Raw genomic sequence first — 56,594 nt, 5'->3', positions numbered from 1 at the left:
TCATCCAGGCGGTGTCGCCGCTATTGAGCACGGGAGCCGGCGCGGATTGCGCCCAGGCGGGCAGGGCAGTACCCAAGCCCAGGCCGGCGACAAGCCATGTTGTGATACGTCGATGCATGATGTTTCCCCCGTCGTTCATTACCCGCTTGTCAAAGCGCATCGACATCCATCTCCTGCGTGCGAATGCGGATGACCTGCTCGAGTTCGCTCACGAAAATCTTGCCATCGCCGACCTTGCCGGTGCGTGCGGCGCGGGTAATGGCTTCGATCGCCAGTTCCACCTGCTCGTCCGCGACAGCAATTTCGATTTTCAGCTTGGGCAGAAAGTCGACCACGTATTCCGCGCCTCGATAGAGCTCGGTATGTCCGCGTTGGCGGCCGAAGCCTTTGACCTCGGTGACGGTCATGCCTTGCACGCCGGCTTCGCCTAGCGCCTCGCGGACATCGTCCAAAGTGAAGGGTTTGATGATGGCGGTCACCCATTTCATGCGTGGCGGTTCCCCAGAAGACGGTTTTGCTGCAACACAGCAGAATGCGTGCCAAGGCTGGCATAGGCGCGATAATCGGCGCCACAGCGCCACTTCAGGCGCGTTAGCGGCGGCCATCAGATATGGCATCAGGCCAATATGGTGCGATAAACGCCTACTTTTGGTGCAAAAAGGCAAGGATCGGGGCGTAAGATATTTGACGTTACCGTGCCTAATCAGTACCATTTTGGTCTGAATTAGCGCGGTGACTCCCCCATGTTCCGTGTGAGCCGATTGACCGATTACGCCACCGTGGTGATGACATGCATCGCCGCGCACCCTGATGACGTGCTCAGCACCGCCCAGATCGCCGATGAAGCCCATCTGGAGCTGCCTACCGTAAGCAAGCTGCTGAAGTCGCTAGGGCATGCTGGGTTGGTCGATTCGTTTCGCGGCGTCAACGGCGGCTATCGGCTGGCGCGCCCGGCAGGTGAAATCAGCCTCGCCGATATCGTGGAAGCGATGGAAGGGCCGCTCGGTATGACCGAATGCAGCCTGAGCGATGGGCAGTGCGAGCGCGAAGCCCAATGCGGGGTACGCGGCAGCTGGCAGCGCATCAACCACGTCTTGGATAACGCACTACGCACGATGAGTTTGGCCGACATGCTGCACCCCAGGGTGCGTCCGGCCGTGACCACCGTGGCGCTCACCGATTTGAAAGGCAGGACAGCATCATGACCATCGAAAACGACAGCCCCGTCGTGTTGCGCGACAACGCCGAAGTGGCGGCTGCACTCGGCCGTCGCTACGAAGCCGGCTTCGTCACCGATATCGAAACCACTAGCCTGCCGCCGGGGCTTTCCGAAGAGATCGTGCGGCAGTTGTCGGCGTTGAAAGGCGAACCGGAATGGATGACCGAGTGGCGCCTGAAAGCCTATCGCCATTGGTTGACGATGCCGATGCCGAACTGGGCCAAGCTCAATATCGCGCCGATCGATTTTCAGGCGATCAGCTACTACGCATCGCCGAAGAACCAGCCGAAGTCCTTGGACGAGGTCGACCCGAAGCTGCTGGAAGCGTACGACAAGCTCGGCGTGCCGCTGCATGAGCGCGCCAAGCTGGCAGGCGTGGCGGTGGATGCAGTGTTCGACTCGGTTTCCGTCGGCACTACCTTCCGCAAAGAACTGGCGGAAGCGGGCGTGATTTTCTGCTCGATGAGCGAAGCCATTCGCGAACATGCCGATCTTGTGCAGAAGTATTTGGGCAGCGTGGTGCCGGTTGGCGACAATTACTTTGCTGCGCTGAATTCAGCGGTGTTCTCCGATGGCTCGTTCGTGTTCATCCCCAAGGGTGTGCGCTGCCCGATGGAGCTGTCCACCTATTTCCGTATCAATGCCGGTCATACCGGTCAGTTCGAGCGCACGCTGATCATCGCGGAAGAGGGCGCCTACGTCTCTTACCTGGAAGGTTGCACCGCGCCGATGCGCGACGAAAACCAGTTGCATGCCGCGGTGGTCGAGCTGGTTACGCTCGAAAAGGCGCAAATCAAATATTCGACAGTGCAGAACTGGTACCCAGGTGATGAGGAAGGTCGCGGCGGTATCTACAACTTCGTCACCAAGCGCGGCGATTGCCGCGGTGACGATTCGAAGATTTCCTGGACGCAAGTTGAGACCGGTTCGGCCATCACCTGGAAATATCCAAGCTGCGTGTTGCGCGGCGACCGTTCGGTGGGTGAGTTCTATTCCGTGGCGCTCACGCATCATCGCCAGCAGGCCGATACCGGCACCAAGATGATCCACATCGGCAAAGGCACCAAATCCAAGATTGTCTCCAAGGGCATCAGCGCAGGACGCAGTTCCAATAGCTATCGCGGCCTGGTGAAAGTGGAGAAAGGGGCCGAAGGCGCACGCAACTACACGCAATGCGATTCGCTGCTGATCGGCAAGAAGTGCGGCGCGCATACGTTCCCGTACATGGAAGTGAAAAATTCTTCCGCAATCGTCGAGCATGAGGCGACCACCTCGAAGATTTCCGATGACCAGCTGTTCTACTGCCGCTCGCGTGGCATCGGCGAAGAAGATGCCGTATCGATGATTGTCGATGGCTTCTGCAAACAGGTGTTCCGCGAGTTGCCGATGGAGTTCGCGGTGGAGGCGAAGAAGCTGCTGGAGATTTCGCTGGAAGGAGCGGTTGGATGAGAGGCGCTCTGGCGATAATCATCTTTCTGCTGTCAGGCGCTGCTGCATCGGTTAGCGCGGACCAGCCGCCCTCCAACGAACAGGTCGAGGCACGGTTCTGTGCGAAAGCGACCACGCAGGCCGACATCAACCAGTGCGCTGCGGACGCGGCTGCCGCAGCGGATCGTGATCTCAATGCGACGTATCAGGCGGTATTGAAGAAGTGGGCGGCCTATCCGAACATGATCAGCAAGGTGCGGCTGTCGCAACGCGCATGGCTGACCTATCGCGATGCCGACCTCAAAGCGCGTTTTGCTAATGAAGATGCCGAAGGATCGGCTCGCGGTACCGCTTACCCAGCCGCCTATGCGTTCTACCACGCCAGCCTTGAGCGCGAGCGTACGGCTCGCTTGTGCGAGTACTTGCGGGGCGCGGCTTATGGAGCGCGCGATGCGTCGCCATGTGCCGACCTCGTCAAACATCCCATCATCGTACCCTCCAACCCTGACGCCCAAACTGCGAATTGACTGTCATGCTGAAGATTGAAAACCTGCACGCCCGCGTCGAGGGCAAAGACATCCTCAAGGGCCTGACGCTCACCATAAACCCGGGCGAAGTGCACGCCATCATGGGTCCGAACGGCGCCGGCAAGTCGACGCTGGGCAATATAGTGTCCGGCCGGGAGGGTTATGAAGTTACCTCCGGGTCCGTCACGTTTGAAGGGCGCGACCTGCTGGCGTTGGAGCCGGAGGAACGCGCTGCGGCCGGTATCTTTCTCGCATTCCAGTATCCGGTGGAAATTCCCGGTGTGAATAACACCTACTTCCTGCGGGCGGCGCTCAATGCACAGCGCAAGCAGCGTGGCGAGTCCGAGCTGGATTCCATGCAGTTCCTCAAGCTGGTACGCGAGAAACTGAAGATCATGCAGATTTCCGACGAGTTGCTGCATCGCGCCGTTAACGAAGGTTTTTCGGGCGGCGAGAAAAAACGCAACGAAATTTTCCAGATGGCCGTGCTGGAGCCGAAGCTGGCGATCCTCGATGAAACCGATTCGGGTCTCGATATCGATGCGTTGAAGCAGGTGGCGCAAGGCGTGAATGCATTGCGTTCACCGGATCGCGCGTTCCTCGTGATTACCCACTACCAACGCTTGCTCGACTACATCGAGCCGGATTTCGTGCATGTGCTGGCCGATGGGCGCATTGTGGAAAGCGGCGACAAGAGCCTGGCGCTGAAGCTGGAAGAACATGGTTATGCCTGGATTGCCGAGCGTGATCCGGTCGAGGCGCGTGCATGACTTCGTCACCGGTATCCGTCCCCTTTATCGAATCGCTGCAGAATGCGGGCAATGTGCGTTTGCCCGGCAGCGGCCTGGCCTGGTTGGACGCAGCGCGACGCGAGAACCTGGAAGCATTTATTGCGGCCGGCTTGCCGGATACGCGTGCGGAGGCCTGGAAGTACACAGCGCTGCGTGCATTGGGGCAGCGCCGGTTTGCGCTGGGTGATACTGCTGCCGATACGCATGCGATCGATCCGTACGCGCTTGCTGTGCCTGGCATCGATGGGCCGCGTCTGGTATTCGTCAATGGTGTTTTTCGCGCCGATCTGTCTCGGTTGGAAAAATTGCCTGTAGGCCTGACGTTGCAACCGCTATCCAAGGTGCTGGAGCAGGATCCGGAACCGTTGCGGTTCGCACTAAGCCGTCATTACCGTGAAGCCAGCGATGCGTTCGCACAATTGAATGCGGCGCTGGCAGGGGATGGCGTGGTGCTGCGTGTTGCACCGGGTGTTCGCGTGGCCAGGCCCGTGCAGCTGTGTTTCGTGGGCGTGCCCGGGCAGGGAGACCTCGCCTGGCATGTCCGCAACGTGATCGAGCTCGGCGAGGGCGCCGAGCTTGAGTTGGTGGAGCACCATCTTGCCACGGCGCCGCACAAGCATCTCGCTACGCTGGTGGGCGACATCGTGGTACGTGATGGCGCCCGGCTTGGATACACCTTGCTGCAGAACGCGGCCGAGGAGAGCACGCTCATCCGTCGAGGCAGCGTACATCTGGGCACGGCGTCGCAAGCCATGCTGCATGCGTTAGAACTCGGTGGAGCCTTGGTGCGTCACGATCTGCATGCTGAGCTGCGTGGCGACCGGTCGCGATTCGATACGCGCGGCGTTTTCGTATTGCGTGGACGCCAGCATGTAGACACGCAGTTGTCGATTCGTCACCAGGCGCTCGACACCGCCTCCGAGGCGGTATGGCGTGGCGTGGCGGATGAGCGCTCGCGTGGCGTGTTCCGTGGTGCCATCGTAGTAGCCGAGGGCGCTGACGGTACTGATGCGAGCCTGAGCAGCAAGAATCTGTTGCTCTCCGCGCAAGCTGAAATCGATGCAAAGCCTGAGCTGGAAATTTACGCGGATGAAGTAAAAGCCGCTCACGGCGCCACCGTAGGTCAGCTCGACGAACGGGCTTTGTTTTACTTGCGTTCGCGTGGCTTGCCACATAACGAGGCGCGCGCATTGCTTACGGCGGCTTTCTGTCGTGCCGTCTTTGCCGCGCTGCCGAACGAAACCCTGCGCGATTATTTCTCTGATGCGCTGCTTGCGCACTTGCCCTGAACAATCACATGAATGCCAAGCCTAGCCAGCCGTCCGTCGATTTCGATGTGCAACGCGTAAGGGCGGATTTTCCGTTGTTGTCCCGCACCGTACACGGTAAGCCGCTGGTGTATTTCGATAACGCCAATACCAGCCAGAAGCCACGGCAAGTGATCGAGTCCGTCGATCGTCATTACCGCGAACACAACGCGAACGTGGCACGTGCCGTTCACCAGCTCGGCGAGGAAGCCACGGCTGCCTATGAGGGGGCGCGGGATAAACTGGCGACATTTATCCACGCAAGTTCGCGTGATGAGGTGGTGCTGACGTCGGGTACCACGCAATCCATGAACCTGGTGGCGTACAGCTATGCGCTACCGCGCCTGCAGCCGGGTGACGCCATTCTCACGACCGTGATGGAACATCACGCCAATATCGTGCCGTGGCAGCTCGTCGCTGCACGGGCAGGCGCAACGGTGAAGGCGGCGCCCATCGATGAACGCGGCGAGTTGATCGTCGAAAAGTTTTTCGAGCTGTTGACACCGGAAGTGAAGCTGGCCTGCGTTGCGCATGTTTCGAATGTATTGGGAACCGTCAACCCGGTGCGTGAGATCGCACGTGAGTGTCGCCGGCGCGGTATCCCGCTCATGGTAGATGGCTCGCAGGCACTGCCGCATCGTCCGGTGGACATACAAGCGATAGGTTGCGATTTCTACGCATTGACGGGCCACAAGATGTTGGCACCGACCGGAACCGGCGCACTTTGGGCCAGGCGTGAGCACTTGCAGGCCATGCCCCCCTTTTTTGGCGGCGGCGAAATGATTCGTGAAGTGCGCTTCAGCGGCACCAAGTTTGCCGATCCACCGCACAAGTTCGAAGCGGGCACCCCCAATATCGCCGGCTTTGCCGGAGTCGGGGCGGCTATTGATTATTACCAGTCGATCGGTTTCGAAGCATTGCGAGCGTGGGAGCATGAGTTGCTCGTTTATGCGACGGAGCGTCTGCGCGATATTCCTGGGGTGCGCATCTTTGGCCAAGCCGCCGAAAAAGAGCCGGTCATTTCCTTTCTGCTGGAGGGTGCGCAAGCCACCGACCTGGCAACCCTGCTTGATCTGGAGGGCGTGGCGGTGCGTTCCGGTCATCACTGCGCACACCCCTTGATGCAGTTTTACGGCGTGCCGGCTACCTTGCGAGCATCGCTGGCTTTCTACAACACCCGCGAGGAAGTCGATGCATTCATCACTGCGCTGCTGAAGGTACGCAAGCTGCTGATGTGATGCTGGGAAACGCATAAGCTGGGTTAGGTTGTGTCAGCCCAATCTGTGGCCCTGATGTGATATTCCTCGCCTGGATGCAACCGCGGCCTAGGAGAGGCAGCAAGGCCGTTATTTCATCCCGCGCTACGTGCACGGTTCAGTGCGGCCAGCTTGCCAAGGAGGGCGGGAAGCAGTAGGCAGATGGCCAATGCCACCAGCCACGGGTTCGACAGCCAGCCCTGCAGCAGGCTGCTGTAACGCACCGCAAGTCCAAGCAGCACGGTGGCCAACATGCCGAGCAGTGCCCAGCTCAGGTAGAGCTCCAGTCGCATCGAGTCGGTCGTGCGGCGGCCCGCTTCCCTGGCAACGCGGCTGGCGAAATCGGGCGGCAAGTTTTCATCCAACGGTTGCCGTAACGCGCGTGCAACAGTTCGATAGCGTTGCAGCCTTGCATCGCGGGCGTCCAGCCCAAGACGCTCGGCCTGAACAGCTTGCTCCTGCAGCGCCCATTCGCGTTCCATGGCGTTATCGCTAGGTGGTTCGTGGTTCATGGCGATACCCCGTATGCATTCTCCAATTGTTCGCGCAAGCGAAGCCGTGTGCGGAACAGATGGCTTTTGATCGTGCCAATCGCAAGCCCGGTGATGTTGGCGATCTCATCAATGGACAGCTCGTCCAGATGGTAAAGCGTGAGAAGGGTACGTTGCAGCGGTGGCAGGGCTTCGATCACTTGATGCAGGTGCGCGGTCATTTCATGATCGGCATAGGCAGTTTCCAGGTCGAAGCTGTCGGCCAGATTTTCGATGGGATCGGTGGCGTCCTCATCGACGCCGGGATCGCATACCGCAATACGCTTCCGCTGCAGATAACGCAACGCCACGTTATAGGCGATACGTCCGATCCAGGACTTCAGGCTACTTTCGTAGCGATATTGCCGAAGATGTTGATGCACGCGCAGGAACGCCTCCTGGCATAACTCACGCGCGTCCTCCGGATGGCGCACCATGCGATAGACGATGTGCCAGCACAACGCCTGGTGCTCGCGGACCAAACGTTCGAATGCGCCTGGCGTATTCGCCAGTACGGCTTCCACCTGCCGGTAATCCTGGTGCGTCATGCGTTGTGGCGCCAATCAGCCCAAACGCCGCGCGAGCATAAAGAACAGTAGGGACCCGAGGCCAAAAGCACCTAGCAACATCGCCACCACGCCAGGATTGATTTCGGTCCAGCCCATCGCCTGGATCACGCCAAAGCCGATGGCTTCCGTAAGAGTAAGAATGCCCCAGCGCAAGGCGGTCATCTGATCGCGATGCGAATCCCCTTGCACCACGGCCTCCACCAGCTCCTTCGAGCTGCAGGCTTGCAGCATCTTGACGCGCAGGCGCGCATTGACCAGTAGCCTGGCGATGTAGGTGATGCCTAGGGTAAGGCAAAGGAAAAGCACAATCGGAACGAATTCGCCTACGTTCATCATCTACTCCAGATAAGCAGCGCCGAAAGGGGCGCCAACAAACATAGAGATACGGCCTGTCATCGATCGGTTGCAGGCGAATGCCTTGCAACTGTTTGCCGGCTACGCGCATCCACTTCTCTGTAGTCGTCATTCTTCGCAGCCATCCATTCCGCTGCATGCCATGCATGCCAGCTATGGGCGTGCTGTGCCTTCTACGAGGAGATCGTCATGCATTCCCGCCTGGCCGCGCTGTGCCTTAGCTTTTTCCCCGTCGTCACGCTAGCCGATTCATGGCATACCATTGAAGTGGTCAACGACACCCGCAGCCGTATCGATTCGTTTGCCATGGCGCCGGCCGGAAGCGGGCGCTGGACCGAAGTGAACTTCAAGGCACCCATGCAGGAGTCCTGGTTTGATTACGAACGTGCCGTGACAATGCAATTTCACGACGACGAGGGCTGCTTTCGCGACCTGCGAACCTTGTTGTCGGATGGCCGGCGAATTTTTGCCCGTAACTTCAACCTTTGCCAATACCACAGCTATTGGCCAGGTACATACTTTCGTAACGGACATCCCGGTTCGCGTGTGATCCCGTAGCTTGGTCGCCGCGGCGCCACCATCGAGGTTGGCGGCTTCGGAAAACACTGGTCGGACCACCTCGCATTGCCCCGACCTGCAGGGCTTTGGCCGGACTACGGTGCGCGGATTATCATGCGCGGATGAGTACCGTCATGACCCCCGTTTTCCGCAAGGCCGTCGAGACCGACATTGACGCTATCGTGGCGCTGGTCCAATCCGCCTATCGCGGTGACCTCAGTCGCCAGGGCTGGACCACCGAAGCCGATCTGCTAGATGGGCAGCGCACGGACGCCGCCGTCGTGGCGCAGGTACTGGCGGCGCCGGATAATGTCGTGCTGCTTGCCTCCATGGATGACCAGTTGCTTGCCTGTTGTCATGTGGAATGGCACGGTGAAACCGCGTATTTCGGCATGTTCGCCGTTCATCCACCCCGTCAGGGCAGCGGCTTGGGTCGGTTGGTGCTGGCGGAAGCGGAACGGTATGCGCAGCAAGCCTGGCAGTGTCGCGCCATGCATATGAAGGTGATCGATGTGCGCAGTGAATTGATCGCCTGGTACGAACGACGCGGCTATCGCCGCACCCGCGAATACTCGCCTTTCCCCTACGGTGAGGAACGTTTCGGCATTCCGCGCCGCGACGATCTCAGGTTCGAATTGATGGTGAAGGAACTCACGGCATGAGCGAAGCCTGGGTGGAAGTTTGTACACGCGCGGAGCTATTGCCCGGCGAATATAAAGTCGCCTGGGATGGCGATACAGCTATCGCCGTCTTCAACATCGACGGCGACCTGTACGCGGTTGAAGATATCTGTACGCACGACGGCGGGGAACTTGCCGGAGGCGAGATCATCGGTCACGAGGTGGAATGCCCGCGCCATGGCGCACGCTTCGATTTACGTACAGGGGCGCCGACCTGTCCGCCTGCCTACGAGCCCATCCACCGTTTTCCAGTACGCGAAGCCGATGGACTGATCTGGACGCGGGACGATCGATAAGTCTGCCGCGTCGCTATCGACGGGGAGGCAAGAAACTCGTTATCGCACAAGCATGCCGAGGCATGCGCGGAAGCTTCCTCATCAATCGCCGGGCTTTGCGGCCGTGTTGTTTATTTCGGCGCGAACTTCACCAGCACGCGCTGGCCGATGCGTAGCGGCTGTGAAGGCGGCTGGTCGAAGGTGAGTATGCATTCCACGGTACGTGTATTGGCGCGTACTTGGGGATCATCTTCCAGCGTACTGGCGCCGAATACTTGGCCTATGCGCAAAACGTGGGCTTTCAGCGGAGCCATGCCGCTGCCGCTGTCGTCATCGACTTCCGCCGGCATGCCGTCGTGCACGACACCGACAAACGACTCGTTCAACTCGGCGCGTACGATGCGGGGCGCGTCAGGCAGGATGACGAAGACCGGACCGGTTGCCGGTGATGCCGTGGCTCCGGGTTGCACCATGCGCTGCACGATTTGGCCATCGATTGGTGCGCGCAGGCTGCGCAGGCTCAACTGATAGCGCGCGGAGGCGACTTTCTGTGCAGCCAGGGCCACGTTTGCGCGTGCACTGATCAGTTCAGCCTGGACCTGGCGTGCCGTCTCCCGGGCGTCGTCTGCACTCTGAACATCGCCAGCCCCGGCTTTGGCCGCCTGTTCCAGTCGGGAGGCGCGCAGATCCGCGGACTGTGCGCGTTGTTGGAGAGCGTTGACTTGCGCCGAGGCTTGCTGTTGCTCGGCAAGCGCTGCGTCCAGCGTCAGCTTGGCAGGCTCCAGATCGAGTTGTGCCAGCAGCTGACCTTTGTGCACATGATTCCCTTCGTGTGCATCGACGCTGGCAACGATACCCTCGCTTGGCATCGCCAGGCGAAGCAGACCGCCCTCGATATCAATGCGCCCGCGTGCAATGGCCGCATAGTTCGGGGTGGTGGCCGCGCTGGTCGCCGGTGCATCGTTCTGCGAGCAGCTGGCCAGCAGTGCCGTGGCAAGCAGTGCGAACGAGAGGCGAGAGAGGCACAATTTCATGCAGAAGGTCTCAGGATTGTTCTGACGCGGTGGGTTGCGGCACGGGCGGCACATGGTCGCTCAGAATGCGCCCGTCTTCCATGGCCAGCACGCGGTCGGCATGGCCGACCAGGCGGGGATCATGGCTGACGCATAGCACCGTGGTGCCGTGTGCACGCGCGATGCGATGCAGAATGTCGATCACGATTTGTCCGTTGGCTGCATCCAACGCGCTGGTCGGCTCATCAGCGAATAGCAGTTCCGGTTGTTTGGCGAGCGCGCGGGCAATGGCGACGCGCTGCTTTTCGCCACCGGAAAGCTCGGCGGGGCGCAGCTGCATGCGAGGGCCAAGCCCTACTTCTTCCAACGACTCCATCGCACGCTTGCGCACCAGATCCTTCGCCAGTCCCATATAGCTCAATGGGAGCTCGACCTGCTCAAGCGCGGTAAGCGCTGGAAACAGGTTGAACCCCTGGAATACGAAGCCCGTGTGCTGCAGGCGAAAGGATTCGAGCTCGCGCATGCTCAACCCGTTCAAGGCATGTCCGAGTGCGCGCACATCGCCACCGTCGGCCGGCTGAAGGCCGCTCAAAATCGCAAGCAGCGTACTCTTGCCACAGCCGGAAGGCCCGGAGATCAGCGTCAGTTCGCCAGCGCGGACATCCAACGTCAGGTCATGCAAGACGGCGCTATGGACCTTGCCGGACACAAATGACTTGCGGACGCCTCGCGCCTGCAGTGCAGGGCTGGTGGTAGCCGTGGAGGGATAGGTCGGCGGCATGATTATCTCAGCAGGCTCGCAGGATCGGCACGCCGCAATGTGCGCATGGCCGCAAGACCCGACACAATGGCCAGCGCCATGCTTAGTGCCAGGCATATCGACGCTGTCAGCGGATGCATTTCCATGGGCACGCTGCGATTGCGTGCAATCGCCAATAGCATCGCGCCGATCACGATGCTGCACACCAGTCCCAATGCACCCACCCAGAACGCCTGTTCCATGACTACCTTGCGCAGCGAACCGCGACCGACACCGAGTGCATTCAAGGTGGCGTACTCGCGAATGGAGCCGATGACCGCAGCGATCAGAGTCTGGCTGGTAATGACGGCGCCGACCAGGAACACAATGCCGGCAAGAAACAGAACACCCGCGCCCGCACCGGTGTCGAGCATCCAGTACAGCTGCGATTCGCGCGCGAAAGCTTTGGCCGTCCAAACGGTATAGGGTCCGAAGGCATTCGAGCCATTCAAACGCTTTGCCACGGCCTTCGCCTTGGATGGATGGCGCAGCTTGGCGACGAAATACGTCATCATGCCGGCATCTTCGGGAGCCGTATCGAGGACGCGCGCCGTTTCCAGGGATGCCACGATGTTGACGCCGCCGAGCGCACGCAAACCGCTACCCACGCCGACGACACGCACGCGCTGGCCGTTGATGGCGGCGGTGTCACCGACGTTCACGCCCAGGCTGTCGAGGTCGGCTTTATCGACGATCACTGCACCGGGCTCGTTCAGTCGGGCACGGAGTGCCGGTGACAGTGCATGCGAAAACATCATGCCATCGGGTCGAGGGTCAATGCCCGACACAAACACCGATACGCCGCCCGTATCGTGCGGACCGCGCCAGTCGGCGTCCACCCAGCGGAACGGTTCGACCTTGGTGACATCCGGATCCATGCGCAGTCGCATCGCGACGTCTTTGCTGATGGGGCGGCCGAGATTGACGCTCTGCGTACCGGGATACCCGGCCCATAAATCGGCGGACGAACCGGTGATATAGACGCTCGCACTACCGAAGATGCCCAGCACGAGTGCCGCTTGCAGCAATTGCAGCAAGCTGGCAAAGCCCACGGCGAGGATGGCTGGAAGGAAGCGGCGCCATTCATGCACCAGGGTCTTGCGTGCCAGGGCGACCATCAGTGGTTCTCTTTGTTTTGCCCAAGGGCACGGTAATCGGCGGCGACGTCGACCGGTGGCAGCGGAGCGCCGCCGAGTGCTTTATATAAAGTCACATAGGCCAGATCGCGTTCGGCGCGCGCAGAGATAACATCGAGCTCTGCATCGCGTTGAGCGATCAGCGCATCCTGCAGTTCAAGCGTGCTGGCCAAGCCAAGATCGCGGCGTTTCTCAAGAGCGGAAGCATTGCTATCCAGCGCGTGAGCTGCCTGCTCGGCGGCGGTTTCACGAAAGTGCGCTTCCTGCAGATCGCCCATCGCCGTTTCCGTTTCGGCCACGCCTTGCAACACGGCCTGCCGGTAAGCGAAAACCGCAGCGCGCAATTCATGATCCTTGGCATGTGCTTGAGCCACTCGCATGCCCCAGTCGAACAAAGGCATGTCGACAACGGGACCGGCCGAAAAAATGCCTTCACCCGAGCGAATGAGCCGATGGTGATGAAGGAGATTCACGGACCAGTCCAGCGAACTGCCGAGCCCGATATGCGGATAGACGTCTGCACGGCTGATACCGGCATCGCCAGCAGCACGCAGCACATCCGCTTCCGCTTCGGCGATCTCCGGGCGGGTACGCAGTAAATCGGCCGGTGCACGGGTCATCTGCCAACTGCCCAGCTGCGGCTGTGTGCCTGCTTGTTCCAACCATGCGGGATCGGGTTCGCTTTGGCCCAACAATATGGCCAGCTGCTGAGCATTGGCATTGATGGCTTGCTGCGGGTGGGTGAGAGCCATTTCTGCACGGGCGAGTTCAGCTTGTGCGGCGGCTACGTCGGCAGGTGATGCCAGTTTGAGATCGTGGCGCACGTGCAAGAGGCGCAATTTTTCGCGGTCCGCATCGCGTACTGCGGTCAGCAGTTGTGCTTGCTGTTGTGCCGTGCGCAGGGCAATCCAGCAGCGGGCTACATCGGCGACCAGCGTGACGTAGGTGCCTCGCAACTGCGCGCGTGCGGCGTCCATATTTCCAGCAGCGAGACGATGCGTGCTCTTGAGCACGCCGAACAGGGGCGCTTCCCACAAAGCATCAAAGCCGACGATGAGATACGAAGCGCTCGCGTCGGGCTGGATTACCTGGTTGGTGTCTGCTCGCAGACTGGGCAGGTATTTGTCGTTGGCGTGTTTGTAGAGGGCGCGTGCCGCGAGTAGATGCTCGCCGGCTGCAGCCACGTCCAGGTTATTGGCAAGTGCGCGTGCGATCAGCCCGTTCAACTCCGGATCATTGAAGGCCGTCCACCAATCGCGCAGATCGGGACGTGCCGGGCTCACCGGATGGATTGATGCATTGCGCCAATTCGGTGGCACTGGGGGCTTGAGGGCAGGGAGTGGCGGTGCGCTGCAGGCTGTCAGGATAGTCAGCGCCAGCGCAGGCCAAAGCCGACGCCCTGCGACAAGTAGGCGTCGAAGCGGAAATGCGTTGCGCAGTGCGGAATGATGCACGGGCTGATGACCGGTATGAAAGGACATGCGAACGGTAAGCATAGCCGGTCGAACCCGGGATTTGGCTTAGGGGCTGTTTACCCTATGGGCAACGCGAGCCACGCCCATAGGGTAAACAGGCCCTAGTCAGAGAGAATGGTCTGCCTGAGAGCACCGTGAGCCGGATTCGAACTCAGGCTTGCGCGACGTCTTTCCGGAAAGGAGACCGAAAGGGGGGGCTTGCCAAGATGGGCAATACCTTAGGCTGGAGCGGAATGCGTGATTTCCTGGAACATCCTCTGCGACTTCGATGGAACCATTTCTGTCGAAGACGTGATCGACTCGCTGCTGGATCGTTTCGGGCGTCCTGGGTGGGAACAGCTGGAACAGGATTGGCGCGCAGGCCGGATCGGTTCCCGTGAATGCATGAGCGGACAGGTGGCATTGCTCGACGTGCGCCGTGAACAACTTGATGCGCATCTGGACGGCCTGTGGATCGATCACGCTTTTCCCGACTTCGTGGCACGCGCCGCCGAGTTGCGCACGCCAATCCGCATTGTTAGCGACGGCCTGGATTATGCGATTCATCGCATTCTCGACCGTTATGGACTGGATCATCTTCCGCTGGCCGCCAATCACCTGGCTCCGGCGATTCCCCCGCGCCAATGGCAGCTCACCTCACCGTTCCAGAACGAAGGTTGCCGCAGCGGCACATGCAAATGCGCGTGCGTCAAGCAGGCGCGGGCAGGGGGTGGTAAAACCTTGCTGATCGGCGATGGCGCTTCGGATTTTTGTGCCGCGGAGCAAGTCGATTTTGTTTTTGCCAAGCATCGCCTGATTGAGCATTGCCGTGCATTGGGCATTCCTTTTGTGCCGATAACGGGTTTCGAGGATGCATTGGATCTGCTGCCTCGCCTGCTCGATGGCAGCTTGCTGGCAGAGCACTACGTATTGCCGGCGGTTTCCAACTTTTAATTCCTGCGGCCGGCGTTGAGCGCAATGATCCAGGGCCGCCGTTGGCCGCACATGCCTTGATTCCGTTTTTCAGCGAAAGCCGGCGTGAAAGAACAGCACCGCTGGCACTCACTTACTTATCCAGGTTTTCTTTCCATGAATGTTTTTGACAAAAATGCGACGGTCAGCGTGATTCCCGACGCCCAACTGCTGGCTGACGAGGCCGAATACAGCTCGTTCGGCGATACCGTGCATTACGTAGACCCGCCCAAGATTTTTCGTCACGGCGAAGGCAGCTGGATGTACGACACGGCCGGCGTGCCGTTCCTCGATCTGCAGATGTGGTATTCCGCGGTCAACTTTGGTTACAGCAACCCGCGTTTGAATGACACGCTGAAGCGCCAGATCGACGTGTTGCCGCAGGTGGCAAGCCAGTACTTGCACCAGACGCGCATTGAGCTGGCCAAGACCATCGCAGTGGATGCGCAGCAGAAATTCGGCTTGAAAGGGCGCGTGCATTTCAACGTGGGCGGCGCGCAGGCGGTCGAGGATTCGCTCAAGCTGGTGCGCAATTACAAGAATGGCAAAAGCCTGATGTTCGCTTTCGAGGGCGGGTATCACGGCCGCACGCTGGGGGCGTCATCCATCACGTCCAGCTATCGCTATCGCCGTCGCTTCGGTCATTTCGGCGAGCGCGCGATGTTCATTCCTTTTCCGTATCCGTTCCGTCGTCCGAAGGGTATGACGCCGGAGGAATATTCGGATGCCTGCGTGCGTCAGTTCGAGCGCTTGTTCGAAACGGAATACAACGGCGTGTGGGATCCCAAGGTCAATCAAGCGGAATACGCTGCGTTTTACGTGGAGCCGATCCAGGGCACGGGCGGTTATGTCATTCCGCCTCGCCATTTCTTCAAGGACCTCAAGCGGGTGCTGGATCAGTACGGCATCCTGATGGTGGTGGATGAAATCCAGATGGGTTTCTGGCGCACCGGCAAACTGTGGTCGATCGAGCACTTTGGGGTAACGCCGGACGTGATCGTGTTCGGCAAGGCGCTTACCAATGGACTCAATCCGCTTTCGGGATTGTGGGCACGTGAGGAGATGATCAATCCGACCATCTTCCCGCCGGGTTCCACCCATTCCACGTTCAATTCGAACCCGCTCGGCACCTCACTCGGCCTGGAAGTGATCCGTATGGGTTACGAGCTTGGTTATGAAAAGACCGTGCCCGAAAAGGGCGCATATTTCCTGGAGGGCTTGAAGGATCTGCAGAAGCGGCACAAGGAAATCGGCGACGTCGACGGCCTGGGCCTGGCCCTGCGCGCCGAAATCTGCACTGACGATAGCTTCACGCCCAACAAAGCACTGTTAGACAAGATGGTCGACATTGGCCTCGCTGGGGACTTGGAACACAAGGGCAAAAAAATCGGCCTCGTGCTGGATGTGGGCGGCTGGTACAAGAACGTCATTACGTTCGCGCCTTCGCTGGACATTACCTATGAAGAGATCGACCTCGCGATGGTCTTGCTTGATCAGTTGCTGACCAAGGCAAAGAAGGCCATGTGATGTCGTGGCGGCGAGTAATCGCCGCGCCTGTTTTTTTGTCGATGTTCCCATGCAGGGGAAGCTGACAGCACGGCGATGCAATGGTGTCGCCGTTTTTTTTATGGGTGCGGTGGCCGGCCGGCAGCCGAAAATCAGATGCCAGGCGCGGGGGGGAAGAGAATCTCTACGCGCAAGCCGCGTCCGTTCTGGCCGGCCATATACCGCACTTGAGCGTCGTGCCATTCGGCGATACGTTGAACGATGGCGAGTCCCAGTCCACTGCCTTGCTCCTCGCTGCCAGGCACGCGGAAAAAACGTTCTCCTAAACGTTCGATCCATGTCGGCGGTACGCCAGGGCCATTGTCCTCAACCGACAGGCAGATTCCATCGCATTCACGGCTGAGCGAAACGGTCATGACGCTGTTGCGACCTGCGTAGCGCAAGCCGTTATCAATCAGGTTGTCCAACATTTCCTGGAGGCGATGGCGATCGCCGTTGATCCACAACGGGCCGGCGGGGCCGTCGTAGCCGAGGTCGATATCGGCGGCCAATGCTTCGTGGACGCGCTGGCCGATCAGCTCAGGAACGACGATGGCCAGATCGAGCAAGGCGGTGTCGCCGACTTCATGTCCGGCAGTCTGTGCGCGGGTAAGGGCGAGCAACTGACTGGATGTGCGATTGGCGCGCAGGATCAAGCGTTGAATGTGGTTGAGCGCGTCTCTGACCGTTGCCGGATCGGTGCTGGTTTGTGCCCGCTCCGCATGCACGCTCAAGCCGGCCAGGGGCGTTCGCAATTGGTGGGCGGCATCAGCGATAAAGCGCTCGTGTAGCGCCAGCATGCTGCGAAGACGGGCGAACAGTGCGTCGATGGTCCGCGTCAGCGGCAGGATTTCCACGGGCACTTCTGCATCGCCGATCGGCGCCAGGTCATGTTCGCGGTTGGCCAATTCGGTAGTCAGTGGATCCAGTTGGCGCAAGCCGGTCCGCACGCCAAGCCAAACCAGCAGGAACGCTGCAATGATCAGCAGCGCCTGGGCGGGAATGCTCAGCAGGAGAATCTGTCGCGCTTCCAAGTGACGATCGCGCAGGGTTTCGGCGATCGTCACCTCCAGCTGATCGCCGCGATCTTCCGGATTGATCATCTGGATGCTTGCTGCGCGCAAGGCATGCTTTTCAATTTGAATGTTATAGAGCTGCGGACTGCCGCCATCGCTAAACAGTCCATTGGGCGGTCGCAATGAGGCGTTTCCGGCGATCAGACCGTGGTGCGCGCTGAATACACTGAAATAGTTGCGTCCTTGGGGCTCATACTCGAGCAGGAACTGCGCTTGCGGCGTGACCTGGCTATCCGGGCTTTCGGTAGCCATCATCTGCACGAGCGTCAGGGTGTCGTCGATCAGGTTTACATCGTGCACGTGATTGGCGTAGATCAGCGCGCCAATGTAAGTGATCAGACTGTTGAGCAGCAGCAACAGTGTCAATGGCACCAAGAGGGTGGTGAGGAGGCGCCTGCGCAGGCTTTGGCGTCTGATACGCCATCGCATGCGCTGGCTCATGCCTGCCTGACCTCTTCCAGCAGGTAGCCGAGCCCGCGGATAGTGCGCACCTGGGTGCCCGAGCCCGTGAGTTTTCGACGCAGGCGATAAATGGCGATATCCAGCCCGTTATCGGTCAATTCTTCGTCCCAGCTGCAGAGTGCCTCGATGAGCTGTGCCCGGCTGGTGACGCGATCGGGACGCGCCGCCAGGGCTTCGAGCAGGCCGAATTCGCGGGCAGTGAGTTCCAGGGGCATATCGTCGACCCAGGCCCGATGTCCCGGAAGATCGAGCCGCAAGCGACCCAGCGTAAGCTCCGGCGCGCCTTGTGTGGTGTAGCGCCGCAGCAGTGCGCGCACACGAGCTTCGAATTCGGCCAGGGCAAAGGGTTTGACCAGATAATCGTCGGCCCCAAGATCGAGTACGCGCACGCGCTCGCGCAGACCTTCGCGTGCCGTAATCACCAGGATCGGCAGCCCACTGCCGCGTTTGCGCACACGCTGCAGCACTTCGCTGCCGTCCAACGCCGGCAGGCCCAGATCCAGCACGAGCAGATCGTAGGGCGTGTCTTTGAGTGCAGCATCCGCGCGCATGCCATCCGCCACATGATCGACGGCATGGCCGCCCTGGCGGAGTGCCGCGCTCACCCCGGCGGCGATGGAAGGGTCATCTTCGGCAATCAGGATACGCATGATCGGTTGGCTCACTTGGGCTCGGATAAAGCAGCCCGTCCACGGAAGTCGGAGATTGGCTTTGGGTGTGGCCCTGTGCGGGCAGCTTAATGCCTGCGGCGCGACGCGCCCAGACTGTTTGACAGTCTCGGTGTAGACAGGCATGGGAACGGCTTGTTCGTGATACCCGCAAAACGACTTGCCTGTGTATGACCTCTGGCGGATGTTCCACGGCTATGCTTGTCTCACGCTCGGCAATCATCCGAAGGGGAGACGACGATGAGGTTTGCGATGGGTAGGGGTGGGCCGTGGCTCGCCGCGTGGCTGGTTTTGTGGTCGTGTCAGGCCGTCGCTCAAACGACGAGCACGCCTGCCTCCGCCGCCATTGCCGCGGAAACAGCGCAAGAGATTCCATTTGCACCCGCACATGACACCATCATCACCACCCAGAGCGCACCCGATGCCTGGGGTGGGGAACGAACCGGCCAGGAGCCCACGCTTTCCGATCGTGTGGTGAGTTACACCATCGATGCGAACCTGGATGCCGTCAAGCACGCCGTTACCGGCAAAGAACACATGACCTGGCGCAATCGCAGCGATCGCGATGTGCATAGCGTGTACTTTCATCTTTATCTCAATGCGTTCCAGAACCAGGGCAGCACCTTCTTCACGGAACGGAAGATATTGACCGCACACGGCCAGTCACGCGGTAACGCTGTGCTTGAAAAGGGGCAGTGGGGCTGGATCCGCCTGCAAAGCGTGCAACAGGGAGGCGTTCCGTTGACATGGCATTTCGTCCATCCGGATGGCGGTCCGGCAACGGACCAGACAGTGGTGCGTATCGATCTGGCGCAAGCAGTCCCTGCAGGTGGCACCTTGGCCTTGGATATCGACTTCCTCAGTCAATTGCCGCGCGTGGTCGAGCGCACCGGCTGGTGGGGCGATTTCAACTTGGTGGGCCAGTGGTTTCCCAAGATCGGCGTACTGGAGTTGCCGGGCGAGCGTGGGGCGACGCAGGTGCGCTGGAATGTGCACGAGTTTCACTTCAATAGTGAGTTTTACGCGGACTTCGGTCTGTATGACGTTCACCTGACCGTACCTAGCGACTACACCGTCGGCGCAGTCGGCAAGCTGCAGGGAACGCCGGAAACGAAAGATGGCAAGACCACGTATCACTTCGTTCAGGGCGATGTGCACGATTTCGCCTGGGTGGCCGCCAAGGGCTACAAGACTCTGGATGGGACTTATGAAGGACCCGGCAGTCCCAAAGTGGCCGTGCGCGTGATCTATCCGCCGGAGTACGTGGCGAGTGCCGCGCCGACCCTGAAGTCGAGCATCGATGCGCTTGGATACTTTTCCAGAACCTTGGGGGCTTATCCGTATGAGACCTTGACGGCGGTGATTCCGCCGTACAACGCATCGGAAGCCGGCGGCATGGAGTATCCGACCTTTTTCACCTCCGAAGGATACAAGGAGGTGGAGCCCGGCACGATGAATCAAATGATGAGCGACTTCGTGAACATTCACGAATTCGGTCATGGTTATTTCTACGGCATTCTCGCTTCCAACGAATTCGAAGAGCCCATGCTGGACGAGGGCCTCAACGAATATTGGGATAACCGGATGCTGCGCGAACGCAAGCAGGATCTGGTGCTGGCGACGCCCTTTACCAAATGGCTCGGCATCACGCCGCATATCCGGGGATTCGACTTCGAACGGATGACGGCAAGCTTGTATCATCCGGTCGATCCGCTTGCGCAAAACAGTTGGGACAGGTTGTCGAGTTCGACGTATGGCACTGTGTATTCGCGTACTGCGACAGCCATGCACGATCTGGAAGAACGATTGGGCAAGCCGGCGTTGGAGCGCGCTTTCCGGCTGTATTACCAGCGGTGGCGTTTCCGTCATCCGTCCGTGGCAGATTTCCGCGCGGCCTTGGTCGATAGCTCGGGTGACGCCAGGGATGTCGACGCCATCTTCAATCAATACGTCTACGGCACGGCTTTCATTGACGACAAGGTCGCGGATATCGACGCGTTCGAAGTGCTGCCGCCGGCCGGCATGTTCTGGAAGGACGGCAAACAGGTCGAAGTCGTGGCGTCCGAACGGGACAAGCAAGTGGATAAGCAGCGTAGCGACTGGGCAAAGGCGCACCCCCATGCGAAGCCGGATGCAGCGGGTCCATTCCCATGGCACAGCATCGTGACGGTAAGGCGCGATGGTGCGCCCGCACCGGAGCTGCTACGCGTGACATTTGAAGACGGCACGCATCAGGACGTTACGTGGAACGATGACCGTCGCTGGGCGCGCTTCGACTTCATTAAGCCTAGCAAGGTGATATCCGCCGAACTCGATCCCGAGCAGCACAATCTGCTGGATCGCGATCGACTCAACAATAGCCTGACGACGAAACCCAACGATGCGGCGTCGCGGCGCTGGACTGCCGATGTGGCGGCGGTGCTGCAGACTTTCTATTCCATGCTGGCGACACTGTGATGGTGAACACTATGTCTCGTTCCGCAGGCTTCGGTACGTTGTTGTCGACCATGGTCGCCGCGATACAGTGGCGTCTTCTCCTGCTGTGGCTGGTGATCATGTTGATCCCGGCAACACTGGCTGCTTTTCCGCTCTGGCGCATGCTGAGCAGTTTGCTTGATACCTCAGTGCACGCGGCGGCCTGGGCGCAACATTTCAACGACATCATGTTTGGCGATGTGATCGCCAATCTGGCTCAACACTCGCAATGGATGGGTGCGGGCTTAGTGATGGGACTGCTGTCCACGTTGCTCTTGGCTCCTTTTCTGGACGGCATGATGGTAGGTAGTGGGCGTGTCGGACGTGTTTTGCACTTCAGCGCCTTGCTGCAGAACGGTGTCATTGAGTACGGCCGTATGTTCCGCTTGATGTTGTGGTCGCTGCTGCCCTATGGATTGTTTGCAGCCGTAGCGGCATTCGGCGCGCATGTAGTTGACAAGCATGCAGAACAGGCGGTGCTGGAATCCCAGGCCGACAGCGTTGCCAGTGTGGTCCACTGGATATTGCTGGTGCTGTTTGTGCTGGTTCAAGCGATGGTGGAGTCGGCGCGCGCAGCGTTTATCGCCGACGTCTCGTTGCGTTCGGCGGCGCGTGCATTGTGGCGAGGGATTCGCCAGCTTCTCCGCCGGCCATTGAATACGCTGTTGTTCTACTTGGTAGTGACCGGGATCGGCCTGCTGCTTACGTCGTTATTCGCTGTTGCGCGTATCCACGTCACAGCGGTGGGGATATCGGGCTTTTGGTTTGCATTGCTGCTTAGCCAGCTCATTGTGCTGGCGCTAGGTTGGATGCGCACCGCGCGTTTGTTCGCACTGGCGGAAGTGGCGCGCCTCGCGGTGCCGAAATAGGCTGTTCAAGGACGGTCGCGACATACGCTGCACCGACGGATGGGTGCGGCGCTTAGTCACAGGTGAGCTGGACCAATACCAGCTCACCACCACCTTCGATACCCACTCTTTCGCCGGGGTGTGCATCGATCCACGTATGTGACATGGCAGTGATCTCGGCGTACTCGTCTTCGACGCGCAGCCGAGCATGCCCGGCAAGCATATGCACGAACCAGCGGCATGGCGGACGGGTGGGCAGCCACATGCTTCCGTGCAACGGACGCGCAATAAGCTCACCGTTCGCACTGCCGCGTAACATAAGGTTGAATGCCCGCGTCGGGCCTTCGAGAAGCGAAACGCGAGGAGCATCCGTGCCATCGAAATGCATGACCTGCAGGCGGTGCAATAAGCGTTCGCGCCCGTCTTGAAAACGACATTGCATAGGCGCATCCAACGCCACGAATTGTCGCCGCGTGTCAGGGTACGCGGAGAAATCACATGCTTGCGTGATGTCGGCGATACTCAGTCGCCATGACCAGGATGCCCCTGGGCCGCTGCCGATAACCGTGGTAGTGCCGGCACCGTTCGCCCATGCCTCTGTCGACAAGGCATCGACCGGAACGGCGTGAAGCCGGCTCATGCGAAAGCGCGACGAAACTCGCGGTGAGGGGGATAGTAGGCGAAGACGTGATTGTTGCTGCCGAAGAAGTCGATGTCTTCGATATGTTCGCCACCAAGACGCTCGGCCACGCGATCAGAGGCGTCATTGCCAACGCGCACCAGGCTGATGACACGCTGCACATGCAGCTGATGCCAGGCAAAGTCGAGCACGGCCACACCGGCCTCGGTAGCAAAGCCATGGTGGCGATGATCGGGTTTCAGCATCCAACCCATTTCGATATCGGGCCAACCTTCCGGATGCAACAAGCCAGCACGGCCGATGAATTCACCGCTGGACTTCAGTTCCAGAGCCCACATGCCATATCCACGCAATTGCCAGTGGCCGATCAGCATCGCTAGTGATCGCCATGCATTGGTGCGGTCCAGGGGCAGACCATCGCCAATCCAGCGCGTGCTCTCCGGATCGGCGAGCATCGCGGCGTAGTCGTTGAAGTGACGTTCGGTGAGCGCCGTCAGGCGGAGACGTTCGGTCTCAAGGGTAGGAATCTCGATCATTGCCGATCAGTCGCTAGGCTCGCACTATCCAGAACTCTGGCTAGGGCGCGCGTCGTCGTCGTCAGACTCTCGTGCCAGGGCAGACCTACAATTCTCTCACCAGTAGCGGTGTCGATAAAGTCCTCTGCCTGCCCGGGAGGCAAAAGGTGACGGTAATCCACGGTAATTTCTGTACCGACAGGGAGATCGCGTAGGGCAAAGACAAAGCCCAGGTGCCAGAGACCAGTAGGCTCGAAACTGTGGTTGATATAGCATTCGTCAGGCCAATCCGGCGACACGGTGTAGCGATTTTCGAACCAGCGGGCGCTGGCGTACATAAGCTCGGGTGTGGCCTGGAGTTCTTCCAGCCGATAGGTTCGCTCGATGGCATCAGGAGCAGTGATGATGCATCCGGCCCTGATCGGCTCCTCCACGAACAATCCCTTACCGGCTCCGCGGATCGTGGAGGCGTCAATACGATAGTGCGGAAGGATCATAGCGGTCGGGTGCGAGCGGATGACTTTGGCGCGCGGAGTGTAGCGCAACCGATACGGCCCGTTATGGGCCGTACCGGCTATCGAGCCGAGCTCAGTCTTCGGAGTTATCTTCGGAGGATTTCGATTTCTTCCTGCTGTGCTTGGGCTTAGCGGGTGCGTCGGTGCTGGCGGTCGAGTTATCGCCACTAAGCATGATGGCATCGTGATTGCGCTGCAGCGTGGCCGGACCGATGCCCTTGACCTGGCTCAGGTCGTCGACGTTCTTGAACGGGCCATGTTCTTCGCGATAGGCGACGATAGCCTTGGCCTTGGTCAGGCCGATGCCGTCCAGCGACTTGGCAATGGTCTCAGCATCCGCGGTGTTGATGTTGACCTGCGTCGCGGCAAAGGCGGGCAGGGCGAGCACCAGCATGAGTCCGGCGATGGCGGCGATTTTCTTTAGCATGCAAATTTTCCCTTGATTGACGAATAAGGCGGCGCTTCCGCGTCGCAGCGCTACTTTGCGCTGGAATAGGCAATGGGCTCAGTCGGAGAAACGCCTGCATGTCAGGTCGGGAAATGCCATGGTTGATGTAAGCCATAGCCTGCCGCGGATGCGAGGGGCAGGAGCGCAACACAGACGCGTATGCGCGGGCTGATAGAATGACCGTTTCTCAGTTTTGATGGAGTCCGTATGGATACCGCACGCGTTACTCGTTACATCAGCGATCTTTGGGATGCCGAAATTGTTCCCCACTTGATGGAATACATCCGGATTCCCAACAAATCGCCGATGTTCGACAAGGACTGGGCGGCCCATGGACACATGGATGCGGCGGTGAAGCTGATGGAGACGTGGGCACGCAGCAAGCTGTCGCTTTTGCCGGGTGCCACGCTGGAAGTCGTAAGGCTCGAAGGCCGCACTCCGCTCATCTACATTGAGGTACCCGGCCAGAACGACGATACGGTCGTGTTGTACGGACATCTCGACAAACAGCCAGAGATGACCGGTTGGTCGGAAGGCCTGGGACCTTGGACACCGGTGCTCAAGGGCGACAAGCTCTATGGGCGCGGTGGTGCCGACGATGGCTATGCAATCTTCGGTTCGCTCGCGGCGTTGCTTGCCCTGCAGGAACAAGGTATTCCGCACGCGCGCTGCGTCATCCTCATCGAAGCATGCGAGGAATCCGGAAGCTACGACTTGCCCTATTACGTCGACCACCTGGCCCCGCGCATCGGCAGTCCGTCGCTGGTGGTATGCCTGGATTCGGGATGCGGCAATTACGACCAGCTTTGGCTTACCACCTCGTTGCGCGGCATGACCGGTGGCGAGCTCACCGTGCAGGTACTGGAAGAAGGTGTGCATTCCGGTGATGCGTCCGGTGTCGTGCCGTCCAGCTTTCGCATCCTGCGCGAATTGCTTTCGCGGCTGGAAGATCCGGTAACGGGTGATATCAAGCCAAAGGAGCTGTACGCGGAGATCCCGGCGCAACGCGTCGAACAGGCCAACGCCGCGGCAAAGGTGCTAGGCAAGGCGTTATATGAGAAGTTTCCCTTCGTGGAAGGCATGCGGCCTGTCACAGGGGATCTGACGGAGCTGGTGCTCAATCGCACATGGCGGCCGCAGTTGGCAGTCACCGGGGCGGAAGGCATGCCGCCGTTGGAGAGCGCGGGTAACGTGCTACGGCCGAAGACGTCAGTGAAATTGAGTCTGCGTGTGCCGCCGACACTCGACGGCGCGAAGGCCGGCGAGTTCGTGAAGCACCTGCTGGAGCAGGATCCTCCGTATGGCGCCAAGGTGACCTTCAAGTTGGAGAAGGACGGTAGCGGCTGGAACGCTCCCCAGCTCTCGCCATGGCTCGAAAAAGCCGTGGCGGATGCCTCACAGCATTATTTCGGGGCATCCGCTGCCTACATGGGTGAGGGTGGCTCGATTCCGTTCATGGGTATGCTGGGCAGCAAGTTTCCGCAGGCACAATTCCTGATCACAGGTGTATTGGGACCGCATTCGAACGCGCATGGGCCCAACGAATTCATCCACATTCCCACCGGCAAGAAGGTCTCGATGGTGGTGGCGGAAGTGATCGCGCGCCACTTCGAGCAGGGCTCGCGAGGTTAAGCGTTTTGGTTGATATCGCGCAGTTGGCCGCTAACTGGGCCGTCGTCCGCCGGCGAGTCGATGAGGCTTGCCGTGCGGCGGGACGCGATCCTTCAAGCGTAACGGTGTTGCCGGTCAGCAAGACGTTTGGGCCGGACGTCGTCAAAGCTGCACTCGCGCTAGGTTTTCGTCGCTTTGGCGAGAACAAAGTGCAGGAAATCAAGGATAAGGCAGCCGCCTTGGCCGACGAACCGGTCGACGAACCGGTCGAATGGGTCGTGATCGGTTCCCTGCAGACCAACAAGGCGAAGGATGTAGCCAAACTCGTCGGTGAGGTGCAGTCGCTGGATCGGCTGGAACTGGCGGAAGCCCTGCATCGCCGGCTTGAAGCCGAAGGCCGCACCATGGATGTGCTGGTGCAAGTGAAAACAGCGCGCGAAGAAACCAAGCATGGATTGCCTGGGGAGACGTTGCCGTGTTTTCTGGAGCGCCTGCAGAGCTATCCCACGCTGCGTGTGCGGGGGCTGATGACCATGGCTACCTTGTCCGGAAATCCGGATGAGGTGCGTGCCTGTTTTCGGCAGTTAAGAGAGCTGAGGGATCGCTGCGTCGCGGCCGGGCACGACCTGCCTCGCCTATCCATGGGGATGAGCGGCGATTTCCCGCTGGCTATCGCCGAGGGCGCGACAGAAGTGCGCATTGGTACAGCGATCTTCGGTACGCGTGTCACGCACCATCTGTGAGTTTTCTCCGGTTTCTACGTAAAGCCTGCGAAAAAATTTTCCGCCTTTCATGCCGGTAAAAGCGCCCTTTACCAAGTCTAGGCCTTGTAAATCATGGGCTTAGAAAGATTTGAGCACTGAATTGCGCTTAGCAAACGATAGAGTTCAGTTAACCTCATTCGAACAAGCGATCCGCCGGGCTTTGTTACCTTCACCGCTTCGTCACGGCCGCCGCAGGGGGCGACGGCCGGATCGGTAACCGCCCAGAGAACCACCGAATGCCAAATACGCGACTTGTAATCGCCGCGCTTGTCTCGGCTATGTGCTTTTCAGGCCCGGCCCTCGCTGCTACCGCAAACAACATTCCGGTCCAGGTTTCCACCCAGGTTTCTTCGTCGCTTTCGTCTTCCCTGTTGAGTCCGTTGGCTGCGTTCACGGCAGCACCCTCGTTGGCGCAATCCACGCTTCCCACGCAATTGCCGATCGCCGCGCTGGCGCCTGCAAAAAAAGCAGCAGCGCCCGGCAAGACTCCGGCGGATGCTGTCCGCTTCAGCGATGCCAAGACCAGCCAGGACCTTCGCGACATATTGATAGGGCTGGCCATGCAGCTGCGCCACGTGCGTTATGTGCGTGGGGGTCGTAGTCCTTCTACCGGCTTCGATTGCAGCGGTTTTGTTCGCTATGTATTCGAACGCGCGCTCGGCCTGGAACTGCCGACCAACTCGGCTTCGCAATACCTGATCGGCCATGTGGTTCGTCGTGGCGACATGCAGCCAGGCGACCTGGTGTTTTTCCGCACGGCAGGTCGTCATGGCCGGGGACGTGTCTCGCATGTCGGCATCTATCTCAGCGATGGCCGTTTCATCCATTCCCCGCGTCGCGGCGAATCGGTACGCGTGGACAATCTTGATGAGAGTTACTGGGCCAAGCGCTTTGCCGGCGCCCGTCGTCCGGATGCGATGGCGCAGATTGACTCGCAAGCCAGTAGTGGCTGATGGGGCGGCTCTCGACGTCGTTATCTCAAAAGGCCACCGCACGGTGGCCTTTTTGCTAGCGCCAACGTGACCGATACTAGGGCGACGTTTTTCCGAGAAGTTACATGCCGACTCGTCTGCCGCCCGTCACGCGTATTTTGCTCATCGCCAATATCGCCATCTTCTTGCTCCAGCAGATGCTGGGTGATGTCGTGATAGCGCATTTTGCCCTATGGCCATGGGGACCCGACCAGTTGGCGCAGACCTCGGGCGGTAGCGTCATTTCCGTGGGATTTCGCGTATGGCAGCTGGTGACCTATGCATTCCTGCATGGCGGTTACATGCATATCTTCTTCAACATGTTCGCGCTGTACATGTTTGGCGGCCCGATCGAGCGTACGTTCGGCTCGCGTAATTTCACGGTCTACTACTTCGTGTGCCTGCTGATGGCGGCATTCGCGCAGTTGCTGGTGGTGAAGTACTTCTCGCATGGATTTGAGCCGACGCTTGGTGCGTCCGGCGCCATCTTCGGCTTGTTGCTCGCGTTCGGCATGCTTTATCCGCAAGAGAAGCTGATGCTGATTTTCTTGCCGATTCCCATTCCGGCGTGGCTGTTCGTGATCGGCTACGGCGCAGTGGAATTGGTGCTGGGCGTGACCGGTCGCCAGGCTGACGTTGCGCATTTCGCCCACCTTGGCGGTATGCTGGGCGGCTTTTTGATGATCCAGTACTGGCGCGGCAAGTTTCCGATCAAACCCCGGCGCCGCTTGATGCGCTGAACTCTCTCCAGAAGGCCCATTCATGACGCAACACCTGCAGCGCCGGCTGACTCCTCGTCACATCACTTTTATGGCGCTTGGCATGGCCATCGGCACGGGGCTGTTCCTCGGCTCGGCCAGCGCCATCAATCTGGCAGGTCCTTCCGTCCTGTTTGCCTACATGTTCGGTGGCGTGATGATCTACATCATCATGCGTGCGCTGGGGGAAATGGCAGTACACGATCCGGTCGCCGGTTCGTTCAGCAGCTACGCGCATCGCTATCTTGGCCCGTTCGCCGGATACGTCACCGGCTGGAATTACTGGCTACTGATGGTTGGCGTCGGCATGGCCGAAAGTACCGGCGTGGGCATTTACATGAAGCAATGGTTTCCGGACCTGCCGCAATGGATCTGGGTGTTCAGCAGTGTCGTCATGATCGGCACTTTGAACCTGATGGCAGTGAAGGTCTACGGCGAGATGGAATTCTGGTTCACCATGATCAAGGTGGTCACGGTGGTACTGATGATCCTCGGCGGTGCCGGCATGATCTGGCTGGGCTGGGGTAACAGCGGTAAACCCTTGGGCCTGGTCAATCTTTGGATTCATGGCGGTTGGTTCCCCAACGGCTTCAAGGGCATGGTACTGGCGCTGCCTGTGGTGGTGTTTGCCTTCGGCGGCATTGAAACCATCGGCATGGCGGCCGGCGAAGCTTCGCAGCCGGAGCGTACTATTCCACGTGCCGTGAACTCGGTGCTGTGGCGCATCCTGATTTTCTATGTCGGTGCCCTGTTTGTGATCATGGCGATCTACCCGTGGAATCAGCTGGGTCTGCAAGGCAGTCCCTTCGTGACGACGTTCGCCAAGCTCGGCATTTCGCAAGCTGCAGGGGTTATCAATTTCGTGGTGATCACGGCTGCATTGTCCGGCTTCAACAGCACGACGTTCAGCGGTAGCCGCATGCTCTACAGCCTTGCCAATAACGCGCAAGCACCGTCTGTGCTGGCCAAGGTCAATGCGCACGGTGTACCGGTGCGTGGTGTGTTGGTGACACTTGCCTGCCTGGTGTTCGGGGTGTTTCTCAACTACCTGCTACCCGAACGCATTTTCGCAATGATGATGTCGATCCTGTCGTTCAATACGGTGTGGACATGGTCGATGGTACTGATTGCACACTTCAGCTTTCGCCGCCGTCACGGCAAGACCGCCTTCCCCTTGTGGGGCTGGCCGGTGACCAGTGCGATTTGCCTGGCTTTCCTGCTTTTTGTGGTGGTGATGCTGGGCTACAGCGCGGATACGCGCGTGGCGCTATATGTCGGGGCAGCATGGGTCGTGCTGCTGACCATTGCCTATCACGTTTTTGGCATCGGGCAGCGCATGACGCTTGCTACCGCGGACGCCAACGCGGGGTAGTCGTGCGGACGCCGGATGGCGTCCGCACCTTTCGACTTCATCGCAGCGACAGAAAATCGGGGCTTACAACAAAGCGCACGGCATCCAGGCGCAAGCGTGCTTGCGGCAGGGCATTCAGAAGTGCGCTGCGTTCTTGCTCGACGCTCACAATTTCCGCATCGCTGATAGCAGGATTGATCGCGCGCAGAGCATGCAGGCGCGCGAGTTCCGCATCCAAGGTTTCCGTAGCCTCTGTTATGGCCGATGCGACGCTGCTTTGCGCGCGTAGTGCAGCGACGGCTTCGGCTCTCTCGAGCATCGGTGGCACCAGTTTGGCGAGGAACTTGCGATAGCGCGGCACGTCGATGTTGCGCTCCCCCGCTCTACGCACAGCTAAATCGCTTGGCTGGAAATCAGATCGCTCCAGCAGCTTGGTGTCGATCGTCGCGACGATCGGCTGGGTCGGCAGAAAACGCTCGGCGTCCAAACGCCGCTCGGCGACGCATTCAAGTACGTAGACCGCTTGCAGCAGCGCGTTGCGTGCAGGAAGTCCATCGTCGACCATGAAGGTGGCGTTGCCGCGCTCACTGGAAAGGGCGAGGTCGAGCGCGCCGGCGACGATGGGGTGGTCCAGGCGAAGAAGCGGTAGCTCTTCGCGCGCCAAGGCTATGTCACGGGAAAAAGTGGCTGATATCGGACCTTCGTGGAAACCCGGCAGTGCATCGGTGGAGAGATATTGCGGATCAAGCAGCATGACCTTGCTGCTGAGTTCTTCCGCATGGATGCCGAACGATTCGAGCAACCGCTGCAGGAATGCATCGCGCGTCGGATCATCATCTTCCCGGCGGAATGCCTGCGCCAGTTCATCGGCGTGAAGGTCCCGGTTGGCCGCGAGCTCAAGTAGATGGTCGCGGCCGGCATGAATGAGTTCGGCCATCTGTTCGTGGCCGGCGCGTGTTTCAGCCAGCAGCACATCCAGTTCCTGGTCACGTTGATCGCTGCCGCGCGCGTGCTCTTCAGCCAGCTTCGCCAGTGTTCCACCAAAGCGGCGCAACAGTTCGCGGCCATCGGCGGGGCTGGTGCGGAACGCATCCACACCTTCGTCGTACCAGCGTGCAAGCACGTGTTGCGCGCTATCGGCCGCGACGACGACGTGAATGTGGATATCGTGCTTCTGGCCGATGCGATCCAGACGTCCGATGCGTTGTTCGAGCAGATCGGGGTCCAGCGGCAGGTCCCACAGTATCAATCGGTGGGCGAACTGGAAGTTGCGTCCTTCGGAACCGATCTCGGAGCAAATCAGCAGACGCGCACCGTCCGGCTGGGCAAAGTAGGCCGCGTTGCGATCACGCTGCACGATGCCCAGGCCTTCATGGAAACGTGCGATGCCGGCACCGGTGCGCGTGCGCAGAGCTTCTTCCAACGCCAGCACCTTGGCCTGGCTGCGGCAGATCAGCAGGAATTTGTCTTGCGGATGGCGTTCGAGCAGGGCAACCAGCGTGTCGATACGTGGATCGTTGCTGTAATCCAACTCCAGGGCCGGGACGGGATGCTGGATATCGGCATGGAATTCGGCCAGCAGCGCCTGGCGTGTCATCTCGTCCAGCCGATCACCATCAATGATTTCCCACTCCGGCACGCGTTTTGGAAAACCGCCGATGCTGGCGCGGCGATTGCGGAACATCGAGCGGCCTGTGCCGTGGCGATCGATCAGGGCGGCAAGCAGCTCGCGGCTGTGTTCGGGCTTGGTTGGATCGGAGAGGTGGGATTGAAGCGACGCATCGCCTGCGAAAACAGCTTGCAGATCTGTGTGTTCCTCTGGCTCAAGCGGCTTGCGTTCTAGCAATTTGTCGGCAATGCGTGAAAGCGCCAGGAAACGATCTGACTCGGTGAGATACGTTTCCAGGCTGTGATAGCGCTGCGAATCGAGCAGCCGCAAACGTGCAAAATGGCCGGTACGTCCTAGTTGTTCCGGTGTTGCAGTGAGCAGGATCACGCCTGGGGTTGCTGCGGCCAGTTGCTCGGCCAAGGTATAGCGAGGACTGGCGGCTTCCGGGGTCCATGCCAAATGATGCGCTTCGTCAACGACCAGCAGATCCCAGCGGGCATCCAGCAGTTGTGCTGCACGTTTGGGGTTCTGTTCCAGGAAGCCAAAGTCGGCGATAACCAGCTGTTCGTCCTCGAACGGATTGCGCTCGTCGCCGGACTGCTCAAGGGCTTCGCAGCGCTCCTCGTCGTAGATGGCGAAGCTCAGGTTGAAGCGCCGGAGCAGTTCGACGAACCATTGATAGACCAAGGTATCCGGCAGCAGCACCAGCACGCGCGACGCGCGTCCGGTTGCGATCTGGCGGGCGATGATCATGCCCGCCTCGATGGTCTTGCCCAAGCCCACCTCGTCCGCCAGCAACACGCGCGGCGGCCGGCGCGAGGCGGCAATGCCCGCAACCCGCAACTGGTGCGGCACCAGGCCGATTCGCGCCGATGCAAGGCCCCAGCTGGCGGAGCGACGTGCTTCGGCACGGCGTTTCAAGCCTTCCAGCCGCAACTCGAAATGCGGGACCGGGTCGGTACGTGCGCCGATCAGCCGGTCGTCTGCCTGGCTGACGCTCTGCTCGTCGTCCAGCTGTCCCTCGTGCAGCTCGCGGCCTTCACCGCGATAGACCAGCAAGCCCTCACGTTCCTCAATCCGCTCCACCAAAAACGCAATGCCCTTGCCGGCTACCCGCTGCCCGGCCCGGAATTCCGCGCGCACCAGCGGCGCGGAATCTACTGCATAGGGGCGCAACACCCCCGATTTGGCGAACAACACCTGCACCCCACGCCCTTCGACGCGCAACACAGTACCGAGGCCGAGCTCAGGCTCGGCGGTGGAAATCCAACGTTGACCGGGAACGAACATGCCTGAGTGTGGGGCCTGGAGGAGGGGCGGCAATTATCCGCTTACCGAGCGTAGTGAGGAAGCGATGGAAGCGAAGGCCGAGCTCGGTCAGGTTACCGATTGGGGACGAATCGCCGTCATCCGAGCGCCCAGTCTGCTTCCTTCCCACTCTGACCAGGGTATCCCTTCCCTTGTGACCGTGTTCACGGCTTAGCACATGGTTAGTCCGATTGTCGGTAAACGCCTACCACTCGTCGGCAAACAAATGCAGACTGCATAGGAACATGCTTACATGGTTCACGTACAGGGGGCGTGTCAGGTCAGTCTCGTCGAATGACTGTCTCGCTCGGGTGGATCAAGCGGATGCACGATGCAAACCGGTGCCGGTAGAAGGGCGCAAGTACGGTAGTGCGTGTATCCGCTGGCATGAGCATTCAACGGGGCGGTTCATGAGCAAACACGTATTCCCGCGGAGCGGCCTTCGTGCGCGGGGGTTCACTTTGATGGAGCTGGTCATCACCCTCATTGTGGCGGGGATCCTGCTGGCTATCGCCATTCCTAATTTTAACCAGCTGATCAATTCGCATCGTCTGCTTACTGTCACCAACGATGTGGTCAGCGAATTGAATGAGGCGCGACTGGAAGCGATCAAGCTCAATTCCTACACCCAGCTTTGCAGCAACGACCAGGCAAGTAACACCACCGACACACTCGGTGCGGCTTGCGGCACCCACCTCGGTGCCGTGTATGAGCAAATCAACAGCGGTGGTGGCGTGACTGCCACTCCGCTGCTGCAGCCGACACAGGAGATCGATAACAGCTCGATCCAGGTGCACGGCACTTTCAATGCGATCCGATACAACGGTCTGGGACTTGCTTACCCGCCGGGAACCAGTACACCGTTCGATGGCACCGTAGTGGATCTGTGCAGCACCAGCCTTAGTAGCAACAACCACATTCAAGTGATGATTTCCGGTGGTTCGATCATTTCCACCTCCAGTCCGTTCACGGGGGGCTGCCCATGATGCGCCAAATTTCCATCCATGCGGCGCCACGTGGTCGTCAGACTGGTGTTGGCCTGATCGAAGTGATGATCGCGGTATTGGTGCTTTCCATCGGCTTCCTCGGCATTGCCGCACTGCAGGCAATGTCACTGTCCACCAACAACAGTGCGATGGCGCGGAGCATGGCGACCATCGACAGCTACAGCATTCTCGATGCCATGCGTGCTGACCGCACCAGTGCACTGACCGGCAGTGCCTATAACACGACGGTGACCGCCGATAACTGCCAAGCGGGCGGGGGCGCGCTTGCCGGCTATCAGCTCCAACAGTGGTGCATGAGGTTAGGAGCAGATCTAGGCAGCCTTAGCACCACCAAGGGTACGGTTGCGTGTACGGCAGCTACGGGAGCATGCACTGTCACGATCACTTTCGACGATAGCCGTGCCAGCAATGCAGGCGTAGCGACCGCAAGCCAGCAGACGCAGCTGATGACCGTCACGACGCAGGCTGTCCTATGAATAGTCAAGTCAAGGCCATGCGTGTTGTTGCTCCCTTACGCACCTTGCGTCGCGCTTCGGGCTTTTCGCTGATCGAATTGATGATCGCGATGCTGCTCGGCTTGATCGTGATAGCCGGCGTCACCAGCGTGTTCCTTGCGAACATGAGCTCCTACAACACCAACGAGTCCTTGTCGGAAGTGGAGGATGGCGCACGGGTTGCTTTCGAACTGATGACGCGTGACATACGCCAGGCCGGCTTGACCGGATGCAACGAAGGCGAAACCGTCGTCAATGTCCTCAATAACGGAGGCACGTACTGGTATACCGATTGGAACAATACCAGCGGCAATGGTGGCACCGTGCGGGGTTACGACGCCGATGCGGTCGATCCTGTGGTGGCTGATCGCCTGTCGGGTACCAGCTCGCTGCATCTAATGGGGGCTTCGTCTCCCACACTCAGCTTGGCATCGGACGATCAGAACGCGGCCACGTTTACCCTCAACGAAACTGCCACCGTGCCGGTCGGCACCATCATGATTGTGTGTAATCCCGATCATGCGGCGATCGTGCAGATCACCGGTCAGGCCGGTAAGGTGCTGAGTCATGCTGTCGGCACCAATCCCGCCCCGGGCAACTGTGTAAAAGGTCTTGGCGCGCCGAATGGTTGCGTTGGCAATCAGGAGGACTACCAGGCCAACGCCATGCTCTCGCCGCTGGAAGCGGTTGACTGGTATGTCGGTCCCAACGGTGTGGGCACCAATTCGCTTTATCGGCTGGCCCCGACGCTGGACGGCAGCGGCAATGTGAGTGCAAACACGCCCGCAGAAATAGTGCGCAATGTAACCAAAATGACGATCGCCTATTTGGTGAGCGGAGGGACGCAGTATGTGAGCGCGGCCACGGTAGCTGGCAACTGGAGCAACGTCACGGCGATCCAGGTTACGTTGACCTTGGAAAGCACCAACTCGCGTGCCGGCACCAACTCGCAGCCGATCCAACGCACGTTTGTTTCTACCACCACGCTTCGCAACCGGGTGTTGTGACATGCCAAACGCCAAATTTTCGCGCCGTGGTTTGTTGATGTTCCGCAAAGCGCAGCAGGGTGTTGCCCTGGTGGTGGCATTGTTGCTGTTGATACTCATTGCCATTGTTGGCTTGGCGGCCATACGCGGGACCATTATCCAGCAGCGCATGGCTTCCAATATGTATGACCGCCAGTTGGCCTTTCAGGCAGCGGAAGCCGCGTTGCGCATCGGCGCGTCCAACATCACCAGCAATACGACCAGTAGCACCTTCATGAATTGCGGGCCGGGTGGCTCGGTCTGTGATGCCAATCCGTTCAATGACTCCAATGTGAGCGCCGGTAACATTGTTACCGTTACTACTGCGCAATATCAGGATGCATCCGCCGCCGCGCAGCCGCAGTTTGTTATCCAGTACATGGGTAGCTGGGTGAGTTCATCGCAGGGCACTGGCTTCGGGCAAAGCGCCAACTCCAATCAATATGGCGCGCAAGGTGGATCGGTAAGTACACCTTATTACCGCATTACGGCTCGTAGCGCTGATCCGTCGCAGGTAGGCGATCGCGCTGTGGTGACATTACAAACTGTCATCAAGCAAGGCAGCTAATTTCCAATGCATCTGGCAGGCGCGGATCGACGCGCTGCCACGCCCAAAGGGGAAAAGGTCATGTTGTATACATCCAAATGGCGCAAGAGCTTGGGCGGGACTTGTGGGCGGTTCATGCTCATGGTGCTCATTGTGCTGTGCGTAGGTATGGCGAACTCACCGGCGGTCGCCTCGGTGTCGGTCGATCAGTCACCGCTGACCACGCAGCTCACACTGCCACCTAATATCACGCTGCTAGTCGACGACTCCGGTTCGATGAACTGGGATTACATGCCGGACGTTAACTACCTGTGCAATACGGCCAGAAATAATTGGAGTTCTTGTTCGTCATCAGGGTACATGAGCAACAATTACCTGATTGATATCGAACGCAGTTCTTCGCTCAATGGCGCTTACTACAATCCGAACCAGAGCTATGCATTACCAGTGCGCGCTGATGGAAGCTCGTATCCAACGCCGACGTTCCCCATGGGTTACGTCAATCCGTATTCGTCTTTCGCGTCGGCAAATTCATCCTCGGACTCGAGCGCGACGGCGTCCACCGTGGATATCACCGATTACAACAATTACGGCGCGTCTGGATCTGGACTTGAAACACGGATGGGGCCATCCGCTGATAACGGTCTGTTCAATTACTTTACGCAGTTCAGTCAGACAGTGACGAATACGCTCACTGCGGCAGCGACACTGTCATGCCCATCCAATTACACGTATAACACTAGTACGGGCCAGTGTGTTAAGAACAGCAACCACAACTCTACACAATCACCTACGCATACCTGTCCATCGGGTTATTCGTATCAATCTTCGGGGACTTACTCAGGTCAATGCACCGAAGTGGTCACGACGATCAACACAGCGAATTTGTTTACCTATGAGCTGCCGGTAGGCTCAGCCGGTGCGATTACTGGCTATAACTTCTACTACGTGGCGAAGTCTGCCAGTGATTGTGCTATCGCGGAAAATGGCATTGTCGTAACCAGCGGCAACGGCGTGACCGGTAACAATGGTCTTGGAAATAATGCGTCGGGTTTTTCGACGAGCTACGGCAGTACGCCTCCCATTCCAACGACGACTATTTCATCCGTTGCAACGACTGCTCCGACGCCGTCCAGCTGCATCGTGGATCCGACAGTACAGCAGAATGTTGCCGATTGGTTTTCGTACTACCGTACCCGCGTGATGATGGCTAAGGCGGGCATCATGTCTGCCTTCTCGACCCTGAACGGTTCGTTCCGCGTGGGTTTTGCTTCGATCGACAATGGCAATGCAGGTTCGGGCAGTTCCATCTACAACCGCACGGACTACAATGCGCTCACTAATGCGGTCGGGAGTGCCAATACCACCAAAGAAACAGTCGGCTCCTATTTTGTCTATTTGGCCAATGTGGCGCCGTTCAACTACACCGACCCTACCAGTGGAACAACGACCACGGTCAACGGCAATACTCAGAAAGTCAATATGTGGAGTTGGGCTGCTGCGCTTTCACCTGGGGGTGGAACGCCAACGGTATCGGCACTGGCGGCGATTGGACAGTATTACGGCACCGATGCGCCGACTGCCGGTACCGCGAGCGCATGGGCATCCATGGCTAGCGATCCTAACTACTCCAGCAGCAACCAGACCACTTACCTTGGTTGTCGAGCGTCCTACACCATCCTTACCACGGACGGTTTCTGGAACGTATCCTATGGTGGCTCCACGGTAACGACGAATTACGCCAGTAGCAAAGTGTCGCAAACCGGCGCCAATGGTGCGTCGTATTCGTTGGCTGCAAATACACCGCCATTTGCCGAGGGATATGGCACTAATGGTTCCGGCGCTACCGTTTCCACTAGCAACACTCCATCAGAGGTTACGTTGGCGGACGTTGCTGACTATTATTGGGCGACGGACCTGCAGCCTAACGTTACCAACGAAGTGCCCACCAATACGGCGGATCCCGCGTTCTGGCAGCACATGACCACGTTCACGATGGGTCTTGGATTCCCGCCAGTAACGATTACGCCGTCAAGTGCATCGGCCAATAATGCGTCCTCGGTGTTTTCGTGGTCACAGCAAACCACTGGCTCGGCCATCGCCAATTTCAGCTGGGGTGCTGCGGCTTCAAGCAGCGGTGGCATTGAAAATATCGCTGACTTGGCACATGCCGGGGTGAGCGGCCGCGGCGGCTACTACTCGATTACCAATCCCAGCGATTTCCAGGCCGGCTTAACGGATGCGTTGGCACGCGCCGCGCAGCGTCTGGGCAGTGGCGCGAGTCTGGCAGCCAACTCCACGCAATTGACGTCGGGTACGGATGCGTTCCAAGCCACGTATTACACGGGCACATGGATGGGTGACCTCAAAGAATATTCGGTGGACCCCAATACCGGAGCCATTGGGCAAACGCCGGCTTGGGATGCAGCCAGCCTCCTGCCGCCCAATACGGCGACTACGACGGCTACTCCACAAACGGCAGCTAGCCGCGTTATCTATACACATAACGCATCGGATAGTGCGACGTCGGGTTACACCAATTTCGTCGTCAGTTCCACCGGCACACCGCCTGCGCTTTCTTCTACCCAACTTGCGAACCTGGGGAGTACTACCGTAGCCCAGGCCAACATGGTGAATTATCTGCGTGGCGATGCCAGTAATGAACAACGCAAGGGCGGTGCGTATCGCGATCGCACTACCACGGTATTGGGCGATATCGTCGACTCCCAACCCATATACGAAAGTGGTCCAAACGCCAATGAGTTCTATGGGCAGACGTTTTTAGGTTCGTCGTCCTATGCGAACTTTGTCACCAATGAAGCTAATCGTGAAGCAGTGGTGTGGGTGGCTGCCAATGACGGCATGTTGCATGCCTTTGATGCAATCACTGGGCTGGAGGTCTATGCGTATTTGCCTGGCGCTGTGCTCAGCGACACCACCAACCCTATCTCCAACTTGGCCAATTCCAGCTACGGCACCGGGACCACGGTTCCGCATGCCTATTTCAATGATGGCATCCTGACTATTGCCGATGCCTATGACGGCACGAATTGGCATACGGTGCTGGTAGGCACGACGGGACGTGGTACAGCCAAGGCAGTGTACGCACTCGACGTCACCAACCCTCAAAGTGTGTCGTTCCTGTGGGAGCGCTCAGCGGGGGATGGGGTCGACAGCAACAGTCTGTACATCGGCCAGATTACCGGCCAGCCCGTAATCGCTCAGACTGGGAGTGCGGCGGGCGAGTGGTCGGTGTTGGTCGGCAATGGCTACAACAGTCCTAATGGTGCAGCTGCGTTATTGCAATTCAATCTCTTTACGGGTGCGTTGACGGTACACACCACCACGGATACTGGCACCACGAATTACAACGTGACCAGCAACATGAGTACGGATACCACCGCGAACAATTTCACCTTGACGACCTCCACAACGTCGACTACCGGTAATGGCTTGGCCGCTCCCGCGGTTTGGGAAGACTCGGCCACCAATGGAATCAGCACCAAAGCTTGGGCGGGTGACTTGAATGGTGCGGTATGGCAGTTCACGCTCAATAATATCGATAGCAATGGAGGCACCGATGACACCACACCGAGCAGCTCGGGTACGCAGGTGTTCCAGGCCACCGATGCCTCGGGCAACGTGCAGCCGATTACCGGTGGAATGCTGGCAGGTGAAGACCCCAATACTGGCAATGTGTGGTTGTTCTTCGGCACCGGCCGGTACCTGACGTCGACGGATTGGTCAAATCTTGCCGGTCAGACGTGGTATGGCGTGATTGCGGAGAATAATTCCGGTACACCGTTAACGTGTTCCACCGCAACGTCAGGCAGCGGTTGTGGCGTGCGTTCGGCACTGGTGCAGCGCCAGATCATTTACGAACAGGCTGCAACCAGCAGTGAGTCGGCAGCTCGTGTCATCACGACCAGTGACACTGCTACGCCGGTGAATGACACGGCGAGCGGTGGCCAGAATTACCAGGGTTGGTACATCGACCTGCTGGAACCGCAGCCGAATACCTCGGGCCCGGACAGTGGCGATCTGGCGGATCAGCAGGGTGAACGCATCGTTACGCCCAATCAGTTCGAAGGTAATTTGTTGTTGGCTACCACACGTCTTCCGCTGGCGTCCGATCCATGCAATCCGTCGGGCAGCGGTTGGGTCATGGCTGTTTCGCCTTTCTCGGGCACCAATCCGAGTACGGAATTCTTCGATCTGAATGGCGACGGTGTGGTGAACAGCAGCGATACGGTCAATGTGAACGGCAAATCGGAGCCGGCGGGAGGTATCGGTTTCAGCTCATTGCCGAACAATCCCATTTTCACCGGCACGTCGATGATGGTGAGTTTCAACAATGGTTCCAATGGCAGCTTCGCTACCTCTGGTGCGTCGGGTTCTGTGACCCGCGTATCGTGGCGTGAGTTGATCAACCAATAAGGGGAAGGGGTATGACCTTGTTCAACCGAGGATACCGTCTCTCTGCAGCGCCCGGTTCGTACAAGGCGCTGCGGGAAGCAGGCTTTACGCTGATCGAGTTGATGATTGTTTGTGCGGTTATCGCCATTCTCTCGGCGCTGGCGTACCCGTCGTATGTGAGCTACATCGTCAAGACCAATCGCAAGGCGGCGGAGGCATGCTTGAGCGAGTACTCCAATTACATGGAGCGTTATTACACCACCACCCTCAATTACAACTTGACCACGGCGACGTTGCCTCAGTTGGATTGCGCGGCAGCATCACAGACCGGCCAGAACTATGATTATGAGTTGGCTTCTGCCAGTACAGCGGCTTATACGCTGGAAGCCGTACCGATTTCTACGCAGCAGGTGAATAAGGATGCGCAGTGTGGAACGCTGTATCTGGATCAGACAGGTAGCCGCACGACCAGCACAAGCAGCACGACATGCTGGTGACGGAACGGTCTTATTGTCCGTGTTGAAGTGAGGTGCATTTACTCGCTTCAAGTACCCATCGACTACGTCTCCGCCCACATCCGCAGCAGGTTGTGATAGCAGCCACCTAGCTGCACGCGCGAGGCTTCATCGGCGCCCGTGGCAGTGAGTCGTTGGATGCCGCTATCGAGGTCGAATAGGAGGGTGCGCTGGCCTTCGTCGCGCACCATACTTTGCACCCAGAAAAAACAAGCCAGCCGCGCACCACGCGTGACCGGATTCACACGATGCAGGCTGCTGGCGGGGTAGAGCACCATGTCGCCGGCGGGGAGCTTGGCAGTCTGGGTGCCGTAGGTGTCTTCGATCAGTAGCTCTCCGCCGTCGTAGCTTTCGGGAGGGGCGAGAAAGAGCGTGGCGGAAAGATCGGTGCGGATTTTTTCGCCGGTGCCCGGCAGCAGCCGTATTGATCCATCGACATGGCTACCGAAGTGCATGCCGTTCTGGTAGCGGTTGAACATGGGCGGATAGACCCGATTTGGCAGGGCGGCGCTGATGAATAGCGGATGCCGCTCCAGTGCCGTGAGCACCACGTTGCCGAGTTCGATCGCAAGGGGCGAGCCTTCGGCGATCTGCTGGTTCTGTTTGACGTGGAAGCCCTGGTGCCCGGCAGTGACCCGGCCATCCACCCATGGCGCGCTTTCAGCGTCGAGCTGACGGCGAAAGTGCGCCAGTTGGTCGGTGGTGAGCAGGGCAGGTATATGCACCAACATGGGATCGATCCTCGCCGTAACGCACGCTTAGAACTTATAAGTAAAGGTCACCATTTCGGTGCGTCCGATACCCGGTACCGAACGCCCGCCATCTGACTGGATCAGCGCATCGAAATAGTGCTTGTTGGTGAGATTGATCACGTTGAGCCGGATGTCATAGCGGGGTTGATGATAGGCCAGGGTGGCGTCCCAACGCGTGTAGCCGCCGACGCTGACGAGGTCCGTGTTAGCCGCGTAACGCTGCGACATATAAGTCGGGCCGCCGCCGGCTTCCCAATGCTGGGCGAATGTGTAGGTTGTCCAGGTAGTGAAAGTGTGCCGTGGTGTGTTCGCGGGAATATTGCCTTGCGTGCCGTCAAGAGCCTTGATGATTCTGCCGTCCATATAGCTGTAGCCGGAGAAGATCTGCCAGTGCTCGTTGATGTGTCCGGCAGCGCCAAGTTCGGCGCCTCGTACACGGATGTTGCCATCCAGCGTGTATTCGCCGGCCGAAGTCTCGGTACGCGCGTTGGTTTGCTCCAGGTTGTACAGCGCGCCGTTGATGGCGAGCATGTCGCCGAACAAGTTCCACTTGCCGCCTATTTCATAAGAGCGGTTTTTCTCCGGCGCCAGGTCCTGGGTGCCATTCGTTAGGGTAAGTTGTTCGAGCGAGGGATCGAACGACGTACCGTAAGAAACGTAGTACGACTGCGTTTCAGTGGGTTGGTAGATCACACCGCCGCGTACGCTGGTGAAGTACACGGTCTGCTGGGCATATGCCGGCAATGACACCGTATTGCTGATGTGTGCATCGAATTCGTCGCGGCGTACACCAGCCACCACCATCCAGTGGTCGTTGAGCCGGACCGTGTCATTGGCATAAAGCGCCACGGTGTCGGCGACCGATTGCGCATAGTTGCCCTTGGTGGTTTTCACATTGCTCGGGGTTGCTTCCTCGGCAGGATCCAACAAAGAGAGCAGGGGCAGCCCACTGCGCGAATAGCTCTGGTTGTTGTACGTCTCGCGTGCGAGCTCCATGCCTGTAGTCAATGTGTGCTGCAGGCTTCCGGTATCGAACTTGGTTACCAGATCGGTTTGATTGTCGAGAATATGATCGTGAATAACGCGATCATGGCTGGCGAGCTGTACGTACAAATCCTGCAAGGGCAGGTTGGTGGGGTTGCCGGCTGCTTTATTGAGCGTTACACCACTTGCCGTAACGACGCTGTTGGCGGCCGTTTCGCGTGCATCGGTGGTGTATTCGCTGTATTGCAGTTGGTTGCGCAGGCTGACATTGTCCGAAAAGGTGTGCTCGAGACGCGCGTTGAATTCGTTGACGCTTTGGTTGGTGCGGTCATCCGTCAGTCCGTACCAGTTTTTATCATTCACATGCGCAGGATGTCCGTTGACCGGCGGCAGGCCGTAATCAGGCATATCGTGGTTGCGCTGGATCAGGGCTGACAGCGTGATTTGTGTTGGCGTGCCGATGCCGAAGCGTAGTGAGGGCGCGATGCCGCCGTCCTGATTTTTGGTGACGCTGCGTGTGGAATGCATGTCTTGTCCATAGACATTCAGGCGAACGGCAGCCGTATCCGAGAGCGGCTGGTTAAAGTCGGCCGTCGTGCGATAGCGATCGCTGCTGCCTACGGTTGCCGTGATTTGGCCAAAAGACCTCAGCTCAGGCTCTTTGGTGACCTGGTTGATCACGCCACCGGTGGAACCGCGTCCAAATAGCATGGATGATGGGCCTTTGAGCACTTCGACGGCATCCAGGTCGAACACGTCACGGTAGTACTGCCCGGGGTCGCGGAATCCATCCAGGTAAATATCCGTTCGTGCGGTGAAGCCTCGCAGGTTGATGTTGTTCCCGATCTGTCCACCCTCGGCGCCGCCAATGGTGATCCCCGGCACATTGCGCAATGCGTCCTGCAGGGAGGTGGCACCTTGGGCGTCCAACAAATCGCGGTTTACCACGACGATACTTTGTGGGATGTCACGCAAGGAGGTCGGTACTTTGGCGCCTACGGTCGAAATGTCCGATTCGTAGTCATTGCCGACGACGCTGCCAGTCACGTGCACGGACGTCAGTGTCTTGGCCTTGCTCTCCGCGTGAGATTGCGAAGAGGAACTGGCGTCATCGGAGGAGGGGGTCGTTTGAGCACGGGTAACGGCGGGAAGCGTCAGTGCGAGCAAAAGGGCGGTATGTAGCGGGGCGGCACGGAAGTTAGCGGGCATGGCAATGGAGTCGGCAAGTAAAAGGGACACCGAACGAGTGGTTGGCTTGCTTGAGTGCGCCGGGTTTCCCCAGAACGTCCCCATCCCGCTTGCTACCCCACTGTCGCTCAGTAAATGCGAATCGTTTTTATTATCACATGCTGTTAGCCAGTTGTGAAGGGCGCAGCCGTCCATGGGGTGCGCTCGATCGTTTAGCTCCATTCACCGTTATCTGAGCCACAAAAAAGCCCCGCACGTTTTGTGCGGGGCTCTTGAGGTTGTTGCGATGAATGACAGTGGTAAGGCGGCTTACCAGATCTTCACTTGCTTGTCGCCCGAGCGGACCATGGGATCGGTAGGCTTGCACTGGAACGCTTCTGCAAAAGCGGTCATGTTGGAGGGCGCACCAATGGCCCGCAGCGACGCCGGTGCGTGTGGATCGATGTTGAGGGACAACTCCGCTTGCTTCTCGCGGATATTGTTGCGCCACACACGCGCCCAATTGAGGAAGAAGCGCTGATCTTCGGTATAGCCGTCGATCTTTTCGTTGGCCTCGGTCGGGTTCTTCTTCAAGGCTTCCTGCAACGCATCGTAGGCCACGTTCAGGCCGCCCAGATCGGCGATGTTTTCACCCAAAGTCAGCTTGCCGTTGACGTGCAGGTTGGGTTTGTCCTTGATCGGCGCATAAGCGTCGAACTGCTGGACCAGCTTGCCCGTGCGTGCGTCGAACTTCGCCTTGTCCTGCGCGGTCCACCAGTCGGCCTTATTGCCGTCCCCGTCGAACTGGCTGCCCTGGTCGTCGAAGCCGTGGCTGGATTCGTGACCAATCACCGCGCCGATACCACCGTAGTTGATGGCGTCATCACCGTTGGCATAGAAGAACGGTGGTTGCAGGATTGCAGCAGGGAAGTTGATCGTGTTGGTGCTTGGGTCGTAGTACGCATTGACGGTCTGTGGCGTCATGCCCCACTCAGTGCGATCGGTCGGCTTGCCGATATGACCGATATCCCAGTCGTAGTTGAACTTGGCCGAAGCCATGACATCGCCATAGTAGTCACCCGGCTTGATATCCAGCCCATCCCAACTGCGCCAGTGATCCGGATAACCGATCTTGGGCAGGAATTTGTTCCACTTCTCGATTGCCTTTTGCTTGGTGGCGTCACTCATCCAATCCAGATGTTCGATGCGGTTCTTGAGCGCTTCCCTGACATTGGTTACCAGTTCTTCTGCACGCTGCTTTGCTTCCGGAGTGAATTCCTTGGCGACATACAGCTGACCCAATGCTTGGCCCATCGACCCGTTGACCGCACCCAGTACGCGTTTCCAGCGGGGCTTCTGTTCCGGCTGGCCCGAGAGGGTCTTGCCGTAGAAATCGAAGCGGTTGTCCTGGAATGCTGAACTGAGATACGGCGAGGCGTCGTCGATCGCATGGAAGCGCAGATACGCCTGCCATTCGGACATCGGTGCCGTGGCCAGCAGTTTGTCGAACTCGGCGAAGAACTTCGGCTGTGATAACGAAAAGCCCTTGTCGATGGTTACGCCCTGGGCCTTGAAGAAATCCTGCCAGTTGAAATGCGGGGTGACTTTGTCGGCTTCCGCCTCGCTCACGAAGTGATACTGGTGATCGAGATCGCGCATCTCCGTTGGCGTGAACGAAGCCTTCGCCAACGCGGTTTCGAAGGCGAACACCTGATCAGCCTGTTTCTTGGCATCGGCTTCCGACACGCCGACGAGTTCCAGCGACTTGGCGATATAGGCCTTATAAGCGTTACGCAAATCGGCGTATTGCGGCTTGGTGTAGTAATCGGGCGTGGGCAAGCCCAGGCCGGATTGATTGACGAAGCCGATCTGGTTCTTGGCGTCTTTGAAATCGGCGCCGGAGCCGAAAGCGAATACTTGCTGATCGCCATCCGCAAAGCGATCGGTGATGAATTTGGCAACCTCGGCGGGTGTCTTCAGCGCAGCAATCTGCTCCAGCTTCGGTTTGATTGGGTCGAAACCAAGCTTGTTGATCGCGTCTTCATCCATGCCGGCCTGATACAGGTAACCGATCTTTTGCTGGATCGAATCGGGTTTCGCCTGCGCGACATTCTTCGCCGCAGCTTCGACGATCTCATGCTGGGTGTTCAGGCTCTTTTCGGCGAGCTGGTCGAAGGCACCCCAGCGCGTGCGATCGGAGGGAATCGGGTTGGCAGCGATCCACTTGGCATTGACGAAGCCGTTGAAGTCCTGACACGCATTGATCTGGTTATCCAGCTCGCTGACGTCAAAGACGCTGGCGGTGGCGGCCGTAGCCGCAGCGGCAGGTGCGTTGGCGGTTGTGGCGGCCTTGGCTGGGGCAGGTGCCGGGGCCGGCGCCTGGGCTTGCTCCTGTTTACCGCAGGCGGCCAGGGCGAAAGTGACGCTTACCGCGAGCAGTAGCGGCTTCAGATGCTTGTAGGTCATGGATATCCCTCTGGAGATGTCGACAAATCGCCCGCAGGCGCTCCCCGGCCACGGCGATGGTTCCTGCATTACCTATCCGCTCGCGGCCATGACCTTTCAACCTAGGCCAATGGTCATGGTGGACACAGTGTCAAAGGTCAGGGGTAGGGATTGCTTCGTCTCTCGAAACAGGTGGATGTGTCCGCTGCCAGCCGTTTCAGGGCGGGCAAACGGGCGAATCCGCCATTGCGTTATTGGGTGCCGAGATAGGCGAGCTGCGCAGCATTCAGGCGCAACACCGGGTAGTCACCGACACGTTGCGCGGTGTACCAGGGGGAGCGCATGAAGAAAAAGTTCCGCCGAGCATGCGGGCTCGCCGCGAAGGCGGGATCATCACGCAGCTTCTCGTCGAACTCCTGCTTCAGCGCAGGGTCTTGGGCGATCATGTTGCGTGCCAGTTTTTCCAGCACGCGCGGTTCACCGTATTCCTTGGCTTCGAAGATGGCATTGAGATAGCCCCAATGCAGCAGGGAATCCGGCGCCTGCGGTTCAAGCAATTCGATGGCGACGTTGGCCGCGCGTTGATTGAGCGGCACGATGACGGAACCTGCCGGCAGCACCACCTCCACGGGGTGGGGGTGCAGGTCGAAGCTCTGCAGCATCAAGTGACCTTCGAAAGGTTCGCTCGCCCAGCGAGGATGGTCGAGTTGATACGCCTCCGCATCGACTTCCTTTACCGGATGCCCGATACGCCGATAGGCGATGCCATGTGCATCCAGTTTGTCGATCACTGTTTTCCACTCGCCCGGCACGACATACGCAGCCGGTGGAACGATCGACAGATCAGGTTGAAGCGCGTTCCAGTTGTCGATCCGATAAGTGACCGGTTTAGTGGGGTCGTACTGAATCCAGATGTCGTTGGAAATCTCGCTGTGCGTTTGCGTAAACGCATAACCCTTCAGATCGAAGGGCGTCGGCGTGGGATCCAGCTTGAACGTCAGCGGGACCTCTGCCTTGGAATCTTCCGCGCGATCGATGGTATCGGCATCGGCCTTGCGGGTGGCTGCAAGCAGGGCGGCCGGATCCTGCTCGATATCGCCAAGCAATACGCGAATCAAGTCGTAAACGGCATGGACGCGCACGGCGTACGACTTCAGCATGTGGGTCTCGATCAACAATGCGGGGCGATTCTGCAGCGCTGCGTAGCCGGTAGAAAAGCGCGGGCCGGAACCGAAGTTGGCAATGCCTTTGCGAGGGTCGCGACCATCCTTGAACTCAAGATAGATAGAAGCGAGGTGGCCGAGCTTTTCGTAGGCCGGTATCGCCTCGTCATGGATCACATGGTGTTGCCAGGCGGAGATGGCCGGATCGAGCTTGTGTGGATCTTCGGTATACCAGGTCAGGTCGTACTGATAATCGGCGCCATCGGTGGTGTGCACGTCGATCAGGAAATCCGGTAGCCAGCGCTGCCACAGTTTGAGCCAGGCCAGCATTTCCGGCGCGTCGGCCTTGATGTAATCGCGATTGAGGTTGAGGTATTGCGATTGACCGCGAAACCCCATGCGCTCGGGGCCGTTCTGGTTGATGCGGTTGTAGGGCGAGCTGTTTTCGTGGCCGTCCACGTTGAAAACAGGAATGTAAACGAGCACGACATGATCCAGGAGATGCGGGTATTTGCCCGAGACAGTCATGTCACGCAGCAGCATCAGCCCGGCATCCTTGCCCTCGATTTCGCCAGGATGAATGCCCGCCTGCAGCAGCACGATCGGTTTATGCGCGGCACGTGCGGCTTCAGGCGTAAAGCTGCCTTGATTGCTGGCAATGACCACCGTCATCGGCCGGCCTTCGGGCGTGATTCCGAAGGTTTCCACCTTGATCTTTCCCGGCGCCGCATGCTGCAGCTGTTCCAGATAAGCCAGCGTCTGCGTGTAAGTCGGCGTGGTACGGAAATGGGATGCTTCAGCGGGTGTCGTCCAGTCAACGTGGCCGGCAGCGTGTGCAGTCACAGCAAGAGCAGCTAGCACGATGGAAAGCACTGCTCGGCGCATGCTCATACCTGGTTCTCTGGGGATGTCTTCGGCAGGGATGGCATCGCTGGCAAGGTATCGGGCGCGACTGCGCCTCCGGAGATGATGAAAGCCATCGCTTGGTCCATGGTCCAGTCGGTAGGTGTGAGTTCGTCCACCGGTACCACCTCAAGATAGCCACCGGTCGGATTGGGCGTGGTCGGGATATAGACCGCGGCCATCTCGCGACCGCTGCCTTCCTCGATCATGACGCGTGTCACGAAGCCGACGACCTTCATGCCTTTGCGGGGGAAGTCCACCAGCACCACACGCTGGACGCCGCTGGGTTTGTTCTGCAACACGGCCATCAATTTCTTGGTGCCGCCGTAGATGGTTTGCACCAGCGGGATACGCTGCAGCACGGTATCGAAGGCAAGCAGGAGCCGTTGACCGATTACCCGATTGGCAAGAAATCCCAACAGATAGAGCGCGACCAGGGTAAGCAGCAAGGCCAGGACATACGTCAGCCAACTGTGGCTGAGCTGTTGGGCCGCCTGTGGCGAGACCCATCCGAGGGCGCCCATGAAGGCCGCCACCAGCGGGGCGCCGAGGCCGGCCAGAAAGCCAACGATGAATTTAAAGACCAGCCAGGTGACCCATAACGGCATAAAGGTCAGCAGACCGGTGATGAGGTAGCGTTTGAAGCGCAGCGGATGCATGGAATGAAGAGTAGGGGAAGGGGAGGCGCTTTATTGTAGGAGAGCCTTGGAACGGCGGCCTGTGATTTTTTTGGATGTCTTGCGAATCATGGGAGTAAGAAGGAGCCGGCTATGCGCAGACGGGAACGACAGCAAGCTTTCGAAACACTCCTGCGTGAACACCAGGGGATCGTATTCAAGGTGGCATCCGTATATGCCCGCCATCCAGAGGATCGCAGCGACCTGGCACAAGAGATCTGTGTGCAACTTTGGCGATCGTTTTCCCGTTTCGATGCCACGCGGGCGAAGTTTTCCACCTGGATGTATCGGGTGGCGCTCAATGTCGCCATTTCGCAAGTACGACGGATGCCGCATGAGAAAGAGCGATTCGAGCCTTTGGAGCGCTATCTCGAAACCATCGAAGGTGATCCGGGCATGGTGGAACCCGATGAGCGGCTACCTGCGCTACGCCGTTTTATCGATGCATTGGATCCGCTGAATCGGGCGTTGATGCTGCTGTATCTGGAAGATCGCAGTTACGCAGAGATGGCGGACATTCTGGGCATCAGCGAAACCAATGTGGCAACCAAGATCAGCCGCATCAAGCAAATACTCCGCAACCAGATGACCGCCGCAGAACCGGCAGGAGCATAGGCATGGAACTCGACGATATGAAATTGGCATGGCGAGCACTGAACTCCCGGCTGGATCAGCAGCAGGCGCTCCATATCCGCTTATGGAAGGACAACAGGCTACACAGTGTGCGATATGGGCTTCGGCCGCTTTTCTGGGGACAAATGACGCAGCTGGTTTTTGGCGCGTTGGTAACCGTGATGGCGTTATCGTTCTGGGTGCCGCGCATCGGCATCGCGCATCTTGTGGTGCTGGGAGTTCTTGTCCAAGTCTTCGGCATCATGATGATGGTGGCGGCCGGGCGGAATCTCGATTTGATCGGACGGATCGACTATGCCGCCCCCGTGTTGGAGATTCAGCGCCGCATCGCAGCGCTGCGTGCCTGGCGAGTAAAAGTCGAGGCTCCCGCATTTGCCGTGGTGGGCTCTTTTGCCTGGATACCCTTTGCGCTAATGGAAATAGCGCGCAGCGGGATCGATCTCACGACCACCATGCCCAACCTGATGATGTATCTGGTACTTGTCGGCTTTGTATCGCTGGTGTTGGTTGCAAGCGTGTTCTGGCTGGTTTCGCGTTCGCGCTGGCGGCGCCGGTTCGAGAATCATTTGGCTGGCGCCAGCGTACTAAAAGCGGAGGCCATGCTCGATGACATCACCCGTTTCGAACACGAGCTCTCCTAACGCGGGCCGGGTGGGTTGCGAATCAGCGATGTTGCGGTTTCAGGCGTACATAGATCTGTTTTCGTACCACCGCGACGATGTCGCCAGCAGCGGTTTTGATCGGCACTTCAAACCAGCGCAGCACCTTTTCGCCATTCGCCGCTGCCGCACGCAATTCGTCCAGCACATCATGGTTCAATTTGAAATATGCATAGACGTCTTCGCGTCCAGGTGCGATGAAATCAATCGCGCCGGCCTTGTCCCATACGAAGTGATCCTTGCCCAGGTGATGGAGGATCAGCAGCATCCAGAACGGATCGGCCATCGCGAAGAGATTGCCGCCGAACTGGGCGCGCACGTAGTTGCGATTCCATGGACGCAGGCGCAGCACCACACGCACTTCCGTGTAGTCATCGCTCAGGTTCAACACACGGATGCTGTTGAACAGGAACGGTGGCCACAGGTTCATCAGGCGACGAAAGGTCGTTGCGCGCATGACCGGCTCCGAGGGGGATGCACGGAGCTTACCATGCGTACGCGTATGGTCCTGAGTGCCGCGCATCACGCGCGGCACGGTTTGCTGAGGATGCTTAGAAAAGGAGCGATGCCATGCGCCGGCGATAGCGACCGACTAGCTCTGCATCGTCAAGGGTATGGAAGGCAGCGAGCAAACGTTTCTTCGCGTGGCCGTCATTCCAGTCGCGGGCCTTCTCTAGCAGCAGCAGCCAGTGTTCCAGGCCTGCAGCAGGATCGTTGCCCAACAACAGTCTTACGCCGAGCAGATCGTGTGCTTCCCAATCTTGCGGATTGGCCTCAACGCGCTGCTGCAGCACTTCCATGGGCGGCGTACCTTCCAGCGATTGCGCCAGGTCGAGCTGGCTGCGCAGCCGTACGGCGCGGGCATCGGTAGCGAGATTGGCGGGCAGGCTGTTGAGTTCGGCTTCCGCCGCGGCGGCGTGACCGGCTTGAGCCAAGGCAATGGCCAGGTCCAGCTTGAGTTCCGATCGGTCCGGTTGCTCGGCGATTTCCTGTTGCAGGCGGTTGATGGCCTGCTCGGGCGATTCGAAGGTCTCTTCCTCAAGGGCTTCGTCGAGATCGCCTTCGAAGGGTTGCACATGGCGCGACAGGAAGGTCCGCAATTGGCCTTCAGGAAGCGCCCCGGCAAATCCGTCCAAGATCTGGCCGTCTTTCACCAGCATCACCGTGGGAATGCTGCGTATACCAAACACGCCAGCTAATTCCTGGTTTTTGTCGACATCCACCTTGCCGAGCCGGAACGCGCCGTTGTACTCGGCCGCCAGTTTTTCCAGCATCGGTCCCAGTGTTTTGCAGGGGCCGCACCACGTCGCCCAGAAGTCCACCAGTACAGGGGTATTGAGCGAGGCCTGCAATACCTCGGTCTCGAAATTGTCCTGATTCACTTCAAAAATGTGCGGGGAGACGGCGGCGTTCACAGTGGGCTCCGAAAAGGTCAACCCCGCTCAGATCGGGGCATCGCACAGCATATCAATAGAAGAGGGGGATCTCCTTTTATTCACCTTGGGCAGGCTAGGGATGCCCTGAGCTATTCCACGGCCCCTTCAACATGCGAGATGGATCACCATGGTTAGGGGCGCGTCATTTAATTTTGCCGATGACATCCATACTTCAGGGGTCAATATCCTGCCGCGCGTGTGCGCCCTCAAGATTTGCGAGAATGGCGTCATGAATTCTTCACTAGCCAGCACGAAGCACGCGCGAAATGGACTGGCTTCGACGCTGCTGATCTGCGAGCACTGCGACACAGTCTACCGTCGCCGTCCGCTGGCGCCCGGTGAGGTGGCACGTTGCCTGCGCTGTCATGCGGAGCTGGAACGGCATCAGCGCATAGGGCTCAACGCGATGCTGGCGCTGGTGGTGACGGTGATGGTGGTGTTCGTGCAAGCCAATGTGTGGCCGATCATTACGCTCGGACTCAATGGCAAGCAGATTCACAGCACCTTGTGGGGCATCATCTTGATGATGTGGAAAGAGCACTCGCAGATTGTTGCAGTGCTGGCAGCGGGTACGTTGTTTTTCTTTCCCCTGTGCAAAATGCTGATCCTGGGATGGTTGCTGGTGTATGGGCGGCAGGGGAGGCGCGCTCCCGGCTTTGGTCGCTTGATGGTCTTCCTGCATTACATCGCGCCCTGGACCATGAGCGAGGTCTTTGTGCTGGGCGTCTTGGTATCGATCGTCAAGGCACACTTGTATTTCGATGTGACGCCAGACGCCGGTGCATTCGCCTACGCCGCGCTGGCCGTGCTGATCACCATCTTCTCGGGCATCGATCTACGTCAGTTGTGGGAAAAAATCCCTGAGGCTGCGCCATGAGCACGATGCCGAGGGCGCATGAGCTTGGCCTGATTGGCTGCCATGTATGCGGGCTGGTTTGCCGTGATACGCATATCGAGCACGCAGCATGTCCACGTTGTGGCAGTGCGCTACACCGGCGCAAACCGAATAGCTGCGCGCGTACATGGGCATTGCTGATCGCCGCATTCATTTTCTACATACCCGCCAACGTGCTGCCCATCATGCGCACCGTGAGCCTGGGCGATGTGGATGACAATACGATTCTGAGCGGCGTGATCGAGCTGTGGGTCAAGGGTTCTCCCGACCTGGCCGTTATTGTCTTCACGGCCAGCATTGTGGTGCCCATGATGAAATTCCTGGTCATGGGAACCCTGCTGCTCAGCGTGCACCGCGGTACCAACTGGGCACGCAAGCAGCGTTCCAAGCTATATCGGCTGGTGGAATTCATCGGCTATTGGTCCATGCTGGACGTTTTCGTGGTATCGCTGCTGACGGCCTTGGTGCAGTTTGGCTTCTTCAGCGAAGTGGAGCCGCTCCCAGGCGTGGTTTATTTCGGTCTTACCGTGGTGCTCACGATGCTGGCTTCCCTGAGTTTCGACCCCCGCCTGATATGGGACTGCAAGGACGAAGATGACTGACGATAAAAAAACCGGCCTGGAAGGCGATTTGCCCGAACCGGTGGTGAAGCGCCGGCGCGTCGGTGCCTCGTGGATCTGGCTGGTGCCGGTCGTGGCGGCCCTGGTCGGCTTGTCGCTGGTGATCAACGCGTGGATGCAGCAGGGTCCCAAGATCACCATCAGCTTCCAGACCGCGGAAGGACTGGAGCCAGGCAAGACAGTCGTGAAATACAAGGACGTGGTCATCGGCAAGGTGACCAGCATTCGCCTGAGTCCGGATCACAGCAAAGTGGTCGTGAAAGTCGATCTGGAGAAAAGTGCTGCCGAGATTGCAGTGTCGGACAGCCGTTTCTGGGTCGTGCGTCCCCGCATCGGACTGGGCGGCGTGTCCGGCATCGATACTTTGTTGTCGGGATCGTTCATCGGTGTAGACGTCGGCAAATCCACGCAGCCGCAGACCAACTTCGTCGGCCTGGAGAATCCACCCTCCGTCACGCACGATTCGCGCGGCAAGAGTTTCACCTTGCATTCCGGCGACCTGGGATCGCTGGATATCGGCTCTCCAATCTATTTCCGGCGTATACAGGTAGGGCGCGTGGCGTCTTATAAGCTCGACAAGGACGGCAAGGGCGTGTCGGTACGGATTTTCATCGAAAGCCCCTACGATAAATTCGTGACGACCGAATCGCGTTTCTGGAATGCCAGCGGCGTAGACGTTTCGCTAGGTGCCAACGGTCTCAGGCTCAACACGCAATCGCTGGCAACCGTGCTGGCGGGCGGCGTAGCCTTCCTTGATGCTCCCGGGCCACATCCGGAAGCAACGCTGGCGCCTGAAGGCGCCACGTTCACGCTGTTCGATACGCAGGCCAAGGCCATGGCGCCGCCCGATGGCGAGCCGCATTACATCCGCATGCGTTTTGATCAGCCGCTTCGTGGCCTGACGGTGAATGCGCCGGTGGAATTCCAGGGCATCGATTTCGGCGACGTCGTTTCCATCCGCATGGATTACGACGAAAAGACCGGTCATTTCCCGATTTACGTCGGCGCCGTGGTTTATCCGGATCGTCTCGGCAGCGCGCATACCAAGCTGGAGGCCATCGCCAAATCGAAGGGCGATAACGACGACATGTCCCACATGATAGGTACCTTGGTCCAGCAAGGTCTGCGCGCGCAAGCGAAGGTGGGCAACCTGCTCACCGGGCAGTTGTATATCTCGCTCGACATCATGCCGCACGCCGCCAAGGTGGCGTACAACCCTGATGCGCGTCCCTTGGAGATTCCCACCGTGCCGGGCAGCTTCGACAAGCTGCAGGAGCAGCTGGTGGAGATCGTGGACAAGATTCACAAGATTCCATTCGACGCCATCGGCAATAACCTCAATCACACGCTGGCCGACCTGGACAGCACGATCAAGCATGTCAATGGCAACGTGCTTCCGGCATTCCAGGACACTCTCAAGGGAGCCAATCAAACCCTGGGGGCCGCCAACAATGCTTTCTCGGCGGATTCGCCGCTGCAGCAAAACCTCACTACCACCTTGCAGGAGCTGCAACGCATGGCACGGTCGTTGCGCGCGCTGACTGATTACCTCGATGCTCATCCGAGCGCACTGATTCGCGGTCGTGGCAAAGACGTACCGCCACCGGCGGAGGGCGGTGTTCCGTCCAGCCAGCCGCCGCGAGGGAGCAAACCATGACTCGTATGCGACACCTGATGGCGGGCGTGGTCATGACCGCGCTGGCTGCGTGCGCGTCAGCGCCCATTCGCTATTACACCTTGGTCCCTCCGCCTGACGAAGGGCAGTCCGCAGCGCCGGCGGCGAATTTCCAGTTCGAATTGCTGCCGGTCGGCGTGCCTGCGCAGGACGACGTCCCGCAGTTGGTTGTACGGCAAGGTGCCCAGTCCGTGGCCTTGCTGGACGGTGAGCGCTGGATTGCCCCCTTGGCAGACGAACTACGCAGCGCGCTGTCGGTCGATCTGGCGCGCCGGACGCGTGCGCAGGACATTGGCGGTGGCCTGCCTCCCGATGGCAAGCCGGTGGTGCGCATCAAAGTCGATCTGCACCGTTTCGATTCGTCGCCGGGACATTACGCGCGGATTGATGCCACTTGGACCGTCCGCTTGTTGAAGGGGCAGGCCATGCTTACATGTAGCACCCGTGTCACTGAATCCGTAGGGCAGGGCTACAACGGGTTGGTGGCTGGCCACCAGCGGGCTTTGGCGACGCTGGCCGATCACATCGCAGACGTGGCCCCGGCCTTGGCGGAGGGGCGTACGCCCGCATGCCCGGCGGATTGAAGCGCGGGTACGGGCCAATCCAAGCGAACGCTCATTTCTGCTAGTCTGCCGCGTTCAACGCGGCACACGGCTATCCATGCCTGTGCAGCGGCTTACGCATAACGGCGCCGGATCATGCAGGACATTCAAGACCAGGGTTCCCCCAACGATTACAACCCGCAGGCGGTGGAATCCGCCGCGCAGCAGTATTGGAACGCACGACGCGCGTATGAGGTGAAGGAGGACTCCTCCCGGCCAAAGTACTACTGTCTCGCCATGCTGCCGTACCCCTCCGGTGCCTTGCACATGGGGCATGTGCGCAATTACACGATCGCCGATGTCATCAGCCGCTACCAGCGCATGAACGGCAAGAATGTGTTGCAACCGATGGGCTGGGATGCGTTCGGTCTGCCAGCCGAGAACGCTGCGATCAAGAACAAGACTGCGCCGGCCAAGTGGACCTACGCCAACATCGAGCATATGCGTGGCCAGCTTAAGTCGTTGGGCTACGCCATCGACTGGTCACGCGAGTTCGCTACCTGCAAGCCCGAATATTACGTGCACGAGCAGCGCATGTTCGTGCGCCTGATGAAAAAAGGCATCGCCTACCGCAAGAACGCCGTGGTGAACTGGGATCCGGTGGACCAGACTGTGCTCGCCAACGAGCAGGTGATCGACGGCCGCGGTTGGCGCACCGGGGCGCTGGTGGAAAAGCGCGAGATCCCACAGTGGTTCCTCAAGATCACCGACTACGCGCAAGAGTTGCTTGATGGCCTCGACACGCTGTCCGGCTGGCCTGAGGCGGTCAAGACCATGCAGCGCAACTGGATCGGCCGCAGCGAGGGCCTGGAGATCCATTTTGCGGTGGAGGGCGAGGACGAGCCGCTGACGGTGTTCACGACGCGTCCGGACACGCTGATGGGCGTCACCTTCGTTTCCATTGCTGGCGAGCATCCGCTGGCGCTAAAGGCTGCGCAGGGCAATCCACAGCTTGCCGCGTTCCTGGAGGAGCTGCGCAAGGGCGGTGTCTCGGAGGCCGAGCTGGAGACGCAGGAGAAACGGGGCATGCCCACCGGCCTCTTCACCGTTCATCCTGTCACCGGCGAGAAGCTGCCGGTATGGGTCGCCAACTTTGTGCTGATGGGCTATGGCACGGGTGCGGTGATGGCTGTGCCCGGACACGACGAACGCGACTTCGAGTTCGCCAACAAATATCAACTGCCGATCAAGCAGGTTATCGCCGTGGACGGCGGCGAGTACGATCCGGCGCACTGGCAAGAGTGGTACGGCGACAAAAACCGCGCCGACATGCGGGTGATCCATTCCGGTGTGCTCGATGGCAAGCACTACAAGGAAGCCTTCGACACCATCGCCGAGATCCTGGAAAAACAGGGCAAGGGCCAGCGCCGCATCAACTATCGCTTGCGCGACTGGGGCGTGAGCCGCCAGCGCTATTGGGGCTGTCCCATTCCGGTCATTCGTTGCCCGCACTGCGGCGACGTGCCGGTGCCGGAAGATCAGCTGCCTGTGTTGCTGCCGGAAAACGTCGCTTTCTCTGGCGTCCAGTCGCCGATCAAGGCCGACCC

54 protein-coding genes (2 of these 54 only partly in view) are annotated in these 56,594 nt (G+C 59.1%); 31 read left to right on the top strand and 23 right to left on the bottom strand.

From position 1 onward, the window contains the following. Together AC4HNJ_RS14935 and AC4HNJ_RS14930 are read right to left on the bottom strand one after the other, a co-directional pair. A protein-coding gene (locus AC4HNJ_RS14935; RefSeq protein WP_490480384.1) for an ammonium transporter crosses the window boundary here: on the bottom strand, positions 1-118 show its 5' portion. It extends 1,211 nt beyond the left edge of the window; only the first 118 of its 1,329 coding nucleotides appear in the window; the start codon lies at positions 116-118; its stop codon lies off the left edge, out of view. A gap of 31 nt (positions 119-149) precedes the next feature. Continuing rightward, complete coding sequence (locus tag AC4HNJ_RS14930; protein WP_490480383.1) at positions 150-488, bottom strand: P-II family nitrogen regulator; 339 nt, start codon at positions 486-488, stop codon at positions 150-152. A gap of 255 nt (positions 489-743) precedes the next feature. Here AC4HNJ_RS14930 and AC4HNJ_RS14925 point away from each other — a divergent pair, with 255 nt between their 5' ends. Genes AC4HNJ_RS14925 through AC4HNJ_RS14900 form a run of 6 tightly spaced genes read left to right on the top strand, consistent with a single transcriptional unit; the run spans position 744 to position 6,510 of the window. Next, positions 744-1,205, top strand: coding sequence for an SUF system Fe-S cluster assembly regulator (locus AC4HNJ_RS14925; protein WP_490480382.1), 462 nt, complete (start codon positions 744-746; stop codon positions 1,203-1,205). Further along, positions 1,202-2,668, top strand: a complete 1,467-nt coding sequence (sufB, locus tag AC4HNJ_RS14920) for a Fe-S cluster assembly protein SufB (RefSeq protein WP_490480381.1) — start codon at positions 1,202-1,204, stop codon at positions 2,666-2,668. The genes AC4HNJ_RS14925 and sufB overlap by 4 nt, the downstream gene beginning before the upstream one ends. Further along, positions 2,665-3,174 (top strand): lysozyme inhibitor LprI family protein, encoded by a 510-nt coding sequence (locus AC4HNJ_RS14915; protein WP_490480380.1) that lies wholly within the window; start codon positions 2,665-2,667, stop codon positions 3,172-3,174. Before sufB ends, AC4HNJ_RS14915 begins: the two co-directional genes overlap by 4 nt. A gap of 5 nt (positions 3,175-3,179) precedes the next feature. Then, positions 3,180-3,944: a Fe-S cluster assembly ATPase SufC gene (gene sufC, locus AC4HNJ_RS14910; RefSeq protein WP_490480379.1), complete on the top strand. Its 765-nt coding sequence runs from the start codon at positions 3,180-3,182 to the stop codon at positions 3,942-3,944. Further along, on the top strand, positions 3,941-5,254 hold the full coding sequence (gene sufD / locus AC4HNJ_RS14905; RefSeq protein ID WP_490480378.1) for a Fe-S cluster assembly protein SufD: 1,314 nt from the start codon (positions 3,941-3,943) through the stop codon (positions 5,252-5,254). Before sufC ends, sufD begins: the two co-directional genes overlap by 4 nt. Positions 5,255-5,262: 8 nt before the next feature. Continuing rightward, positions 5,263-6,510, top strand: coding sequence for a cysteine desulfurase (locus AC4HNJ_RS14900; RefSeq protein ID WP_490480377.1), 1,248 nt, complete (start codon positions 5,263-5,265; stop codon positions 6,508-6,510). Between the two features lie 113 nt (positions 6,511-6,623). Here the strand turns inward: AC4HNJ_RS14900 and AC4HNJ_RS14895 are convergent, their stop codons facing one another. The 3 genes from AC4HNJ_RS14895 to AC4HNJ_RS14885 are packed head-to-tail and all read right to left on the bottom strand — an operon-like array spanning position 6,624 to position 7,960. Next, positions 6,624-7,040, bottom strand: coding sequence for a hypothetical protein (locus AC4HNJ_RS14895; protein ID WP_490480376.1), 417 nt, complete (start codon positions 7,038-7,040; stop codon positions 6,624-6,626). Further along, positions 7,037-7,606, bottom strand: a complete 570-nt coding sequence (locus AC4HNJ_RS14890) for an RNA polymerase sigma factor (RefSeq protein WP_490480375.1) — start codon at positions 7,604-7,606, stop codon at positions 7,037-7,039. Before AC4HNJ_RS14890 ends, AC4HNJ_RS14895 begins: the two co-directional genes overlap by 4 nt. Before the next feature lie 15 nt (positions 7,607-7,621). Beyond that, entirely contained in the window at positions 7,622-7,960 is a 339-nt protein-coding gene (locus AC4HNJ_RS14885; protein WP_490480374.1) for a hypothetical protein, read from the bottom strand. A 210-nt stretch (positions 7,961-8,170) separates the two neighbouring features. Here AC4HNJ_RS14885 and AC4HNJ_RS14880 point away from each other — a divergent pair, with 210 nt between their 5' ends. The 3 genes from AC4HNJ_RS14880 to AC4HNJ_RS14870 all read left to right on the top strand — a co-directional run bounded on the left by AC4HNJ_RS14880 (position 8,171) and on the right by AC4HNJ_RS14870 (position 9,515). Beyond that, complete coding sequence (locus AC4HNJ_RS14880) at positions 8,171-8,539, top strand: hypothetical protein (RefSeq protein WP_490480373.1); 369 nt, start codon at positions 8,171-8,173, stop codon at positions 8,537-8,539. Between the two features lie 134 nt (positions 8,540-8,673). Further along, a complete protein-coding gene (locus AC4HNJ_RS14875; RefSeq protein WP_490480372.1) occupies positions 8,674-9,201 on the top strand; it encodes a GNAT family N-acetyltransferase in 528 nt (175 codons plus the stop codon). Further along, positions 9,198-9,515, top strand: coding sequence for a non-heme iron oxygenase ferredoxin subunit (locus AC4HNJ_RS14870; protein WP_490480371.1), 318 nt, complete (start codon positions 9,198-9,200; stop codon positions 9,513-9,515). The genes AC4HNJ_RS14875 and AC4HNJ_RS14870 overlap by 4 nt, the downstream gene beginning before the upstream one ends. Before the next feature lie 110 nt (positions 9,516-9,625). Here the strand turns inward: AC4HNJ_RS14870 and AC4HNJ_RS14865 are convergent, their stop codons facing one another. Genes AC4HNJ_RS14865 through AC4HNJ_RS14850 form a run of 4 tightly spaced genes read right to left on the bottom strand, consistent with a single transcriptional unit; the run spans position 9,626 to position 13,923 of the window. Next, a complete protein-coding gene (locus AC4HNJ_RS14865) occupies positions 9,626-10,528 on the bottom strand; it encodes an efflux RND transporter periplasmic adaptor subunit (protein WP_490480370.1) in 903 nt (300 codons plus the stop codon). A 10-nt stretch (positions 10,529-10,538) separates the two neighbouring features. Continuing rightward, entirely contained in the window at positions 10,539-11,288 is a 750-nt protein-coding gene (locus AC4HNJ_RS14860; RefSeq protein WP_490480369.1) for an ABC transporter ATP-binding protein, read from the bottom strand. Positions 11,289-11,290: 2 nt separating this feature from the next. Then, entirely contained in the window at positions 11,291-12,424 is a 1,134-nt protein-coding gene (locus tag AC4HNJ_RS14855; RefSeq protein WP_490480368.1) for an ABC transporter permease, read from the bottom strand. Further along, complete coding sequence (locus AC4HNJ_RS14850) at positions 12,424-13,923, bottom strand: efflux transporter outer membrane subunit (protein ID WP_490480367.1); 1,500 nt, start codon at positions 13,921-13,923, stop codon at positions 12,424-12,426. The genes AC4HNJ_RS14855 and AC4HNJ_RS14850 overlap by 1 nt, the downstream gene beginning before the upstream one ends. A 234-nt stretch (positions 13,924-14,157) precedes the next feature. Between AC4HNJ_RS14850 and AC4HNJ_RS14845 the strand changes: the two genes are divergently transcribed. Then, positions 14,158-14,850, top strand: coding sequence for an HAD-IB family phosphatase (locus AC4HNJ_RS14845; protein WP_490480444.1), 693 nt, complete (start codon positions 14,158-14,160; stop codon positions 14,848-14,850). 135 nt (positions 14,851-14,985) lie between these two features. After that, positions 14,986-16,395 (top strand): aspartate aminotransferase family protein, encoded by a 1,410-nt coding sequence (locus AC4HNJ_RS14840; protein WP_490480366.1) that lies wholly within the window; start codon positions 14,986-14,988, stop codon positions 16,393-16,395. A 131-nt stretch (positions 16,396-16,526) separates the two neighbouring features. On the opposite strand, the gene AC4HNJ_RS14835 is transcribed toward AC4HNJ_RS14840, so the two are convergent. Further along, complete coding sequence (locus AC4HNJ_RS14835) at positions 16,527-17,918, bottom strand: sensor histidine kinase (protein WP_490480365.1); 1,392 nt, start codon at positions 17,916-17,918, stop codon at positions 16,527-16,529. An 8-nt stretch (positions 17,919-17,926) separates the two neighbouring features. After that, positions 17,927-18,601 (bottom strand): response regulator, encoded by a 675-nt coding sequence (locus AC4HNJ_RS14830; protein WP_490480364.1) that lies wholly within the window; start codon positions 18,599-18,601, stop codon positions 17,927-17,929. Positions 18,602-18,859: 258 nt separating this feature from the next. Between AC4HNJ_RS14830 and AC4HNJ_RS14825 the strand changes: the two genes are divergently transcribed. Next, complete coding sequence (locus AC4HNJ_RS14825) at positions 18,860-21,076, top strand: M1 family metallopeptidase (protein WP_490480363.1); 2,217 nt, start codon at positions 18,860-18,862, stop codon at positions 21,074-21,076. An 11-nt stretch (positions 21,077-21,087) separates the two neighbouring features. Further along, positions 21,088-21,963, top strand: coding sequence for a hypothetical protein (locus AC4HNJ_RS14820; protein WP_490480362.1), 876 nt, complete (start codon positions 21,088-21,090; stop codon positions 21,961-21,963). Positions 21,964-22,015: 52 nt separating this feature from the next. Here the strand turns inward: AC4HNJ_RS14820 and AC4HNJ_RS14815 are convergent, their stop codons facing one another. The 4 genes from AC4HNJ_RS14815 to AC4HNJ_RS14800 all read right to left on the bottom strand — a co-directional run bounded on the left by AC4HNJ_RS14815 (position 22,016) and on the right by AC4HNJ_RS14800 (position 24,039). Continuing rightward, entirely contained in the window at positions 22,016-22,582 is a 567-nt protein-coding gene (locus tag AC4HNJ_RS14815; protein WP_490480361.1) for a HutD/Ves family protein, read from the bottom strand. After that, positions 22,579-23,118: a GNAT family N-acetyltransferase gene (locus AC4HNJ_RS14810; RefSeq protein ID WP_490480360.1), complete on the bottom strand. Its 540-nt coding sequence runs from the start codon at positions 23,116-23,118 to the stop codon at positions 22,579-22,581. Before AC4HNJ_RS14810 ends, AC4HNJ_RS14815 begins: the two co-directional genes overlap by 4 nt. Further along, positions 23,115-23,594: an SET domain-containing protein-lysine N-methyltransferase gene (locus AC4HNJ_RS14805; RefSeq protein ID WP_490480359.1), complete on the bottom strand. Its 480-nt coding sequence runs from the start codon at positions 23,592-23,594 to the stop codon at positions 23,115-23,117. Before AC4HNJ_RS14805 ends, AC4HNJ_RS14810 begins: the two co-directional genes overlap by 4 nt. Before the next feature lie 91 nt (positions 23,595-23,685). Next, positions 23,686-24,039, bottom strand: coding sequence for a ComEA family DNA-binding protein (locus AC4HNJ_RS14800; protein ID WP_490480358.1), 354 nt, complete (start codon positions 24,037-24,039; stop codon positions 23,686-23,688). Between the two features lie 228 nt (positions 24,040-24,267). Between AC4HNJ_RS14800 and AC4HNJ_RS14795 the strand changes: the two genes are divergently transcribed. From AC4HNJ_RS14795 to AC4HNJ_RS14775, 5 genes are all read left to right on the top strand, one after another. Continuing rightward, complete coding sequence (locus AC4HNJ_RS14795; protein WP_490480357.1) at positions 24,268-25,692, top strand: M20 family metallopeptidase; 1,425 nt, start codon at positions 24,268-24,270, stop codon at positions 25,690-25,692. A 5-nt stretch (positions 25,693-25,697) separates the two neighbouring features. Then, the gene (locus AC4HNJ_RS14790; protein WP_490480356.1) at positions 25,698-26,414 is read left to right on the top strand and encodes a YggS family pyridoxal phosphate-dependent enzyme; all 717 of its coding nucleotides are present in this window, start codon (positions 25,698-25,700) and stop codon (positions 26,412-26,414) included. A 257-nt stretch (positions 26,415-26,671) separates the two neighbouring features. Continuing rightward, positions 26,672-27,388 carry a C40 family peptidase gene (locus tag AC4HNJ_RS14785; protein ID WP_490480355.1) on the top strand — a complete coding sequence of 239 codons (717 nt, stop codon included), beginning with the start codon at positions 26,672-26,674 and terminating at the stop codon, positions 27,386-27,388. A gap of 104 nt (positions 27,389-27,492) precedes the next feature. After that, a complete protein-coding gene (locus AC4HNJ_RS14780) occupies positions 27,493-28,146 on the top strand; it encodes a rhomboid family intramembrane serine protease (RefSeq protein WP_490480354.1) in 654 nt (217 codons plus the stop codon). A gap of 22 nt (positions 28,147-28,168) precedes the next feature. After that, positions 28,169-29,536: an amino acid permease gene (locus AC4HNJ_RS14775; protein ID WP_490480353.1), complete on the top strand. Its 1,368-nt coding sequence runs from the start codon at positions 28,169-28,171 to the stop codon at positions 29,534-29,536. A gap of 37 nt (positions 29,537-29,573) precedes the next feature. On the opposite strand, the gene rapA is transcribed toward AC4HNJ_RS14775, so the two are convergent. Continuing rightward, the gene (gene rapA, locus AC4HNJ_RS14770; protein WP_490480352.1) at positions 29,574-32,414 is read right to left on the bottom strand and encodes an RNA polymerase-associated protein RapA; all 2,841 of its coding nucleotides are present in this window, start codon (positions 32,412-32,414) and stop codon (positions 29,574-29,576) included. Between the two features lie 428 nt (positions 32,415-32,842). Between rapA and AC4HNJ_RS14765 the strand changes: the two genes are divergently transcribed. From AC4HNJ_RS14765 to AC4HNJ_RS14740, 6 genes are read left to right on the top strand one after another with little or no spacing between them, the layout of a single operon-like run. Continuing rightward, positions 32,843-33,418 carry a GspH/FimT family pseudopilin gene (locus AC4HNJ_RS14765; protein WP_490480351.1) on the top strand — a complete coding sequence of 192 codons (576 nt, stop codon included), beginning with the start codon at positions 32,843-32,845 and terminating at the stop codon, positions 33,416-33,418. Beyond that, complete coding sequence (gene pilV, locus AC4HNJ_RS14760) at positions 33,415-33,915, top strand: type IV pilus modification protein PilV (RefSeq protein WP_490480350.1); 501 nt, start codon at positions 33,415-33,417, stop codon at positions 33,913-33,915. Before AC4HNJ_RS14765 ends, pilV begins: the two co-directional genes overlap by 4 nt. Continuing rightward, a complete protein-coding gene (locus tag AC4HNJ_RS14755; protein WP_490480349.1) occupies positions 33,912-34,940 on the top strand; it encodes a PilW family protein in 1,029 nt (342 codons plus the stop codon). Before pilV ends, AC4HNJ_RS14755 begins: the two co-directional genes overlap by 4 nt. A 1-nt stretch (position 34,941) precedes the next feature. Then, a complete protein-coding gene (locus AC4HNJ_RS14750) occupies positions 34,942-35,526 on the top strand; it encodes a pilus assembly PilX family protein (RefSeq protein WP_490480348.1) in 585 nt (194 codons plus the stop codon). Positions 35,527-35,586: 60 nt separating this feature from the next. Then, on the top strand, positions 35,587-39,942 hold the full coding sequence (locus tag AC4HNJ_RS14745) for a pilus assembly protein (RefSeq protein WP_490480347.1): 4,356 nt from the start codon (positions 35,587-35,589) through the stop codon (positions 39,940-39,942). 11 nt (positions 39,943-39,953) lie between these two features. Further along, the gene (locus AC4HNJ_RS14740) at positions 39,954-40,418 is read left to right on the top strand and encodes a type IV pilin protein (RefSeq protein WP_490480346.1); all 465 of its coding nucleotides are present in this window, start codon (positions 39,954-39,956) and stop codon (positions 40,416-40,418) included. A 62-nt stretch (positions 40,419-40,480) separates the two neighbouring features. On the opposite strand, the gene AC4HNJ_RS14735 is transcribed toward AC4HNJ_RS14740, so the two are convergent. The 5 genes from AC4HNJ_RS14735 to AC4HNJ_RS14715 form a co-directional block, all read right to left on the bottom strand. Continuing rightward, entirely contained in the window at positions 40,481-41,167 is a 687-nt protein-coding gene (locus AC4HNJ_RS14735; protein WP_490480345.1) for a Fe2+-dependent dioxygenase, read from the bottom strand. Positions 41,168-41,194: 27 nt separating this feature from the next. Then, the gene (locus AC4HNJ_RS14730; RefSeq protein WP_490480344.1) at positions 41,195-43,411 is read right to left on the bottom strand and encodes a TonB-dependent receptor; all 2,217 of its coding nucleotides are present in this window, start codon (positions 43,409-43,411) and stop codon (positions 41,195-41,197) included. A gap of 258 nt (positions 43,412-43,669) precedes the next feature. Continuing rightward, on the bottom strand, positions 43,670-45,805 hold the full coding sequence (locus AC4HNJ_RS14725; protein ID WP_490480343.1) for a M13 family metallopeptidase: 2,136 nt from the start codon (positions 45,803-45,805) through the stop codon (positions 43,670-43,672). Positions 45,806-46,035: 230 nt separating this feature from the next. Then, positions 46,036-47,832: a M14 family metallopeptidase gene (locus tag AC4HNJ_RS14720; RefSeq protein WP_490480443.1), complete on the bottom strand. Its 1,797-nt coding sequence runs from the start codon at positions 47,830-47,832 to the stop codon at positions 46,036-46,038. A 2-nt stretch (positions 47,833-47,834) separates the two neighbouring features. Continuing rightward, positions 47,835-48,509, bottom strand: a complete 675-nt coding sequence (locus AC4HNJ_RS14715) for a DUF502 domain-containing protein (RefSeq protein ID WP_490480342.1) — start codon at positions 48,507-48,509, stop codon at positions 47,835-47,837. A 111-nt stretch (positions 48,510-48,620) separates the two neighbouring features. On the opposite strand from AC4HNJ_RS14715, the gene AC4HNJ_RS14710 reads away from it, so the two are divergent. Beyond that, the gene (locus AC4HNJ_RS14710; protein ID WP_490480341.1) at positions 48,621-49,142 is read left to right on the top strand and encodes an RNA polymerase sigma factor; all 522 of its coding nucleotides are present in this window, start codon (positions 48,621-48,623) and stop codon (positions 49,140-49,142) included. A 2-nt stretch (positions 49,143-49,144) separates the two neighbouring features. After that, positions 49,145-49,801, top strand: coding sequence for a hypothetical protein (locus AC4HNJ_RS14705; RefSeq protein ID WP_490480340.1), 657 nt, complete (start codon positions 49,145-49,147; stop codon positions 49,799-49,801). Between the two features lie 22 nt (positions 49,802-49,823). Here the strand turns inward: AC4HNJ_RS14705 and AC4HNJ_RS14700 are convergent, their stop codons facing one another. Both AC4HNJ_RS14700 and trxA read right to left on the bottom strand, forming a co-directional pair. After that, complete coding sequence (locus tag AC4HNJ_RS14700; protein ID WP_490480339.1) at positions 49,824-50,276, bottom strand: DUF4442 domain-containing protein; 453 nt, start codon at positions 50,274-50,276, stop codon at positions 49,824-49,826. A 94-nt stretch (positions 50,277-50,370) separates the two neighbouring features. After that, positions 50,371-51,234 (bottom strand): thioredoxin, encoded by an 864-nt coding sequence (gene trxA, locus AC4HNJ_RS14695; protein WP_490480338.1) that lies wholly within the window; start codon positions 51,232-51,234, stop codon positions 50,371-50,373. Between the two features lie 250 nt (positions 51,235-51,484). Here trxA and AC4HNJ_RS14690 point away from each other — a divergent pair, with 250 nt between their 5' ends. The 5 genes from AC4HNJ_RS14690 to leuS all read left to right on the top strand — a co-directional run. Continuing rightward, on the top strand, positions 51,485-52,132 hold the full coding sequence (locus AC4HNJ_RS14690) for a paraquat-inducible protein A (RefSeq protein ID WP_490480337.1): 648 nt from the start codon (positions 51,485-51,487) through the stop codon (positions 52,130-52,132). After that, positions 52,129-52,752, top strand: coding sequence for a paraquat-inducible protein A (locus AC4HNJ_RS14685; protein ID WP_490480336.1), 624 nt, complete (start codon positions 52,129-52,131; stop codon positions 52,750-52,752). Before AC4HNJ_RS14690 ends, AC4HNJ_RS14685 begins: the two co-directional genes overlap by 4 nt. After that, positions 52,745-54,427, top strand: a complete 1,683-nt coding sequence (locus AC4HNJ_RS14680; protein WP_490480335.1) for a PqiB family protein — start codon at positions 52,745-52,747, stop codon at positions 54,425-54,427. Before AC4HNJ_RS14685 ends, AC4HNJ_RS14680 begins: the two co-directional genes overlap by 8 nt. After that, positions 54,424-55,029 (top strand): PqiC family protein, encoded by a 606-nt coding sequence (locus tag AC4HNJ_RS14675; RefSeq protein WP_490480334.1) that lies wholly within the window; start codon positions 54,424-54,426, stop codon positions 55,027-55,029. Before AC4HNJ_RS14680 ends, AC4HNJ_RS14675 begins: the two co-directional genes overlap by 4 nt. A 114-nt stretch (positions 55,030-55,143) precedes the next feature. Continuing rightward, positions 55,144-56,594: the 5' portion of a leucine--tRNA ligase gene (leuS, locus tag AC4HNJ_RS14670; protein WP_490480333.1), read on the top strand. Its footprint extends 1,177 nt past the window's final position; only the first 1,451 of its 2,628 coding nucleotides appear in the window; its start codon is at positions 55,144-55,146; its stop codon lies off the right edge, out of view.

This window comes from Dyella sp. SYSU CM1112, assembly GCF_058216415.1.
Note: the sequence above shows the minus strand (reverse complement) of the source record. Positions and strands in the feature narration are given on the sequence as shown.

Bases quoted from the DNA above. Each gene is read 5' to 3' on its own strand.
- AC4HNJ_RS14715 (WP_490480342.1), bottom strand. From the start codon at position 48,509: ATGCATCCGCTGCGCTTCAAACGCTACCTCATCACCGGTCTGCTGACC.
- AC4HNJ_RS14855 (WP_490480368.1), bottom strand. From the start codon at position 12,424: ATGGTCGCCCTGGCACGCAAGACCCTGGTGCATGAATGGCGCCGCTTC.
- AC4HNJ_RS14765 (WP_490480351.1), top strand. From the start codon at position 32,843: ATGAGCAAACACGTATTCCCGCGGAGCGGCCTTCGTGCGCGGGGGTTC.
- AC4HNJ_RS14810 (WP_490480360.1), bottom strand. From the start codon at position 23,118: ATGATCGAGATTCCTACCCTTGAGACCGAACGTCTCCGCCTGACGGCG.
- AC4HNJ_RS14865 (WP_490480370.1), bottom strand. From the start codon at position 10,528: ATGAAATTGTGCCTCTCTCGCCTCTCGTTCGCACTGCTTGCCACGGCA.
- AC4HNJ_RS14745 (WP_490480347.1), top strand. From the start codon at position 35,587: ATGTTGTATACATCCAAATGGCGCAAGAGCTTGGGCGGGACTTGTGGG.
- AC4HNJ_RS14700 (WP_490480339.1), bottom strand. From the start codon at position 50,276: ATGCGCGCAACGACCTTTCGTCGCCTGATGAACCTGTGGCCACCGTTC.
- AC4HNJ_RS14875 (WP_490480372.1), top strand. From the start codon at position 8,674: ATGACCCCCGTTTTCCGCAAGGCCGTCGAGACCGACATTGACGCTATC.
- sufD (WP_490480378.1), top strand. From the start codon at position 3,941: ATGACTTCGTCACCGGTATCCGTCCCCTTTATCGAATCGCTGCAGAAT.
- AC4HNJ_RS14795 (WP_490480357.1), top strand. From the start codon at position 24,268: ATGGATACCGCACGCGTTACTCGTTACATCAGCGATCTTTGGGATGCC.
- AC4HNJ_RS14705 (WP_490480340.1), top strand. From the start codon at position 49,145: ATGGAACTCGACGATATGAAATTGGCATGGCGAGCACTGAACTCCCGG.
- AC4HNJ_RS14890 (WP_490480375.1), bottom strand. From the start codon at position 7,606: ATGACGCACCAGGATTACCGGCAGGTGGAAGCCGTACTGGCGAATACG.
- pilV (WP_490480350.1), top strand. From the start codon at position 33,415: ATGATGCGCCAAATTTCCATCCATGCGGCGCCACGTGGTCGTCAGACT.
- AC4HNJ_RS14800 (WP_490480358.1), bottom strand. From the start codon at position 24,039: ATGCTAAAGAAAATCGCCGCCATCGCCGGACTCATGCTGGTGCTCGCC.
- AC4HNJ_RS14900 (WP_490480377.1), top strand. From the start codon at position 5,263: ATGAATGCCAAGCCTAGCCAGCCGTCCGTCGATTTCGATGTGCAACGC.
- sufC (WP_490480379.1), top strand. From the start codon at position 3,180: ATGCTGAAGATTGAAAACCTGCACGCCCGCGTCGAGGGCAAAGACATC.
- AC4HNJ_RS14685 (WP_490480336.1), top strand. From the start codon at position 52,129: ATGAGCACGATGCCGAGGGCGCATGAGCTTGGCCTGATTGGCTGCCAT.
- AC4HNJ_RS14820 (WP_490480362.1), top strand. From the start codon at position 21,088: ATGTCTCGTTCCGCAGGCTTCGGTACGTTGTTGTCGACCATGGTCGCC.
- AC4HNJ_RS14815 (WP_490480361.1), bottom strand. From the start codon at position 22,582: ATGAGCCGGCTTCACGCCGTTCCGGTCGATGCCTTGTCGACAGAGGCA.
- AC4HNJ_RS14755 (WP_490480349.1), top strand. From the start codon at position 33,912: ATGAATAGTCAAGTCAAGGCCATGCGTGTTGTTGCTCCCTTACGCACC.
- AC4HNJ_RS14840 (WP_490480366.1), top strand. From the start codon at position 14,986: ATGAATGTTTTTGACAAAAATGCGACGGTCAGCGTGATTCCCGACGCC.
- AC4HNJ_RS14680 (WP_490480335.1), top strand. From the start codon at position 52,745: ATGACTGACGATAAAAAAACCGGCCTGGAAGGCGATTTGCCCGAACCG.
- AC4HNJ_RS14710 (WP_490480341.1), top strand. From the start codon at position 48,621: ATGCGCAGACGGGAACGACAGCAAGCTTTCGAAACACTCCTGCGTGAA.
- AC4HNJ_RS14835 (WP_490480365.1), bottom strand. From the start codon at position 17,918: ATGCGATGGCGTATCAGACGCCAAAGCCTGCGCAGGCGCCTCCTCACC.
- AC4HNJ_RS14735 (WP_490480345.1), bottom strand. From the start codon at position 41,167: ATGTTGGTGCATATACCTGCCCTGCTCACCACCGACCAACTGGCGCAC.
- AC4HNJ_RS14675 (WP_490480334.1), top strand. From the start codon at position 54,424: ATGACTCGTATGCGACACCTGATGGCGGGCGTGGTCATGACCGCGCTG.
- AC4HNJ_RS14860 (WP_490480369.1), bottom strand. From the start codon at position 11,288: ATGCCGCCGACCTATCCCTCCACGGCTACCACCAGCCCTGCACTGCAG.
- AC4HNJ_RS14885 (WP_490480374.1), bottom strand. From the start codon at position 7,960: ATGAACGTAGGCGAATTCGTTCCGATTGTGCTTTTCCTTTGCCTTACC.
- AC4HNJ_RS14785 (WP_490480355.1), top strand. From the start codon at position 26,672: ATGCCAAATACGCGACTTGTAATCGCCGCGCTTGTCTCGGCTATGTGC.
- AC4HNJ_RS14925 (WP_490480382.1), top strand. From the start codon at position 744: ATGTTCCGTGTGAGCCGATTGACCGATTACGCCACCGTGGTGATGACA.
- AC4HNJ_RS14720 (WP_490480443.1), bottom strand. From the start codon at position 47,832: ATGCGCCGAGCAGTGCTTTCCATCGTGCTAGCTGCTCTTGCTGTGACT.
- AC4HNJ_RS14880 (WP_490480373.1), top strand. From the start codon at position 8,171: ATGCATTCCCGCCTGGCCGCGCTGTGCCTTAGCTTTTTCCCCGTCGTC.
- AC4HNJ_RS14915 (WP_490480380.1), top strand. From the start codon at position 2,665: ATGAGAGGCGCTCTGGCGATAATCATCTTTCTGCTGTCAGGCGCTGCT.
- AC4HNJ_RS14825 (WP_490480363.1), top strand. From the start codon at position 18,860: ATGAGGTTTGCGATGGGTAGGGGTGGGCCGTGGCTCGCCGCGTGGCTG.
- AC4HNJ_RS14690 (WP_490480337.1), top strand. From the start codon at position 51,485: ATGAATTCTTCACTAGCCAGCACGAAGCACGCGCGAAATGGACTGGCT.
- AC4HNJ_RS14870 (WP_490480371.1), top strand. From the start codon at position 9,198: ATGAGCGAAGCCTGGGTGGAAGTTTGTACACGCGCGGAGCTATTGCCC.
- AC4HNJ_RS14930 (WP_490480383.1), bottom strand. From the start codon at position 488: ATGAAATGGGTGACCGCCATCATCAAACCCTTCACTTTGGACGATGTC.
- sufB (WP_490480381.1), top strand. From the start codon at position 1,202: ATGACCATCGAAAACGACAGCCCCGTCGTGTTGCGCGACAACGCCGAA.
- AC4HNJ_RS14895 (WP_490480376.1), bottom strand. From the start codon at position 7,040: ATGAACCACGAACCACCTAGCGATAACGCCATGGAACGCGAATGGGCG.
- AC4HNJ_RS14750 (WP_490480348.1), top strand. From the start codon at position 34,942: ATGCCAAACGCCAAATTTTCGCGCCGTGGTTTGTTGATGTTCCGCAAA.
- AC4HNJ_RS14850 (WP_490480367.1), bottom strand. From the start codon at position 13,923: ATGTCCTTTCATACCGGTCATCAGCCCGTGCATCATTCCGCACTGCGC.
- AC4HNJ_RS14740 (WP_490480346.1), top strand. From the start codon at position 39,954: ATGACCTTGTTCAACCGAGGATACCGTCTCTCTGCAGCGCCCGGTTCG.
- rapA (WP_490480352.1), bottom strand. From the start codon at position 32,414: ATGTTCGTTCCCGGTCAACGTTGGATTTCCACCGCCGAGCCTGAGCTC.
- AC4HNJ_RS14830 (WP_490480364.1), bottom strand. From the start codon at position 18,601: ATGCGTATCCTGATTGCCGAAGATGACCCTTCCATCGCCGCCGGGGTG.
- AC4HNJ_RS14780 (WP_490480354.1), top strand. From the start codon at position 27,493: ATGCCGACTCGTCTGCCGCCCGTCACGCGTATTTTGCTCATCGCCAAT.
- AC4HNJ_RS14725 (WP_490480343.1), bottom strand. From the start codon at position 45,805: ATGACCTACAAGCATCTGAAGCCGCTACTGCTCGCGGTAAGCGTCACT.
- AC4HNJ_RS14775 (WP_490480353.1), top strand. From the start codon at position 28,169: ATGACGCAACACCTGCAGCGCCGGCTGACTCCTCGTCACATCACTTTT.
- AC4HNJ_RS14805 (WP_490480359.1), bottom strand. From the start codon at position 23,594: ATGATCCTTCCGCACTATCGTATTGACGCCTCCACGATCCGCGGAGCC.